General features: G+C 60.4%; 42 protein-coding genes and 4 pseudogenes. 24 read left to right on the top strand and 22 right to left on the bottom strand.

Features of this window, described 5'->3' with window-relative positions; all coding sequences use genetic code 11:
• Positions 1-39: 39 nt before the first annotated feature.
• From AWB79_RS34815 to AWB79_RS34800, 4 genes are all read right to left on the bottom strand, one after another.
• Positions 40-1389 (bottom strand): hypothetical protein, encoded by a 1350-nt coding sequence (locus tag AWB79_RS34815; protein WP_157695915.1) that lies wholly within the window; start codon positions 1387-1389, stop codon positions 40-42.
• Positions 1390-1948: 559 nt separating this feature from the next.
• Entirely contained in the window at positions 1949-2944 is a 996-nt protein-coding gene (locus tag AWB79_RS34810; RefSeq protein ID WP_061172002.1) for a HupE/UreJ family protein, read from the bottom strand.
• Positions 2941-3783 (bottom strand): peptidylprolyl isomerase, encoded by an 843-nt coding sequence (locus AWB79_RS34805; protein WP_157695914.1) that lies wholly within the window; start codon positions 3781-3783, stop codon positions 2941-2943. The genes AWB79_RS34810 and AWB79_RS34805 overlap by 4 nt, the downstream gene beginning before the upstream one ends.
• Positions 3784-3794: 11 nt before the next feature.
• On the bottom strand, positions 3795-5732 hold the full coding sequence (locus AWB79_RS34800) for a DUF3604 domain-containing protein (protein WP_198399158.1): 1938 nt from the start codon (positions 5730-5732) through the stop codon (positions 3795-3797).
• A 659-nt stretch (positions 5733-6391) separates the two neighbouring features.
• Between AWB79_RS34800 and AWB79_RS34795 the strand changes: the two genes are divergently transcribed.
• From AWB79_RS34795 to AWB79_RS34770, 6 genes are all read left to right on the top strand, one after another.
• Positions 6392-7348, top strand: coding sequence for a Na/Pi cotransporter family protein (locus AWB79_RS34795; RefSeq protein ID WP_061171999.1), 957 nt, complete (start codon positions 6392-6394; stop codon positions 7346-7348).
• 981 nt (positions 7349-8329) lie between these two features.
• Positions 8330-8668 carry a hypothetical protein gene (locus AWB79_RS34790; protein WP_061171998.1) on the top strand — a complete coding sequence of 113 codons (339 nt, stop codon included), beginning with the start codon at positions 8330-8332 and terminating at the stop codon, positions 8666-8668.
• A gap of 320 nt (positions 8669-8988) precedes the next feature.
• A complete protein-coding gene (locus AWB79_RS34785; RefSeq protein ID WP_061171997.1) occupies positions 8989-9558 on the top strand; it encodes a BPSL1445 family SYLF domain-containing lipoprotein in 570 nt (189 codons plus the stop codon).
• 345 nt (positions 9559-9903) lie between these two features.
• Positions 9904-11193 (top strand): LssY C-terminal domain-containing protein, encoded by a 1290-nt coding sequence (locus tag AWB79_RS34780; protein ID WP_061171996.1) that lies wholly within the window; start codon positions 9904-9906, stop codon positions 11191-11193.
• Positions 11190-12440 (top strand): LssY C-terminal domain-containing protein, encoded by a 1251-nt coding sequence (locus AWB79_RS34775; protein ID WP_061171995.1) that lies wholly within the window; start codon positions 11190-11192, stop codon positions 12438-12440. The genes AWB79_RS34780 and AWB79_RS34775 overlap by 4 nt, the downstream gene beginning before the upstream one ends.
• Entirely contained in the window at positions 12427-13590 is a 1164-nt protein-coding gene (locus AWB79_RS34770) for a lipase family protein (protein WP_374728587.1), read from the top strand. Before AWB79_RS34775 ends, AWB79_RS34770 begins: the two co-directional genes overlap by 14 nt.
• A gap of 665 nt (positions 13591-14255) precedes the next feature.
• Here AWB79_RS34770 and AWB79_RS34765 read toward each other — a convergent pair.
• The 4 genes from AWB79_RS34765 to AWB79_RS34750 all read right to left on the bottom strand — a co-directional run bounded on the left by AWB79_RS34765 (position 14256) and on the right by AWB79_RS34750 (position 20088).
• Positions 14256-14822: a hypothetical protein gene (locus AWB79_RS34765; protein ID WP_061171994.1), complete on the bottom strand. Its 567-nt coding sequence runs from the start codon at positions 14820-14822 to the stop codon at positions 14256-14258.
• A 53-nt stretch (positions 14823-14875) separates the two neighbouring features.
• Entirely contained in the window at positions 14876-17869 is a 2994-nt protein-coding gene (gene mobF / locus AWB79_RS34760) for a MobF family relaxase (RefSeq protein ID WP_061171993.1), read from the bottom strand.
• A 12-nt stretch (positions 17870-17881) separates the two neighbouring features.
• Positions 17882-19471, bottom strand: coding sequence for a type IV secretion system DNA-binding domain-containing protein (locus tag AWB79_RS34755; protein WP_061171992.1), 1590 nt, complete (start codon positions 19469-19471; stop codon positions 17882-17884).
• Positions 19472-19695: 224 nt separating this feature from the next.
• Complete coding sequence (locus AWB79_RS34750) at positions 19696-20088, bottom strand: plasmid mobilization protein (RefSeq protein WP_061171991.1); 393 nt, start codon at positions 20086-20088, stop codon at positions 19696-19698.
• Positions 20089-20508: 420 nt separating this feature from the next.
• Between AWB79_RS34750 and AWB79_RS34745 the strand changes: the two genes are divergently transcribed.
• Genes AWB79_RS34745 through AWB79_RS34735 form a run of 3 tightly spaced genes read left to right on the top strand, consistent with a single transcriptional unit; the run spans position 20509 to position 22090 of the window.
• Positions 20509-20985, top strand: coding sequence for a hypothetical protein (locus AWB79_RS34745; protein ID WP_061172006.1), 477 nt, complete (start codon positions 20509-20511; stop codon positions 20983-20985).
• Positions 20982-21686, top strand: coding sequence for a StbB family protein (stbB, locus tag AWB79_RS34740; protein ID WP_061171990.1), 705 nt, complete (start codon positions 20982-20984; stop codon positions 21684-21686). The genes AWB79_RS34745 and stbB overlap by 4 nt, the downstream gene beginning before the upstream one ends.
• A gap of 11 nt (positions 21687-21697) precedes the next feature.
• Entirely contained in the window at positions 21698-22090 is a 393-nt protein-coding gene (locus tag AWB79_RS34735) for a hypothetical protein (RefSeq protein ID WP_198399157.1), read from the top strand.
• Between the two features lie 193 nt (positions 22091-22283).
• Here AWB79_RS34735 and AWB79_RS34730 read toward each other — a convergent pair whose 3' ends face one another.
• The 3 genes from AWB79_RS34730 to AWB79_RS34720 form a co-directional block, all read right to left on the bottom strand.
• Positions 22284-22715, bottom strand: a complete 432-nt coding sequence (locus tag AWB79_RS34730) for a hypothetical protein (protein ID WP_061171989.1) — start codon at positions 22713-22715, stop codon at positions 22284-22286.
• A 71-nt stretch (positions 22716-22786) separates the two neighbouring features.
• Complete coding sequence (locus AWB79_RS34725; RefSeq protein WP_061171988.1) at positions 22787-23701, bottom strand: ArdC family protein; 915 nt, start codon at positions 23699-23701, stop codon at positions 22787-22789.
• Between the two features lie 502 nt (positions 23702-24203).
• Entirely contained in the window at positions 24204-25310 is a 1107-nt protein-coding gene (locus tag AWB79_RS34720; protein ID WP_061171987.1) for an IS110 family RNA-guided transposase, read from the bottom strand.
• A gap of 418 nt (positions 25311-25728) precedes the next feature.
• Between AWB79_RS34720 and AWB79_RS34715 the strand changes: the two genes are divergently transcribed.
• Entirely contained in the window at positions 25729-25974 is a 246-nt protein-coding gene (locus tag AWB79_RS34715; RefSeq protein WP_061171986.1) for an AbrB/MazE/SpoVT family DNA-binding domain-containing protein, read from the top strand.
• A complete protein-coding gene (locus tag AWB79_RS34710; RefSeq protein WP_061171985.1) occupies positions 25971-26369 on the top strand; it encodes a type II toxin-antitoxin system VapC family toxin in 399 nt (132 codons plus the stop codon). Before AWB79_RS34715 ends, AWB79_RS34710 begins: the two co-directional genes overlap by 4 nt.
• A 234-nt stretch (positions 26370-26603) precedes the next feature.
• On the opposite strand, the gene AWB79_RS34705 is transcribed toward AWB79_RS34710, so the two are convergent.
• Positions 26604-27491, bottom strand: a complete 888-nt coding sequence (locus tag AWB79_RS34705) for a LysR family transcriptional regulator (RefSeq protein ID WP_061171984.1) — start codon at positions 27489-27491, stop codon at positions 26604-26606.
• A 120-nt stretch (positions 27492-27611) separates the two neighbouring features.
• On the opposite strand from AWB79_RS34705, the gene AWB79_RS34700 reads away from it, so the two are divergent.
• The 3 genes and pseudogenes from AWB79_RS34700 to AWB79_RS34690 all read left to right on the top strand — a co-directional run.
• A complete protein-coding gene (locus AWB79_RS34700) occupies positions 27612-28997 on the top strand; it encodes an MFS transporter (protein WP_061171983.1) in 1386 nt (461 codons plus the stop codon).
• Positions 28997-30151, top strand: a complete 1155-nt coding sequence (locus tag AWB79_RS34695) for an NAD(P)/FAD-dependent oxidoreductase (protein WP_061171982.1) — start codon at positions 28997-28999, stop codon at positions 30149-30151. The genes AWB79_RS34700 and AWB79_RS34695 overlap by 1 nt, the downstream gene beginning before the upstream one ends.
• 470 nt (positions 30152-30621) lie before the next feature.
• Positions 30622-31116 (top strand): annotated as a pseudogene (locus AWB79_RS34690) (enolase-like domain-containing protein); the annotation flags it as partial.
• 155 nt (positions 31117-31271) lie between these two features.
• Here the strand turns inward: AWB79_RS34690 and AWB79_RS34685 are convergent.
• On the bottom strand, positions 31272-32216 hold the full coding sequence (locus AWB79_RS34685; protein ID WP_061171981.1) for a LysR family transcriptional regulator: 945 nt from the start codon (positions 32214-32216) through the stop codon (positions 31272-31274).
• 136 nt (positions 32217-32352) lie between these two features.
• On the opposite strand from AWB79_RS34685, the gene AWB79_RS34680 reads away from it, so the two are divergent.
• Both AWB79_RS34680 and AWB79_RS34675 read left to right on the top strand, forming a co-directional pair.
• A complete protein-coding gene (locus AWB79_RS34680) occupies positions 32353-33117 on the top strand; it encodes an SDR family oxidoreductase (RefSeq protein WP_061171980.1) in 765 nt (254 codons plus the stop codon).
• A 131-nt stretch (positions 33118-33248) separates the two neighbouring features.
• Positions 33249-33524 (top strand): annotated as a pseudogene (locus AWB79_RS34675) (helix-turn-helix domain-containing protein); the annotation flags it as partial.
• 175 nt (positions 33525-33699) lie between these two features.
• Here the strand turns inward: AWB79_RS34675 and AWB79_RS34670 are convergent.
• A pseudogene (locus AWB79_RS34670) lies at positions 33700-34796 on the bottom strand (IS3 family transposase); the annotation flags it as partial.
• 344 nt (positions 34797-35140) lie between these two features.
• Positions 35141-36214 (bottom strand): IS110 family RNA-guided transposase, encoded by a 1074-nt coding sequence (locus AWB79_RS34660; protein WP_061171977.1) that lies wholly within the window; start codon positions 36212-36214, stop codon positions 35141-35143.
• Between the two features lie 153 nt (positions 36215-36367).
• On the opposite strand from AWB79_RS34660, the pseudogene AWB79_RS34655 reads away from it, so the two are divergent.
• Positions 36368-36842: pseudogene (locus AWB79_RS34655) on the top strand (DNA-binding transcriptional regulator); the annotation flags it as partial.
• 314 nt (positions 36843-37156) lie between these two features.
• Here AWB79_RS34655 and AWB79_RS34650 read toward each other — a convergent pair.
• From AWB79_RS34650 to AWB79_RS38985, 4 genes are all read right to left on the bottom strand, one after another.
• Positions 37157-39595 (bottom strand): glycoside hydrolase family 15 protein, encoded by a 2439-nt coding sequence (locus AWB79_RS34650; RefSeq protein WP_061172004.1) that lies wholly within the window; start codon positions 39593-39595, stop codon positions 37157-37159.
• Positions 39596-39700: 105 nt separating this feature from the next.
• Positions 39701-40237, bottom strand: coding sequence for a hypothetical protein (locus tag AWB79_RS34645; RefSeq protein ID WP_061171976.1), 537 nt, complete (start codon positions 40235-40237; stop codon positions 39701-39703).
• A 26-nt stretch (positions 40238-40263) separates the two neighbouring features.
• Complete coding sequence (locus tag AWB79_RS34640) at positions 40264-41268, bottom strand: hypothetical protein (protein WP_061171975.1); 1005 nt, start codon at positions 41266-41268, stop codon at positions 40264-40266.
• A gap of 532 nt (positions 41269-41800) precedes the next feature.
• A complete protein-coding gene (locus AWB79_RS38985) occupies positions 41801-42307 on the bottom strand; it encodes a lipocalin-like domain-containing protein (RefSeq protein ID WP_061171974.1) in 507 nt (168 codons plus the stop codon).
• A gap of 301 nt (positions 42308-42608) precedes the next feature.
• Here AWB79_RS38985 and AWB79_RS34630 point away from each other — a divergent pair, with 301 nt between their 5' ends.
• Entirely contained in the window at positions 42609-43121 is a 513-nt protein-coding gene (locus AWB79_RS34630) for a lipocalin-like domain-containing protein (protein WP_061171973.1), read from the top strand.
• Between the two features lie 141 nt (positions 43122-43262).
• On the opposite strand, the gene AWB79_RS34625 is transcribed toward AWB79_RS34630, so the two are convergent.
• Positions 43263-43982, bottom strand: a complete 720-nt coding sequence (locus AWB79_RS34625) for a cupin domain-containing protein (protein WP_061171972.1) — start codon at positions 43980-43982, stop codon at positions 43263-43265.
• A 1011-nt stretch (positions 43983-44993) separates the two neighbouring features.
• On the opposite strand from AWB79_RS34625, the gene tnpA reads away from it, so the two are divergent.
• From tnpA to istB, 4 genes are all read left to right on the top strand, one after another.
• On the top strand, positions 44994-45410 hold the full coding sequence (gene tnpA, locus AWB79_RS40870; RefSeq protein WP_374728586.1) for an IS66-like element accessory protein TnpA: 417 nt from the start codon (positions 44994-44996) through the stop codon (positions 45408-45410).
• Entirely contained in the window at positions 45407-45550 is a 144-nt protein-coding gene (tnpB, locus tag AWB79_RS34615; protein WP_074169471.1) for an IS66 family insertion sequence element accessory protein TnpB, read from the top strand. The genes tnpA and tnpB (AWB79_RS34615) overlap by 4 nt, the downstream gene beginning before the upstream one ends.
• Before the next feature lie 171 nt (positions 45551-45721).
• Positions 45722-47233, top strand: coding sequence for an IS21 family transposase (istA, locus tag AWB79_RS34610; RefSeq protein WP_157695916.1), 1512 nt, complete (start codon positions 45722-45724; stop codon positions 47231-47233).
• Entirely contained in the window at positions 47230-48063 is an 834-nt protein-coding gene (gene istB / locus AWB79_RS34605) for an IS21-like element helper ATPase IstB (RefSeq protein ID WP_061171969.1), read from the top strand. The genes istA and istB overlap by 4 nt, the downstream gene beginning before the upstream one ends.
• A 262-nt stretch (positions 48064-48325) precedes the next feature.
• On the opposite strand, the gene AWB79_RS34600 is transcribed toward istB, so the two are convergent.
• Both AWB79_RS34600 and AWB79_RS34595 read right to left on the bottom strand, forming a co-directional pair.
• Positions 48326-50419 (bottom strand): recombinase family protein, encoded by a 2094-nt coding sequence (locus AWB79_RS34600; RefSeq protein ID WP_061171968.1) that lies wholly within the window; start codon positions 50417-50419, stop codon positions 48326-48328.
• A complete protein-coding gene (locus AWB79_RS34595; protein WP_061171967.1) occupies positions 50397-50594 on the bottom strand; it encodes a hypothetical protein in 198 nt (65 codons plus the stop codon). Before AWB79_RS34595 ends, AWB79_RS34600 begins: the two co-directional genes overlap by 23 nt.
• A gap of 273 nt (positions 50595-50867) precedes the next feature.
• On the opposite strand from AWB79_RS34595, the gene tnpB (AWB79_RS34590) reads away from it, so the two are divergent.
• Together tnpB (AWB79_RS34590) and AWB79_RS34585 are read left to right on the top strand one after the other, a co-directional pair.
• Positions 50868-51110, top strand: a complete 243-nt coding sequence (tnpB, locus tag AWB79_RS34590; protein ID WP_061171966.1) for an IS66 family insertion sequence element accessory protein TnpB — start codon at positions 50868-50870, stop codon at positions 51108-51110.
• A 30-nt stretch (positions 51111-51140) separates the two neighbouring features.
• A partial coding sequence (locus tag AWB79_RS34585; RefSeq protein ID WP_374728585.1) for an IS66 family transposase occupies positions 51141-51532 on the top strand: 392 nt, incomplete at its 3' end.

Genomic DNA, 51532 nt, shown 5'->3' with positions numbered 1-51532 from the left:
CGACTCAACGCTTGACGGAGGTCGGACCATGACAAATCTTTAACTGCAAATCTGTCCGTCGGAGCGGGTCAATCTCATTTCATGGCCGACGAGGTACTCTCCGAGCGCTCTCACCTCGTGCGGGGGCAGCCAGTACATTTGCCAACCGAGTCCGTCGTCCCTCAACGCGAGGCAAACCCCTGGAAATGCTGGGTGTACATCAGCGTTCGTCCTCCACCCCGGATCCAGCGAAACGGGATAAACGCCACTGTCAGGCGCGCTTGGCACCTTGTCGGTCATCGTTGCTCTCAACTGAGAGAGATGACGTATCAGCTGATCAACCTGCGTTGCAGCAAGCGGTATCTCCACGCTCTCCCCGTTGGCATCCTGTGCGCTAAGGGAGAGCGTTTTACCCTCGTTTGTAATCGTACCCTGAAGTCCGGCTGGGGGCTCTGCCGGTTGAGTTCCGATACCGACCGGCAAGGCAGTGGGTGCCGTTCTGAAAGAGTCTTCTGACATGTGAAGCCATGAGAAAGTGAAATCGATATCCGACGATGCGACCGCAAGACAGGCTACGCCGTTTTCGTCAAACATCAGTCGCAGGGAGTGAGGTTCGGTCGGGGCCGCTTCTCCGAAGAATAGGCTGACATCGCGGTCAAGTTCGTGCTTCACGGTTTGAACAAAGTCGCGCGGCCGTCCCTCAAAATCATAAACGTCATCGCCACCTTCTCTTCGAATGAATACGGTGCCGCCTGGCCGTTGTAACCAATAGACGAACACTCCATCTTTCTCAGCGAGTTGACTTACGGAAATTCCATAGCCGCCGCGTTCTGCCGTTCCATGAGGCACCACCGTGCCATGCGGCAATTCGCGGGTAAGCGGGTCTGTAACGGCATAGACATAGTTCAGCACCTGAGGGCCGCGGTGAGAAAGGATGAATGGGATCGCAACGCCGCCGACACCGCGTTGGCTTGTACGGACGAACAGCGTTTGCATGGCCTTTATGCTTTCGGTCAGCATTTTAGGAATTTTAATCGGCGGGTCCGGCTCACTGAGCCCCTCCTTTGGAACCCACGTTATGAACAAGTGCATCGCGTCAGGCGCGTGGTCAATCTCTTCGGCATGCCGGATTGCTTGAAAAGTCTCATACGCGTCTGCATCACCGAGATATAGCGCGGGAACGCTGTGCGCGACGCCATCCGCGATCTTATAGAGCACCGCCGTTCCGTCTTCTATAAATGCGTACGCGAACTCCACATCGCGGTGCGTCGTATGAACATCAGTGAGCATTTTCAGGACCGCACGGCCCGGCGGAAGTGACGCTGCCTGTCGCACAGTCAACGCCCCTCTGTCGGCATTGTCCGCATAGCCGAGCAGAGACATTCCTTGCCCGGGCTCGACCTTTAACATGAACTTCCGCTCCCGCGTGCCGCGAAGCGGACTGCTGATCGCTGTGTCCGCTACCATCCACGCTACGGATCCATCTGTTTGAGCGACTAATAGCGTCATAAGAGTCCGGTCATGCCCAAGAGGAAGGAGCGAAATGGAAAAGTGTCGCTAGCCGTAACATGCATTCCGCCGTTCTAGGGGCAGCGCATTTCTGATTTTTGCACGCATTCCATCGAAGAACAATTTTGACAAGCCACTAGTCGTTGGGCTCGAAGGAAGCGGCCATTCACCGGCGCTGTCTCAGCGGCCGTTTCGGGTCGGCTAGGGCCGACCGCATCCGGCGGCACGCGGCCACTTGCCGCCACTCTCTCTTCCTATCAAGGTGTCGCTCGAACGGCTGGTTCCCTTCGGAAAGCTGCCCGCCAACCCGAAGGGCAAGGCGATGCGTTCGCTTATGCCTCAAGTCGAAGGTGGTTGATTGGACTAAAGAGTTGAAACACGGTGTTGATATACCGTTATCGTTCATTGCATTCAATCACATACGCTCCGAGTAGCTATCCGGCCCCTTCGACGTTCTTTGTTATGTTATCAAGCCCGCAGCGAGGCGCTGAAACACCCAGTAGGCGGCGGTTGAGCCAATAGCGTAGGCGGCCGCGCGAGGGGCCCAGTCCGGCACCCACTGCGCGAGCCGTCGCGCCACATAGTTCAACGAAAGCACCACGGAGATGAAGGCAAGCTGACCGACTTCCACGCCCACGTTGAAGGAAAACAGCGCCAGCGGGATCTCGCCATGCGGCAGCCCGATCTCCGCCAGCGCGCCGGCAAAGCCAAGTCCATGGAGCAGCCCAAAACTGAAGGCGACTAGCCAGGGATTGGATCGCGTAACATCGCTCCGCGCTGTGGGGGCTCGCAGCAATTCGCTGGCGAGAAAGACAATGCTCAGAGCGATGCTCGCCTCGACCGGAGCTGCCGGAACACTGACGAGGCCCAAGGTCGCCGCTGCCAGCGTTATGGAATGAGCAACGGTGAAAGCGGTGACCGTGGCCAGAAGTTTGCGAACGCTCCGAACCAGCAGGGTGAGGCAGAGCACGAATAGAAGATGATCGACGCCCGTTAAGATATGCTCGATGCCGAGCTGAAGATATGTCTTGAACACCTGAAGAGGACTGGGCTTGACGGCGACGGTAAAGCCCGGAGCACGTGGCGAGAGCAATGCGGTCTGTACGGTGCCCTCCGCGAATGCAACACGCACGAGCACATTGGTCACTGTCGCTTCCAAGCCCTCAATTTCTATGGTGCCGCCTGCCAACCCTTTTTCGCATCGCAGCGCGCCATGTTCGAGGAAGGCACCGCCGGTCTCGATCGCGATCGGCGCGCCCACGACATGACAAGAATCGGGGAATCGCGGCTCCATGGCGAGATGGAAGGCGCCGAGCGCTGGCACTTTCCAGGTTATGGCGAACAAATTGGCGCTTGTTTCGGTTAGATCGAGATAGCCCGGGCGAACTTCGTGGGCGCCCGCGGCTCGGGGACCAATCATCGCTCCCAATACGGCGAGGATAAGTAAGTACCTCACGGCTGGGTTCCCGACGGGGCAGAATGGTCAATCTGAACTTGGAATCCGCCCAGCAGCTTTCGGTATTGGGTATCCAATGCAGCCGCGCGACGTTCGGCGAACCACTGGCGTTGGACCGCTGCGCGCACGTCATCGAAGCGAGGTGAATGGGCCGGGTCGTACATGGTGACAAAAACCAGGTGGTATCCGTAGGCCGAGCGCAAGGGGCCGGCCCATTGTCCGAGCTTCACACCGGCGAGCAATAGCGCGAAGTCCGCACCGAATTGATCGCTCACCCGGTTCAGCGGCACCGACTCCAGGTGTTCAGGCAGCAGCGAAGGATCGCCCGCTTCCAGATCGCTCGACTTGGCCGCAGTCAGCTTCGTCAGCAGTAGCCGAGCATCGCGCTCGGCGGCGCCACCCCGGCTGTTGCTGACCAGGACTTGGCGGAACGAGACCATCGGCTCCGTAAGAAAACTGCTTTCATGGGCGAGAAGGTAGGCGCGGAGTTCGCTTTCCTGCGGTTCGGACATAGCGCCCTCGACTAGGAACTCCATCTTCTGGCGCAGCCGGCGGCGGACGATAAAGTCGTCTTTGTCGAGGCCAAGAGAAAGGGCGGTGCGGTACAGCACCTCCTCTCGGATGTAGTTGTCTATCTGGCTCTGCAACTCCTCGGCCGAAGGTGGGCGATTCCAGGTGCGTACGAACTGCCGCGACAGAAGGTCGATGTCGGCGGCTCTCACCATGATCTTACGGTCCGATACGCCTGCACCCCCACCCATCAAGCTAAAGATGGCGAACAGCAGGCCGCCCAGCACCAGAAAGTGCACCAGGGGCTCGTACAGGAACCGACGCAGCATGGCCCGGGCCCTCAACGCCTAGGCGTATACCAGATCGGCGAAGTATAGGCCCGCTCTTGCGTCGTCATCGGGACGTCCTTCGGCATGGTGACGCCGAAGTGTTTGGCGTCATAGGCGGTCCAGCGCGGAGTGGGTATCTCGATCACACGCCCGTAGTAGAAGGCCCGCAGGGTCGGTTCAAAGTCGGGATCGGTCCAAACTGTAAGCAGCTCCGGAGCGCCGATGCTGTTCGTATAGCTGGCATCCGGAACATTCACTGTGTTGCCGACGGGCGGCAGCTTGTCGTCGGTTCCGCGCTTGCGGGTTTGCGGGTCGCTCCAGACGACGTCATAGACTTTTTCCTGCAGGTTGCCTTTAGCGTCTTCCCAGCCTTTGACAATCTGGATGCGATCGAGATTGGCTCCAATCGGGTCCTTCATTGCCGCGATGAGGAACCCCGGCGCCTTGCCTTGCGGCGCGTTTGAGAGGTCGCCGCCCATGGGTACGCCCTTGGCGTAACCAATCGTGGCCAAATCAGGCAGCTGCGCGTCGTGAGATTGGAACTTGAACCCTCCAAAGAAGCGCACGACCATTCGTGGGCCTGTAGTCGCGTAAACCTCCTTGCGCATCAGGGCGTCAAAGATCGCTGCCCGGGTATTCTCCGTTGCCCAGACGGCGGCGTAGCCTGATGCGACCATTTCCCAACTCATGATTTGAACCTTGCCATCGGGGGACTCCATAAATGGATGAACGGCTCGACCCGGGCTTGGCTCCGCAGGGGTAGCCTTGCCGAAAAAGTTGTCCTCATCGGCGGTGGCCAGCGAGGTATGGGAGTCCGTTGAGCCAATCATGCCGAACTTGTAAGGATTGATCCCTAGCCGGTGCTCGAGCTTTAGCCCCGTTTTCAACGCCGAGCGGGCGTACTCGTATTGCAACATCTCGGGCTTCTTGAGTGCGGTCATATCGAGATTGCCCTTGTCCCAGACCTCGTAGCCAGCGAACTCGTCGTTCGGTGACAAAAATCGATGAGACTCGCCATCGCCTTTGATCTGCGTCACTTCGTACACAGGCTCGAGTCTCGCACGGGTTTCTGCGTAGGCGCGAGTCAGGGCATGCCCCTCGAAATCGACAAGACCGAACATGAGTCCGTTCGAGAGGTTGCCGTTGTGGGGTATGGCCAGCGCCTGACCCCCGGTTTTTGCGTGGTAGGCGTCGAGGAATTTCCACAGCATCGCGGGGTCTTCATTGTCGAGCGCGGACAGCGGAACGATCGTGTCTACCTTGTCCTTGCCGTCGCGAAAAATGACCACGCGATGAAGATTGTTTCCGCCAGGCATGGACGTCCATTCGTAGCCAATGAGGGCAGTGAACTTGCCCGGCTCGTTGTAGCGGTCAGCCGTGGCCGTATAGTTCTCCCATGCCGATTGCAAAATGCGAGGGTCGAAAAGCGATGGAGGACTCGTCTTCGCACCCAAGGTTCGGATGGCTTCGACGGTGACGTCGATGGCCTGCTGTCCCCCAGCCCCTATCATGTCGTGCCATCGCTTGAGCGTGGGGTCGCTCATCATCACGGGATTGCCTTTCTTAAGCTCCGTGAGGCTGCCCAAACCTTCGGCGTGATCTGATACCACAAGGAAGTCTAGAGGTCGGCTCAGCTTTGCCGGCTGCCCCGTAGAAGCTATGACCTCCTCGCCTCGGGCGAAGCGGTACGCCGCCTCTGGTCCGAGCGTGTTGCCGAAGGCTGCGGCATCGAATGAATTGGAAGTATGCAGATGCGTATCGCCCCATAGGACCCGCATCGGATCGTTCTTGCCGACATAGGGCGAATAACCGGGAGGCTTGACGACCGTGGCCAATTCGTCAGGATACAGAGTGCCGATGTCTGTCCCGACCGGTGTCGTGCTTTTCTGTGCATAGGTAGGATGGGCGATAAAAATCGTGAGTATCAAAGCGGCCAATGTGATCGGCAAGGTACACTTGCATCGCATCTTGATCTCCCCTGTCGGCCAATCTCAACACAGGCTACGAGGCGCTTACGGAGTTCTCTGCGAGCTCACTCCGGGCGAGCGGCGTAGGGTGCATCAAAGTCGCGTAATTTGCGCATCGTCTTCTCCGCAACTGTCGATGGAGAAAATGATAGTCGAGGGCCCGGCACAATGCTGTAATGTCGTCAGGACGGCTTGGACGCGGTAGTTCCGCCCGAGAACTTTTCTTGGAAGGGCGAGAAATACGGACTAGCAGATAAGGCTGAACCTAACCGACACAAACGAGTGATCGTCAGATAAATCGTTGTCAACTGCATGGCCCGCGGCAAGATCACGCTACCCGAACGACAGAAGGCCAGAGATTACAAAGAGCCTGACTATCCCTTCAAATTCGTTCCGAAAATGTACGGGTAACGCTCTCAACCGCCCGTCGCGAGGCGGTGTCACGATTACGCGAGCGCAGTCGTGATGAAGACGGTCCGTGTTGCCAGACGCGTTGCCTGTTTCGCAACGGCCGGGAGCGGCTGGTCAGCACGCGCGGGCGGGTACATACTGGCCAATCGACGCAGCATTGCCGCTTCGATTGCCGTGATATCCGCACCGACGGGTTCTCCTTCGCGAGGAGATCGGACAAGGAGGTCGCCATGACACCAATCCAGGGATTGTTCGCCGCCGTCTCCGCGGTTCTTCTTTTCCTGTATGGGCTTCAAGGCTTCAGCCGTGAACTCCAGGACGTTGGGGGCGAGACTCTACAATCTTGGCTCGGCCGCGTAACCGCGAGCCGCTGGCTCGGGTTTCTGGTCGGTGCATTCGCTACGGCCATTGTCCAATCAAGCAGTGCCATCACAGCGCTTGCTGTCACTCTGGTCGACGCGTCCGTCATTTCCTTCCGGGCCAGTCTCGGGGTCCTGCTCGGCAGCAACGTGGGGACGACGGCAACTGCCTGGCTGGTCTCCTTCAAGCTCACAGGCATCGGTCCTGTATTCATCGTACTCGGCGCCCTGATCTCGGTTTTGCCGATCCGCGCAAGGTACTTTGGGAAAGCAGTTTTCTATTTTGGCCTGATTTTCTTTGCGCTCGATCTGATCTCCGCCGAGCTGAAGCCCCTGCAGAATCGCCCACAGTTCAAGGAATGGCTTGCCCTTGCTGAGGCTCCGTGGGCGGGCGTGCTTGCCGGTCTGGTCTTCACCGCTCTGGTCCAGTCCAGCAGTGTGACCACTGGGCTGGCAATTCTCCTCGTCCAGCAGGGTGTGCTGCCGCCCCAGGCGGCAATACCAATCGTCATTGGCTCAAACGTGGGTTCGACCTCAACCGCGTTGATGGCAGGTCTCGGAATGAGTCCCATCGCCAGAGCGACAGCGATTACGAACTTTCTGTTCAACGCAATCGGCGTGCTGTGTTACTTCCCATTCCTGAGGCCCTTCTCGCGAGCGATGGTCGATCTGACGGCCAACCCTGGAATGGCAGTGGCATGGGCGCATCTGATATTCAATCTCACCGTTGCAATCTGCTTTCTGCTGGCGCTATCGTGGGTCGAACCCTTGCTTAGAAGATTGCTGGGCGCCGACGCTCAATCTGCGAGACCCGAACTGGCGTCTTGAACGGGCCGCCGACGCAGCTTGATGAAACGGCGGGGAGCGTTGCGGGTCACGACACGGCAATGCGGCCAGTTGAGGGAGCGAGCGGCAGCCAAGGCCCATGACGTGCCGGCGAGCGCCGAGTGCGATTGACCGTTGCACTTCATCAAGAGACGTTCGGCCTAGCAAGTGTCGAGCGGCCGGAGTGGGTCGGCTAGGGCCGACCGCATCCGGCGGCACGCGGCCAATTTCGGTCAACTGGCCGCTCGTTCATAACGACATTTGAAAGGCTGCTTCTCAGTCAACCGTTGCCAGTCGGCATCCTACCGCCTCAGAGACATTGTCTTGTATCCAGCCGACACGCTGTCGATCGTACAGCGCGGCGGAACGCAGATCAGGTATTGCGCTGCCACCAGGCCTGCGGACACTCAAGAAATCGCCCCAGCCAGTTGGAGGACGCGGCTGAATTCAAGTACACGACGCCCAGTGCCGCTGACAGTATCAGCTTATGGACGCACATCATTCCAATCCGTGTTGGAAAATCATACGGGTACGACCTATATTGCTTTAGCAGATGAGGGCACGCTGATCACGAGTCACTTATATTCCGAGTGCGCCGTGTATCTTTACGAACGCCGCTCTGACATTCAGGAAGCATTCTTAAAACTAGCCTGCGCACTCGTCTGCTGGAACATCTTTAACCGAACGGAACGGCCTTTTTGAACTGGGCTTTAGAGACGCTTGTGAAGTAACCGTTTGCGTACCGTACAAATTTGACGTCAGCTTGTTTGATTGGCGATGAGTCGACTGCTTTTCTTCCTTTGTACGAAATTGACGGATTCGGCGGCAGGCCCCGGCGCCATTTCCATTAGGCGGAAACGCCATGCTGATCGGTGCATCCGGTACCGTCGTGTCCATTGGCATTTGTTTGCGTCACCGCTAGCCGGTTAGTTCCCTCTGCCTTTTTGCGGTTCGGAGATGTGAAATCCAACGTAGAGGTGAAAAATGAAAGCGTTACCGCTTCTCGTCGTGACCGTTGTTGTGTCAGCCTGCGCAAGCCAACCCATGCCGCCGAGTGCGCAATCGGTCGGAGAAAGTCAACAGTCGGTCCCCGCCGTCGCGCAATGCATTGCGCAGAAATGGGCGAATCAGTCGCAGCAGCAGGTCATATCGCAGGGGATGGTGGCGAACAACCAGGCGATGGATGTCTATGTTCCCGGTCAGCAGCCTCCGAATGGTGCAGCCGCTGTCGTGCGGCCGTCGTGGACGGGTAACACCAAAACGTGGGTCGGCTTCCGCGGGGCAGGCGGCAACGCCGGTGGCAATGTGAGCGGCTGCCTCTAGTCGGTGCGTCGGTACGCGATACTTCGTTGGTCTGATGGATGTGCACAGAAATCTCAGGCGCATCAGGTCCAAATTCGCCCGCATGTTCATATTTCAGAGTGCGCGCGTTTGTGAGTGATTCACGTTCGTGCGAGAGCGCGGCTATCCAAAGGATGATTGTTTGCTTCCGCGCGGGCAGCGGGAGCCAGCAATACCAGCGGAGATATTCGCGGCTGGCTCCAGGCGGCGCGACGGTGTGCTCCACTTCGCTGTTTCGATGGGTGGGAACAACAATTCGGCGTCAGGCGCCAACTTAGGCGCACTTAATCGAGGAGAGTCTCATGAACCGTCGTACCTTCTTTTCGCTGAGCGCTATCGCACTGGCCAGCTCGCTCGCCGCCTGCGGCACTACCTCGAATCCGACAGAAGCCGCCAACAAGCGCCGTGAAATCGATGCCGGCGTCGATGGCGCCCTCAACAAGCTGTACAGTTCGACGCCGGGCGCGCAGGAGCAGGCCGGCAAGGCCAAGGCCGTTCTCGTTTTTCCGTCTGTGATCGCTGCAGGCTTGGTGGTCGGTGGTGAATATGGTGAAGGCGCGCTTCGCAAAGGGGGCACGTCAGTCGGCTACTACAAAACCAGTACCGCCTCGTTCGGCTTGCAGGTTGGCGCGCAGTCCAAGGCGGTAATCCTGATGTTCATGACCCAGGATGCGCTTGATAAATTCCGGACGAGCGACAAGGGCTGGACAGCCGGCGTGGATGGCTCGGTAGCGGTGGCGAAGGTGGGCGCCAACGGTACGCTCGACACCGCAACGACGAATTCGCCGATCGTCGGTTACGTTCTGACGAACTCCGGCCTGATGGCCAACCTTAGCTTCGAAGGTACGAAGGTTAGCAAACTTGACATCTAAAACCGGCGCAGCACCGCTCGACTATCGAGACGTCCATTCCAGCGCGCGCGCATGCATGCCAACCGCAGACGTCAGTGGAGGCACAAAAGGTACAGACAAGGCGACCGTGACCGCAACGACAACCGTCGTGGCCATGGTCGTCGCAATTGAGCTAGTTCCTACACCGTCACAACGAAGGACACGAGAGGCCACATCGTCGACGTAGATGTGTGCAAAGAAGCGCAAAACTTTGACCAGCTCAAGGTCGGCGACGTGGTCATCGAACGTCCGCGGTCAACAGCATACGGCGGCAGAATGAAGCGCGTATCCGGCTGCCTCTGAGGATCCCGGTGAAGAGGTGTCTTGATGAACCGCAGCGTGATGAAGTTGCTGCCTGTCATCTTGGTCGGCTGCCTACTGGCGGGATGCACGCCGACCCGGTCAACGGTGTCCGTACCCGGATATCAGAACCGCGCCCTGACACGCACCGAGGGCGGTCTGGACGTTTCGGCAGCCGTGCTGTCGTCAGAAGAGAGCGCGGCAGTTTACGGCGCCCCGCTTGCCGACAGAAAGATTCAGCCCGTCTGGATTGAGGTCCGGAATCGCGAGGACCGCAGCTACTTTCTCCTGTCGCCAGGCCTGGATCCAAACTTCTTTGCCCCGTCGGAGGCCGCCGAGGCGTTTGCCGCCGGTGCCTCACACGATCAACAGGTTGAACTCGAACGGCGGTTCCGTGCTCTCGCTTTTCATAACCCCGTTCAACCCGGAGAGACCGTCGCGGGGTTTGTGCTGACCAACCTCAACGAAGGTGCAAAGCTGGTCCAGGTGGACCTCGTCGCGCGGGAACGCGCCCGCACGTTTTCGATATTCGTCGCCGTGCCCGGGTTCGAAGCCGACTACAAGCGGAGTCAGGTATTCAAACGCGCTGCCGAACCGCAAGAGTCCACCGTGAATTATACGGATGACGCGAATTTTCGCGCCGCTCTCGAAGCCCTGCCATGCTGCGCGACCAATAAGGACGGCTCGAAGAATGGCGACCCGCTCAATCTCGTGATTGTCGGCGGCCTCGACGACGCCTTTCCCTCTCTCGTTCGCCGGGGCTGGGGTCTCACGGAGCAGAAGTGGTCGGGGGCAATCGCGCAGATGATTGGCGCTGCACTGTCGGGCGAACCCTATGTCAACGCGCCGGTAAGCGACCTGTACCTGTTTGGACACGCGCAAGATCTTGCGCTGCAAAAGGCACGGGACGACATTCACCAGCGCAATCATATGCGGCTCTGGCTCAGCAGCCTGCACTACCACGGTAAACCCGTCTGGGTAGGGCAGATCAGCCGCGATATTGGTATCCGCCTGACCTTGCACTCGTCGACGTTCACCACGCACAAGATCGACCCTGACGTGGACGAGGCGCGCACCGCGCTCACCGAGGACATGGTCTATTCGCAGAATCTCGTGAAGATGGGTCTCGTGGCCGGAGTCGGTGCAGCGCAGGAAGGCGCTCCGCGCAAGAATCTGACGACCGATCCTTACTACACCGATGGCAATCGTGTCGTTCTGGTATTTGACCGCACGCCGACATTGCTATCGAACATCGAAGTCTTTCCGTGGGTCACTCCGTACAAGGTCATGCACCTGACACCCGGAGCGAAGCCATGAACCTTTCGCTGGCCGTGCATCGTTCACGGGTACGTGCAGGCGTGCTATGCCTCGCGCTCACGCTAACTGGCTGTGCGACATGGCACGCCCCGTCTGAGCCCGGCGATGGGCCGGTGCGTGAACGTGCGGTCAGTGCCACGAGTCACAGCGTGCGGGTGAGCGCAACTGTGCTCGGCAGCGAAGACAGCAAACGGATGTATGGCGCCGACGTCAACGCAACGGGAGTCCAACCGATATGGGTCGAAGTGCAGAACGGGACGTCGCAAGCACTGTGGCTGTTGCGCTCGGGCACCGACCCGGACTACTTTTCGCCTCACGAAGTGACGTGGTCCATGCATACGCTGCTTGGCCGAGCAACGAATACGAGCATGGACGACTATTTCAGCAACCTCGGATTCAGCAACCCGATCCCGCCGGGCGAGACACGATCGGGCATCCTGTTCACCAACCCCGCTCAGGGCCTCAAGCTTGTCAATATCGATCTGTTTGGAAGCCACGCGCTGATCCCCTTCTCGCTCTTTCTGCGCGTGCCGGGCGGCACGATTGATCCGGATCTTGCGCAGATCCCGTTCCCGTTTCCCGAAGCCGTGGTGACGGACTACGAGGACCTCGGGTCGCTGCGCGCCGCACTTGAACGACTGCCTTGCTGTGCCACTGACGCGAGTGGGTCGCTGCAGGCGGATCCCCTGAACGCCGTTGGCATCGGCCAACTGGCGGACATCGGAGCGGCGCTGGTGCGTCGCAACTATCGGCGTGACGCGCGCGAGTCCGACCGGGCACAGCGGGTCTTTAGGCGGGAACCGGACTTCGTGATGCGCAAGCAGGCGCAGGCGGGTGCGCCCGCGAACTGGGTACGCGGATGGCTCGTCCCGATCCGCTTTCAAGGGCAACTGGTCTATGTGGCGCAGGTCGGTCGCCCCGTCGGCGGGCGCTTTGCGCCGCGCGGTGAGACACACCTCACCCTGCACGAGAACGTCGACGAGGCCCGGAACCTCCTGGTCCAGGACCTGATGTACTCGAGTGGTCTCGACAAGCTCGGATTTGTGATCGGTGTTGGCGCGACGTCGCCCACCCATCCCCGGACGACGTTCGACGGCGCGACCTATTACACGGACGGATTGCGCGCAGTCGTGTTCTTCGCGACGCGGCCGCGCAGCCTGTCCGATGTGGATTTTCTCGACTGGGTGCCTTATCTGGAAGGACGTGACACCCTTCAACCTGGAACAACCGGCGATGCACACCAGTGACCTGAAACGAACACCGTCGCCCGTGTTCTCCGCACAGCGGGTTGCCGCCATCGATGCGTGGCGTCGGATCTGCGCCGTACTGACGACAATTGCGACGTGTATTCTGCTCGGCGCATGCGCTACGAAGCCGCTCATCCCGTACTCGACCGATACGCCGCCGATGGTTCTCGTGCCCGCATTCCAGGCCGGGGTCGTGGATAAGCGGGGGCGCTTCCGGGAAATCTATTGCGCGGTACTTGAAGGGCGCGGTCCCGGGTTACCTGATTACCGGCCCTGTGAGGACGCGCTGACGCGGGTAGGTACGGAATCGCCAGGTACGGGCGAGTCTGTTGAACTGGGTCAATCCCGACGGCACCTCATTGCGGTAGTCGTGCATGGCGTCGGCTACGACTGCTTCGGGCCGTGGCTGGATACGCCAAATACCGTCGTGACGCACCTACGCCAGTTTGGCTTCGACACATCGCTCTTCGACGTCGATGCGCTGTCGAGTTCTGCCAATAACGCACGACAGATTCGCGACGCGCTCATGGCCATGCCCGCACCTGAGGGCGCGCCGCGCATCGTATTGATTGGCTATTCAAAGGGGGCTCCCGACATCCTTGAAGCGCTGGTCGCCTATCCGGAAATCCGAAGCCGGGTGGCAGCGGTGGTGAGTGCCGCCGGCGCGATTGGCGGTTCGCCACTTGCCAACGACGCCGAGCAGTATCAGGCCGACCTGCTGCGATATGTTCCGGGCGCGACCTGTACAACGGGCGATGGCGGCGCTGTGCAGAGCCTGAGACCGGCGATCCGCAAGGCGTGGCTCGCGCAGCACCCGCTTCCGGGGGAACTGCGCTATTACTCGATCGTGACATTCCCGCAGCCGGAACGCATCTCGTCCATCCTGAAATCGAGCTATAACAAGCTCTCGCGCGTCGATTCGCGAAACGACAGCCAGGTCATCTTCTACGATCAGATCGTGCCCGGAAGTCAGCTCCTCGCCTACGCGAATGCGGATCACTGGGCGCTGGCGGTACCGGTTGCGCGAACGCATCCGACGATCGGGGCGCTCTTCGTGACACAGAACGCCTATCCACGCGAAGCACTGGCGGAGGCCATCTTGCGCTTTGTGGAAGAGGATCTTTCAGAGGATTCAGAGCCCACCCGGTGAAGCCATGCGCAAACACGAATTTGCGTTACGTGGCAGGTTTCGACCGCGGCCAGTCCTCGAAGTGCGTCAGGCTATAGTGGCAATGCGTCGTCTGTGGTGTCGTGGCGCCCGGCTGACCGACAACCGGGCCGCGCATCCAGGGCAAGCGTCGGTGCAACACGTCCTTTCAACCATTGCAGCAATCTCGGGTTCGACTGTGGACCACGACGGAGACAACCATGCGCTGTGGCCAAGTGAGGAACCGATATGCCAATAGGAGCGACCGTTGCACCTCGGAAGCGGCCTTCCGCCTGTCGCAACCGCGTATGGCCGCTCAGGGTCGCGAGTACTCATTCGCGGATCGCGATCGCGGCTTTCGTGGAGGCGAAGGCTCCAACGACAGAAGAGGAACCTGAAGCCGCCTGACGAAGACCGACGTCTCAACATCCGCAAAAGCCAACGACGGCGGCTTGAGCGTCGAACGGGTGAAATTCGCAGCCGCAGCGCGCCGCGGCCGCCCGAAATTTCTTGCGCTGCACTCGCCATCTCTTAGCGGACGCCGGCTGCTCGTTATCGCGCCTGCGAGCCCTCGAAGCGAAGCGGCTATTCTCACGTTCCAATCCCGCTGCGGCAGCTTGATCGTTTGATCGCGTCCGACGGGTATTTGCAATCAATTCAAAGTTCTATCACGGCGTAGGCCCGTACGTCACGTCGCGAGCCATATCGATCAAAAACGACTTCATCGCGGCGGCTGTCGGCGCGTCGTTGCCGAGCAATCCATCGATGCCATACGGGTTCGTGTACCAGACGACATCAAGGTCTCGATCGTAGATCACGAAGTGTCCGCCTACTCTGAACGACTGACCAGCGAGCAGTTTCGCCGCCAGCTCGTCGGGAGTTGGTAAGCTCAGCGACTCCCAATCTTCGGCCGCGATGAACGTCTCGATGCGATGGCGCTTGAGCTCGCGCTCGGCTTCTCGTGTGCGCCGCGCAATCGCCTCGGCCTCTTCGATCCGTGCAATCGTGGCCCCATCTTCGAACGCTTCGCGAAGTAACGGTTCTTCCGCTAATAGCTGCGGACACGGGGCGCACCGGTAGGCGTGGCCTGCGCCAGCGGCCAATTGCCGAGCGTCGTCGCTCAGGTCAGTACACTTCCAATAGTCGCGGTCGTCGCCGGTAATGGCGGGATCGTATGCACTCGCGAGCGCCCATTGACAGCGCGCCTCCAAGGCAATGGAAAAAAGGTCAGTCATCGTTTCCCTCGAGGAAGGTGCCCCCTCTAAGAAAGCTCCATTGTTGAGAGGCGCTAGCCGCGGCGGCCGTCGTGTGCTGGCTTGGGACCGCTGGCCGGCTGCTTTCGCAGATGCTCCAGCTGATGACGGTCCAACGCCTGTTTGCCGTCGGCGACGCCCTTGGGCTGCACACCGGCATCGCGGCGCTGTAGTTGGCGTTCATGCTGGACCGCCAGCGCTGTGCTTTTATCAAAGCGCCGGGCGATCGCGGTCGGCAGATCCTTGATCGAATTTGTGTAGATGCGCGCCTCATGGCGGGCGCGGCTGATGGCCACGTAATACAGATTCATCGACGTGGTGCGGCTCTTGGTATCAAGCGCGATCAGCGCGCGGTCGTTCGTCAAACCCTGCGCGCTATGAACGGTGGACGCATAGGCGTGTTCGAGGTGTAGCGGTCGGCTCGACAGCAGTTCGAGTGAGCGCACCGGACGGCCGTTGCGCTGCTCGACCGATTCGAGCGTGATCATGCCGCCGATCACGCCGGTAACGCGCAGGCGGTCACCGTTCGTGAGATCCCGGCCGGGATCATTGCGGTTGATCCGCACCGTATCGCCGATCGACAACTCGACGCGCTCCAGGTGGTACACGCTCAGTTGCGTCGCCTTGCGCGGGTTGATCGTAGTCGTGGTGCCGTCCTGCCGCTGCACGATGAGCGCATTGCCGGGCATCGCTTCCTGGACGCGATACGTTTCGCCGCGCGCGAGGCCCGCTTTCGGATAGTCCTTCTCGGGTTGGATCACCATGCCCGGCTGATAACTCGGCGCGAAGCGGCGCTGCGCTTGGGTCATGTCCACGCGGGTCAGCGTCTCGAATGGCCGGCCCTTGCCGCTGAGGTCCAATGACTCGCGCACCAGGCGATTGATCTCGCGACGGGCGTCGTTCGTGCCGGCGACGATCAATGTTGCGCGACGCTCGGGTTCGGCAAGTTGGACGTAGTCGTTCACGATGGCCCGATGCCGCTCGCTCGGCTCTTTGAGTTCTTCAACGTGCCGCAGGTGCGCGAGCGATTGCGCGACGCGCCCCTCGGCCGCATGCTCAACAGCGGTTCTAAGATCGTGGTCCTTCTGGCGTTGAATTTCGCTGATGCGAGCGGTCTGCATGCCGGCCTGCTGGAGTTGCGCGAACGGTTTGCCCGCTTCAATCGCTTCGGTTTGCTTGGTGTCACCCAGGAGGACCATGCGCGCACCGGCTTTTTCGACAATCCGCATCACCTGTTCCATCTGGCGGGCGCCGACCACGCCCGACTCGTCTAAAACGATGATCGTTTTGCTATCGATCGGCTTATCCTTGGTGCGCAGAAAGCTCGCCAGCGTGTGCGCGTCCAGCCCTTCGTTCTTGAGCGCCTTGACCTGATTGCCGTAGGGCGCGAGCGCGACGGTGCGGTAGGCTGCGCTTACCACCGAGGTTTGCTTGATCAGGGCGAGGGCTTGGTTCACTGTAAAAGTCTTCCCGGTGCCGGCGTCGCCCTGGATGCCCACGAAGCGATTGCGGGTGCTGACGATGGCCTGCACGGCTGCGCGCTGGCCAGTATTCAACGAGGTACCTTCGAGCGCCGCTTTAACGGCGGTCGCCGTCATGATGGGCTCGACCGCGGCGCGCCCGTCGCGCTCGATGGCGAGAATCGCTTTCTCGCGAGCGAGGGCCTTGTGCGTTGTGTAGCGCTTCTCGGCCGGCACGAGCGAACCCTGCTGGATCGCGTGGCTGACATACTGCCGCGCCTCTCTGTCCGACCAGCCTTTGAGCGTTTGCAGATAGCTCTTCCAGCCTACCGACGAGAGTGCCGGACCGTCCTTACCGTCCTTACGTTCAGCCATGCGATACGCTGGCACGGATTCGACCAACGACCCTTGATCAACCAGACGCCTGATTTCTGCGCGAACCTCGTGAGCGCCCGCGAGCCCGACTGCGCGGCGCAGCGCGGTGGCGGTGAGCACGGTTTCGCGAACGACAGCCTCGCGCTCGGTCAGATGGTTGATGGCGTACTGCACGACGGCTTGCGCCGGTGTGAGCCGCGCGGGCAAACTCGTTGCCGCAATGAGGCCGCCGTCACCGCGATGCTGGCCGCGGCTACTGAAGTCGTGCCCCGGGCCCTTGCCTGGATCGTAGGCGTGGCCGTCGAGCGGGGAGGGCGCACCGTAGTCGATGCCCAGGTCGTGGCTTTTCTCGATCCAATATTGCTTGACGACCGCACGATCTGACTCGTCCTTGCGCGGGCGCGTAGCGAGCGAGATGACCTGCTTTTCGAGCGTGGTCGCCGTGGCCCGTGTCTTGCCTTCGTTGGCCAGTGCCTCCTCGATCACGCGGCTACGCGCCGAGAACGCTTCGATCTGCTCGCGGCTGAGATGGGCCAGCTCAAAATTGCCCTGGTCATCGACCAACCGTATTGCGTAACCGAGCGCCTGCAGGCCACGGGCCAACTCACTCTTGTATAGCGCATCGACCTCGTGCTGGACGCGGAAGATGTCTTCGTTCGCCAGGGCACGCCAGGCGCCGTCTGCGCGCTGCGTCATGTTGAGCACGACGCTATGGGTGTGTAACTGCGGGTCCTTCGCGCGGCTCATCTCGTGGCGGAATTTGCCGATCACCATATTCCCGGTGCGCTCACGCGTGCTTTTGCCCTTGATCTTCTTGCGGGCCTCGGCCAGTCGTTCGACCTGTTCGAGCGCATGGGTCACCGCACGATCATGCGCGGCAGTCACATCCTTGTCGCCCGCGACCAGCGCCTGCATCGAGACCGATTTCGGCGCGGAGAACGTCAGGTCCAACCCCATGCGCTTTTTGTTGTCGCTCCGGTCAAAGGTCGTCTGGATGCGCTCACCATTGGGCAACTGCCCGTCGAGCAGCCGGGACAACTGCGCCTGTTCGACCGGGCCCGTCAGGCCAAGGATCTGCGCGCCGTGCCCTTGCCATTCACCCGGATTGTCCTTGGCGTAGTAATCGTCGGCGGCCGAGAAATAATGCGCGGCCGCGTACTGGTTGTTGCCGCGAATTGGGGTGACGTTGAGCATGGCGTGCCCCGGTTACCGGATGTCGATGGCGAGCGCCCGCGGCGGATAGTTGATGTAGGGCAGCTTGATCTTCGCGATGGGGAAATCCTCGGCAAACATGACGTAGCCCTCCAGATCCTTGAGGTTCGAGATCTCCGAGTCCAGTACCACCGGCTCCGGCTGACTGGCGACCACGTGGCGGCCGCGGCCGCCGCTGCCGTGGGTCGTGACGCGCTCGACGTGCTGATTGCCCAAGATCTCGCTGGCCTTGTCGGCATTGAGCGCATTGGACGCGCCGAAGATGAGGTAATTCCGAAAGCACCCCAGCAGCGTTTTGGCGGCGTCCTTGCCGTAGGTCTCATCGAGCTGCGCCCAATCTTGAATCGAGGCGGCCATACGCAAACCGTGTTTGCGGCCCTTGGTGGCGGCGGGCACAAAGGATTCGAGCTTGCCGAGCGACTCGAGCTCGTCGAGAAAGAGCCACAGACGCCGGGAAAGATGCTGCGCGTCTTCCGAGATGCTGAGAATGGTGGCGCAAATCGTGTCGATCCAGGTCGCCACCAGCGGGCGCTGCGCGGCGCGCATGTCCTCGCGCCAGGTGATGAAAAGGTTGCCTGCGTGGGCGTCATGCACCCATTTGTGCAGCGAGAATTCGCCCTGGGTCATGAAGCGCAACGGCCGCACGTACTTGTTCATCATGAACTGGATCGACGCGATCGCCTTCTCGGCGTTCTCGCGGAAATAACCCTGCGAGTCCGTATTGGCGAGAAAGGCGCGGATGATCTCGCCGTCTTCGCGCACGAGGAGGTTGACGAGCGTGTCCTGATCCGCGGTGTTCGTCTCGACCAGCTTGCGCATCGTGTCGGCGAGTACGTCGCGCGCATAGGCGCACCACTGCTCGTCGCTCGGATCGAGTTGCGGCGGGATGACGCTCTTCGCCATTCGGTCGAAGTCGTGCACGCCCTTGATCTCGTTGAACAGCGTCCAGCCCGAGGAACGGCGGTCAAACGGGTTGAGAATCGTGTCGCCTGGAAAGCTGAATTTCGAGAAGAACGTCCCGTTTGGATCGATCACCGCCATCTTGTCGCGGCGCTTCACCGCCGACGCAATCATGCTTTCGATCGCGACCGATTTGCCGGCACCGATCGACGCGCAAATCAGCGTATTGCGGTTCTCCAGATGCAGCGGCATCGGCATGGGACCGATCATGATGGGCGACCAGTCCTGCGGGCCCGCGTGTTTCTTGGGTTCGGCGTGTCGCTGGCGCGCTTCCCGACCTTTCTGCCGGCGCTTCTCCCGTCGATTCGCGGCGGTGACCTGGCTTCTGACCCGGTGCCAGTTCGCCATACGCGAGCCGCGCATCCAGCGGCGATAGGAGGCGCCGCGAAAACCGTCATCACCGTACTCATGAAGCACGTAGGCGGTGCTTGCCGCCAGTGCTAGGCCGACGGCGACGCCGCCCATCATCAAAGGGTTGTGAGGACTGACGTGCAGCGCAGCGGTGAGCGCTTGCGGGAGAGGAGAGAGCGGCACATCGGCAGCGTAAGTGCCGGCCAGCCACCCCGTGATGGGCAAACTGATGCCGAAGAATAAGGTCGCATTCTCGACTTCGTGCTTCTGCATGGCGTTCTCCGAAGAACCCGATCGCAGTGCCGGCGCAAAAATGACAACTCAACGACAACCCGACGACGACGCAACGACTGCGCAACGACAATCAGCGACCGCGTTGCGGTGATTCACACCCGCGGCGTGTTAGCTGGATCACTTGCCTACGTCGCCGCCTCATGCTGGATGACGACAAGGGCAGTCCGAATTTATCCCGGCGGTCATCGTGGACGACCAACGGACTACGCATCCTCCGCCAAGCGATCAAGCAGCGCGGCCATGTCAGGCAACGACCCTGCAAGCAAATCAGCGGGCACGCCGGCTTTCTCGCACGCGAGCACCAATTCGTTGAGCTCGCCCGTCGTTGCCTTTTGATGAGCGAGAAAAACGAGGATCGCCAGGAGTGCTTGCGCACTTTTCTGGCTGCGTTCAATCTCAGCCAGGCGACCGGCCAGCTCCTGCCGCTCGGCCCACATCTCGACGCTGTCGTGGGCGGCTATCTGATGGCCGCGATCGAGCGACCGGTCACGGATGTACTTGGACAAGTGCTGATAGCCGGCGGCCGCCGCTGCCTCCTCAAGGTGGCTGCGCTCGTCTTCCGTGTACCAAACGGAAATGGATTTTCCATCGCTCATCGGTGCTTGCCGCTTATGATGATTCTTCATTCAATATGAATGTAGCATTGAAGCGGCTGAGCGGCCAATTCCTATTGAAAATCTAATGACTTTTTTCGCTGCCCATGCGCTGCGAGGCCCGATTTATCAGGGGTTCGGTACCCCGATAGGGGTGCGTGATGTGTATCGAGATTTCGGGCCGGTTAAGGACCGGAATCTCTGAGGCGTTAAGGGCGTGCACCCTGGTTAGGCCGAAGGCCGTGGGCACAAAGGCAACATCCAAGTGACAGTCAGGGAACATGCGAGAGACATATGGGAGATAAGCAGAGAACACGATGTAGGCGATACGGAAACAAGACGACGTCAAAAGTTTGGCATTCTACAGACGTTTGGACTACAACATAGAGACAGTCTGGTAAGACACCGACGACAGTGGGCGCCATGACGAAGCTGGACCCAAAGCAGGCCGTCAGAGACACCGAGCCGACCACGAAAGCGGCGAGGCTGCGCGACGTGATGCCCGAAATCGAGAAGCGGTTGGCTGTCGGCGTGCAACTGCGCGCGATCCATCAGGCGCTGACCGGGGCCGGTTTCGACCTGACCCTTCAGACCCTCAAAACCTATCTGTACCGCTACCGAAAGAAGCAACGCGCGCAAACCGCGGGGCAGCAGACTGCGTCGGCCGGCGCGGTGCCGGTCGACCTGCCTGCATCGTCCCAAGTGGGTGAATCGGTGTCGGATGACGCGCAAACGCTGGAAACCCACGAGGTCCCTAAGACGCCGGACACCCCTCCGTCGCGCGAACCGATGTCCATGCAGGCGCTTGACCGTTTGATGAAACCCGATCCGGTGCAACAAGCCGAGAAGCTGGCGCGCTACGAGCGCCTCGCTAAACAGCAACGAAGGAGCCGCAAATGAAAGTCGCCGTCATCAACTTCAGTGGAAATCCGGGCAAGACCACGTTGGTGGACAACTTGCTTGCGCCGCGCATGCGTGCACCGAAGTTCGAGGTCGAAACGATCAATGCGGGCTCGGCGGATACCGACGCCGAACGGTTGAAGGGCAAAGACTACGGCGGATTGCAAGAAGACCTGATGACGCTCGAGTCTGCCATCGTCGACGTGGGTGCCTCCAACGTCGAGGAATTCATCAAGCAGATGGGGCAGTTCGACGGCTCGCATGAGGAATTCGACTACTTCGTCGTGCCGACGGTCAGCGAAAAAAAGCAGCAGGCCGATACGGTAAGCACCATCGAGACATTGGGGGGCCTCGGCGTGCCGCCGAAGAAAATCCGCGTGGTGTTCAATAAGGTCGAGCTCGAGGATGTGAACGACGTGCCACGCTTGTTCGGCACGGTGTTTGGCTTGCACGCCGCAACCAAGTGCTTCACGTTGCGCCCGGATGCGGTGGTGTTTAGAAACGAGATTTTTGAACGGCTGCGGCCGCTGAAAAAGACCGTCTCGGACATTGTGGCGGATGAAACGGACTACCGGGCGATGCTCCGCGAAGCCAAAGACGACGACGCCAAGGCGCACGCGGTCAGCATGATTTCGGCGCAACGGCTGGCGAAGTCGGCGCACAAGAATCTCGACGACGTCTACCGCGTCTTATTCAAGTAGCGGGAGCGCTCATGAGTAGCGGCAATGTCTCGACGGCCCGGGAAGCGCTCATGGCCGAATTGCTGCAGGATGCGGACGCGCTGGTGCGGCGCTTCGAACAGGCGGACGAAGCGCTGAGCGGAAAAATCGAGCAGGCGACAACCGACGCGGCCGGCAAAGCATTCCTGGCTGCCAGGCTCAACTTCGAATCGGTGATCGACAAGAACGCGGATAAGCTCGCTGAGGCCGGTCGATATGCGGCCGCACAAATTGGCAATCAACTCAATACAGGGGCGGTTCGGCTCGTTGCCGCGAATGCGGCGCTTGAACGCAAGGCGCGTCAGTTCGTGCTGATGCTGATTGTGTTTGCTTTCGTCGCCGGCGCCGTCGGCGGCTTTGTGGGGGCCAAGCTGGCCGGGATGTAGAGCCGGCACCCGCAAACCGCCGTCCCTTTCGCGACGACAGCGTGATCGTCTGATCCCTGCTTTTGTGTGGGGTGCGGGGTCGCGCGGACGAAGATTAAGGGTGCCGTGTGGGATCGGAAAACGAGCATCAATCGGGCGCCGAGCCGCGGCAGCTCATCGAATACGCCGAAACGTTTTTCGCGAAAGCGGGTAGTCAGTTCTTGCCGCTCGCCGCGGCAATCACGGCTTTCGCAACGTGACATGCGGCGCAAAGCCGTTCAACCAAATGTTCGTTTCGTCCGCTCGGGCAGGCGATCGCGTGTAGCAGATCGTCGGAGCGCGCGACCATTTTCTGCAGACTTTCGAGCATTGCCGGCGAGGCCTCGCAGAGCAGCCAAGCGGCGCGTCCGCCGTAACGCATAAAGGCCCCGTCGAGGGTGACCCCCTCGGCAATGCTCCGGCCGTCATCGTCAGTGATTGAGACAATGCGCGCGCAAGCGGCGCTGCTGCGGTCGCGCTCGGTGCAGATTTCCGCGGGGTCTCGATGCTTGGCTACGGCGATCGCTTCGGCCGCCGTCGGCGCTTCAATTTGGGTCCTGCCGTAGTGCGGGACATTGACGGCATAAACAACGGTGAAGTTGCTCACGGGTCCATCTCCTTATTTTCCAAAAGCGGTCCTCGGCCTGGACTGGTGCGCCCAGGCTTTCGGCGATGTCTTTATGCTGCTTCTTGGTCCTGTTCACCTTGCAGTGAGAACAGGAACTCGCAGGCTTTTTGCGCTTGGCTCGCGGCCGTGAAAATCGCCTTCTTGTCGCCCTGCAGGACCTTGAGCCAGTGGTCGAGGTACGCGGCGTGGTCTTCACGGACTTCAGGGGCGAGGCCCAACTGCGCGCATACAAAGGCGGCTCCCATCTCGGCGATTAGTTCTTCGGCGGCGTAGGCGTCGTCGCCGAAACGCTTGCCTAGCTGGCGGTCGAGGCGCGTCTTGTGGCTGGTCCAGTGGGTAATCTCGTGCGCCTTGGTGGCGGCGTAGCTTTGCGCCGTGTCGAATGACTCGGGGACGGGCAGTTGCACGATGTCCTGTGCGGGAGCGTAGTAGGCCTTGTTTCCGCCGTGACGGATGACAGCGCCCGTCCGGGCAAAGAAAGCTTCTGCATGCTCGATCAGCTCGAGGGGCTCGCTTTCGACGGGCTCCGGTTCGGTACGGTATTCCGCAGGCAGGTTCTCGATCTGGTCGACGTTGAACACCGTGTAGCCCTTCATTAAAGGGATCGCGCGTTCGATCTCGTCGCCTTGGTCGTCGGTCTCGGTCTTGGTGACTTTGTTCGCGTAGACCACGAGGGTTCCATGCGCGCCTTTACGGACGTTCGCGCCTAACGCCTGCGCTTGCTTGAATGTCATCCAACGATGGGATCGGAAGCTTTTCTCGAGCTGCTCGCCCCACAGAAGCAAAATGTTGATGCCTTGATAGGGGATGCCGTTATGACGAACGGGAAGGGTGATCCGGTCGCCGGCGTTGCTGGCTTTCCAGGGCTTGACCCATGGCCTGACGCCTTGCTCGAGGTCGGCAATGATCTTGTCCGTCACTCGGCTGTAGACGTCGGGGAGAGGGGGCTTCGTTTGGGCTTTCATGGTCTTTCCTTTAGGTCTCGGGGTGAATGTGCTGGGGTTGCGCACATGCACCCGACGACCGTCGGGCGACGACCGGGGAGGCAAGTTGCAAGGGCTGGACGCGGGGAGGGGGATCACCCGGGATTTTTTCAGCGCTTCATCGAAAAAATTTTGGGGATACCCCGCGGCCAGGGCGAAGCCATTTCCCTTGCAGCGCGCCAGGGGCAGAGCCCATTCCATGTCCTTTTGCAAGTCTTTTCTGAATAGCTTTCCCCGCCATGCGTAGCATGGCGTCGTACCTCAAATCAGAGGGCCGTTGGGTCGGGGGTCAGGCCGCGATGGCGACAGTCGATCAAACTTCCATACGCGGGTTGGTTACCGCACGAGCGTTTTTCGTCGCAGGTTTATCTCTTACTTAGCGCGGGCATCGGAACGTCAAGCACTCCGGCCTCATTGGGCTTCTCGAGAATTGCCTTGACTGCACGCCTGACCCCCGACCCCAACGGTCGGAGGAAATGAGGAGCTATTGGGCAGCGATGGTCTCCTGCCCGATAGCCCAAATGAATCCCACCAGTTCTCGTGCGATCGCTGCGATCGCGACGGTGGGTTTCTTGCCGCGTGACTGAAGCTGTCGATAGCGCGCGCAAAGCCGCACTTGCGCCTTCCATGCAATGTCGCGAATTGGCTTTGGCAGGCGCACCAACACTTCAGCCTTCTCCTTCGCGACTCGCGCCGGGTACTTGTAGCTCCACGCTGCCTCGATCAACATCCGCCGCGCCTCTCGGTTGCCGGTTTTGGTGATACCACCTCGATGAATTCGATCACCGCTGGAGTGCTCCGAGGGAACGAGGCCGAGATATGACATCAGCAATTGAGGGGTATCAAACCGAGATAGATCGCCGACTGTGGCAACGAAGGTCGCGGCAGAGATCAGCTCCATGCCGCGTAACGCCCGCAATGCCTCGACCAACGATCCGAGGGACCACTGCGGCAGGAACGAAGCAATCTGTCTTACGAGCGCGTCGCGGCGGTCCTGCGCGGCCCATACCGCTTCGACATAGTCATGAAAGACGAATGCATGAGCGGGCTCAACGAAGGTCTGCCCGGCCAGCCATGCTCGGTGTCGCTGCGTCCAATGTTTACCGGCATCATAGCTGCGGCCGTGCCGGAGGAGGAAGGCCAGCAGTTGCTGGCGCGCTCTGGACAATTGAACCACGGCGTCCAGTCTCGCACGCACCAAATCACGCATGGCCTCATGGGCCTTATCCGGCACCCACACCGCAGTAAGCTGACCGGACCGATGAAGTACGGCCAACTTAAGCGAGTCTCGTCGATCAGTCTTGACGCGCTCCCCAGGCTGCTTCGGTATGCGCGATGGCGCGACCACCATGCAAGCATGGCCGAGTTCTTGAAGCTGGCGATGAATGGTGTATCCGCAGCACCCGGCCTCATAACAGAATTCGAGTCGCTCGCCGTTCTGTGCGAGCTTTCGAGCCAGCTTCCGGATGTCGGTGGGTGTATTTGAGATGGCTCCATGGAAATAAACCGGTCCGTCCCTGCCTTCTTCTGCGACGGTCACTGAAACCGTCTCCTTGTGCACGTCCAATCCGACATAAAGCGTCTTTTCCATGATCTCGCCTCCATTTGTGATCGGCGCCTTGGCGGCACGCTATCTGAAAGGTAGCGCACACGCCGGCGGACCATACTGAAGGACATACACACTTAGCACGTTCGTCTGGCAGGGTCTTTGACTTTGCGAAAGGGATCGTCACCGAATGGCTGGGACGCCAGGCCCGGTGAGCGCAGCGAATAGAGCCCGATCCGCCGACAGGCGGATTCGCCCGAACCAACTCATCACCGAAAAGGCCGCGTCTTAGGAAGCGCAACTAACTGTCTAAAATCCAGTCCTCTAAATCAGGATAGGTCGGTCTGAAGGGCGGCCGAGAGGGTTGGTCTACGGTTACTCGTTCTCACCCGTGAAATCGCGCGGCCCTTAACTTGCGCTTCTCATCTCCTTACCTTAAAGTAAGGAATACCGGAGGGAGAATATGACATCAGCAACCATCACATCAAAGGGCCAGGTCACGATCCCGGTGGACGTGCGCAACCAGCTTGGCTTGGAATCCGGCGACCGCATCGAATTCAGCTTTAACGAAACGACGGGCCGGTATGAAGTCTATCCAGCGACGCGCTCGCTCGCGGCACTCAAGGGCGTCGTAAAGAAGCCCGCTCAACCAGTGTCGATTGAGGACATGAATTCAGCCATCGCGGAGCAGGGAGCCTCCGCGCGATGATCGGACTGGATACGAATGTGCTGGTCCGTTACTTCGCTCAGGATGACCCCGTGCAATCGAAGAAGGCAACGGCGGTGATGGAATCCCTGTCGGCTGAGCGACCGGGGTACGTGTCGCAGGTCGCACTGGTTGAGGTCGTTTGGGTGCTGGGTCGCTGCTACGGCGTTGAGCGCGAACAGGTCAAGGACATTATCGACTCGATGATCGGCACCAAGGAACTGGTCGTTGAAAGTGCGGACACGGTGCGAAAAGCACTACGTGTTTTTGGCGCATCTGCTAAGGCAGACTTTGCGGACTGCCTGATCGAGCGGTCAGGGCACGTTGCCGAGTGCGAATACACAGCGACTTTCGACGTGACCGCCTCGAAGGTCACGGGGATGAGGTTGATTAAGTAAGCGGCGAGGGACCGCATTGGCGGGATCCGCGTGGCGATGCTGCAAGGCTGAAGGACGCCTCTCCGATTGCTGTGGCCGGTCCTTCCGCGGACCTTGCCCCCTTGAACCCTGCTCACGCTCGTTTTGGAAAGCCGGCTTGCCTCGCGTCTAGGGTCGACAAAGCGATTGAACGCCTCGCTGCGCTTACGGCCGGTTGGGGCATACTGCCGACCCACGTCGGAGACATGCCTCGCATTATCGTCGATCCAATCCCGCAACCGGACGCAAGGTTTCCAGCGCGGCATCGACCAGTCTTTGCTGTCGTGCTTGTACAGCGTTGTCGTCTTTGCGGGCAATCTTGTACAGCGTGACGGGGCCAGGGGCATCTAGCGCAATACCATGGATGGTGCAGCCCGTATTCGCCTGCAACGACGGCGCGAGGAAACTGGCGACGACCGCCCAGGCACCGTTGCGCAGGATGGGCGCGAGCATGTGTCCCTTGTCGACAGTCGTGGTGATTCTGGATAGCCCACGCCGCGAGCGCCACAAATCGAATGTGGAAGACCATGGCAGGTAAATCTCGCGCGATGGATCAAGATCCGTCAGGTCGACCTTTTCATCCAGCTGCCGCTCACCCGCATACGCGATGACCATCGAGTAATCGCGAATTGCCGTGGAAGTGAGATCAACGTGATCGGCGGACGTCAGCGTGAACGCGACGTCCAGATGCCCCGACGCCACGCGGTTGAAAAGCTGAAAGTAGCGGCTGCTTTCCAGATGAAGCCGAATTGGCGGCTGCTGGTCCGATAGTGCCGTCAGAAACGGCGGCAAGACATGAATCGCGACAGCATCCACTGCACCGATCGCCAGATGGCGCTCGGTGCTCGCCTTTAACTGCTCGGCTTCGATTTCCAGCATGCACCAGCGCTCGGCGATATCGAGGAAGCGCTCACCTTGTGTCGTCAGCGAAATGCCGCGCGATCCGCGCGAGCGCAGCAGCAGCGGATGGCCGATGCGCCGCTCGAGCGATTGAATGCGGTAAGACACGGTCGATTGCGTCGCGCCGACGATTTCTGCAGCTTGCAACAGGCTACCCGAGCGCACGACGGCCAGGAACGTGTTGATCTCGTCGCTGAACAACATATCGAAGCCCTCGATATTGGGTCAATAAAGACACGCATTGACCGATATTCTGCCCGTCTCTAGCCTAGAAGCAAGTCGAAAAAAGTCGTCTCTTCCCAACGCTGTCTTTCGGAGCCTTTCATGGCTACTACGCGCATCAGTGTCGACGATCTCCCCACAAGCTCATTCCATAAGCGGATCGCATTCGTCGCCGCGGGCGGCCCGTTCTGCGACGGATATCTGCTCGGCATCATCGTCGTGGCCTTGCCGTTCATCGCGCAGGACCTGCATTTGAACGCCATGCAGATGGGACTCATCGGCGCAGCGAGTCTCATTGGCATGTTCATCGGAGGCATCGTTTTCGGGCCGATGACCGACCGCTTTGGGCGCCAGTCAATGTACGTCCTGAATCTCGCGGTGTTCGTACTGTGCTCGATCGCGCACTTGTTCGTGCATGACATGACGACGCTCTTCGTGTTGCGTCTTGTCATGGGGGTTGCGCTGGGCGCCGACTATCCCATCGCGACCGCGCTCGCCTCGGAGTTTTTACCGAAGAAGCTTCGGGGGCCGGTTCTGTCGAGTCTTGTCCTGTGTCTGTGGGTCGGCTACACGATCAGCCTCGCGAGTGGTCTTTTCGTGAGCGGCATGGAAAGCGGCGTATGGCGCTATGTGCTGGCGAGCGCGGCGATCCCGTCGGCCATCTTCCTTCTGCTGCGAATGAACATTCCCGAATCGCCGCGTTGGCTCATCTCGGCGGGACGCAAGGAAGACGCGCGCCGCGTGGTCGAGCGATATCTGGGCGAGCAGGCCGACTTTGATGGGCTTGTTGCTGAAACGCGCGTCGCCACGAATCGACGCGGGCTCGGACTCTCCAGCATTCGCGAACTGCTGGCGCGCGGCTACGGACGCATGCTCGTGTTCTGCTCGATCTTCTGGATGTGCCAGATCGCGCCGTCCTTCGCCATCAAGACGTTCCAACCGCTATTGCTCAAATCGCTGGGCGTGACGCAAGCGCTTGCTGGATCGCTGGTCATCATCGCGTTCGCGATCGTCGGTACCGCCCTCGGCATGCTCGTCATCAATAAAATGGGACGCCGGCCGCTGCTCATCATTTCTTATGTGCTTGCGACGCTTTCGTTAATGCTGCTTGCGACGCCGTTGTCGAGCCTGGCCCCGGCCGCAATGGGCTTGTTTGTGCTGTTCACGGTTGCGGAAGCGGCGGGTTCCGGGCTCCAGTTCGTCTATCCGAACGAGGTCTTTCCGACCGATCTTCGCGCCACCGGCATGGGCCTTGCCATGTCGGTCAGCCGCATCGGCGCGGCCGCCGGCACTTTCCTTTTGCCGATGACGCTGGCGCGCTTCGGCAGCGCCAACGGTCTCTTGATTGCCGGCGCGATCAGCGTCGTTGGCCTGCTCGTATCAGTACGCATGGCGCCAGAGACGCGCGGCTTGTCGCTCGCGCAATCGCATCGCGTGCAGAACGCCCCCACCACCACTCACGTTAAAGAAAACGAGGCCCGGACATAATGCAATCCGCACCCAAGGTAGTCATCGTCGGCGCCGGCATCATCGGCACCACGCTCGCTCACGATTTTGCGAGCCGTGGCGCACGCGTGACCGTGCTCGACAAGAACGAAGTCGCCCAAGGCGCGACGTCCGGTTCCTTCGCGTGGATCACGAACCAGACGAAGTTTCGCAACGCGGACCGGCTCGGCGAAGAGGGCGCACGGCATTACTTCAATCTGCATCGGTTATCGCACCTGCGGTGGCGCTATCTGCAGGATGCGATCGACGGTCTGCCGATTCGCTGGTCGGGCTGCTTTCAAAGCGCAGAGCCAGGCACCGAACAGGCTGAGGAACTCGCCGCAGAACTCGACCGGCGTCTGCGTTGGGGCAGCCCGACGCATCGGGTCACTGCCGAGGAAGCGCGTGAAATCGAGCCAGGCTTCGAACCCGGTGACGAGAACTTCATCTTCTACACGCCCGATGAAGGGATGATGTCGCCGGTTCAACTGACATCGAAGATGCTGGAGGCGGCCATCGCACGTGGTGCGCATTACTCGCCGCACGACGCGTACGAAAGTTTCAGGAAGACGGCGGGCGGCTACGAGGTCCAAAGCGCGAGCGGCAAGCGCGAGGCGGACATTCTGATCTTCGCGGGTGGCATCGCGAATCCGGACCTCGTTGAGGGGACGGGGTTGAAAGCGCCGCTCACGCACAGCACAGGCAGCGTCGTGCATCTCGCGCCGCTGCCGCGTCTCTTCGATTCGGTGATCCTCGGCGCGCATGTCCATGCGATTCAGCGTGTCGACGGCCGCGTGGTCATCGCCAAACATTTCTCGGGCTCACCGGTCGGCGATCCGAGCACTCCCGATCCGGAGGAGTTGGTGCGCATTGCGGCGCGCGTGTTGCCGGGTTTGAAGGATGCAACCGTCGAGAAGGTCACGGAAACGCGGCGCGTGATTCCCGTCGATGGTTTGCCTGTCGTGAGCCGTTTGGCCTCGCTGCCTGGCGTCTTGTCGATCACGACGAACGCGGGCATCAGTCTCGCCGCCGGACTTTCGCAACTCATCACGACCGAGTTGCTCGATAGCGTGAGCGTCAACCTGCTAGATCCCTATCGCTCCCAGCGTTTCGAAGGCGAAGCAGGGGTGGGCGTCGATAGTGCGGCCCCAGAGTAAGCGGTACGCTGGCAGAGCGCTTATAGAAAGTCTGCTATAAGCGCCGTTCGTGGCTTTGTATAGCGAGTTGCAGTTCTTCATTACCGACAGCTTGATGCATTTCCATGCAGGCTGATCTCATCGGCGGAGCGGAGCGCCGCGCCAATTCGAAGCATCCCGCTTTGACGAGTTGCAGATGATCTGCGAGCACATGATGGGTTCGTCCGGCCCCCGAAACCTTGGGCGTAGCCATCATGGTATGAGCGGGCGAGCCCGCGAAGAACATGCCGCATGACGTGGCAAGGCGACCCGAATGCAGGCATCTTGCGATTGTCGTTGCAGTTCAAAAGGATAGGTGGCAAGCAGTTGCGTTATCTACATGCTTGTCCACCGCGTCTGTGGATAACTGTGCGCTTGCTGATGGAACGAGCGCGACGGGCGGAAGAGGAGCGAGCCGCAGACATCAATGCCCGCGGTGTGCCTTCGCCTCCGTCCGGCAATCGATCGGCAATATGCAGGCGATCCTGAACCGCATGCGCACCGCATTCGCCGATCGCGACGCGGGCCGCCGCGGTCTGCATACTTTCGACCTGCGCACGACGATCCACGCTCTCACCGCGCTCGAAGCGGCGCTGCTCGATCGGCTCGGCAAGCGTCTCGGCGTGCCCGTCGCGGCCTTGCTGGGCGAAGGCCTGCAGCGTGATGAAGTCGAAATGCTGGGCTATTTGTTCTACATCGGAGAACGCAACAAGCCCGATCTGGCGTACGCCTCGGGCGCGGATGGCAAGGACGACCGGGAGCGCGTGCGCACCGAAATCGCGCTGACGCCCGCAGCGGTCGTGCGTCTCGCGGAAGCGGCGCAAACGCGTTCCGGCGTCAACGACTTGAAGCTGGAAGGCAGCGTGCTCGCGGGCGATGCCGAAATCGAAGCGCTCACCGCGCTCGCCGAGCGTTTCCATGATTGCCGGGGGCCGTACCCGCCTTCCGTGTCCGGACGTTCGTTGGCCTGTCCAGACAGTCCTGGTCGTACGCAAAGGCTGGCCAGACGGTTATTTGGGCGTCCGCGCCTCAACGCACAAACGGATCATCCGCGCTCGAACCTGATTAACTGAACATGTCAGAGGCATGTTCTAACGCGCGTTCAAGTCGTCCCCGGCGTGACACCTTTCCAGTTTTCGTCATCGCGATCCCACGGGGGAATCTCACCGAACGCATGGGCTAGGAAATCGATCATCACACGCACTCTGACGCTCAGGTGCCGGCGGCTCGGATACATTGCAAGAATGTCGATCTCAGGCAAGCGGTACTCAGGCAACACCTGGATAAGCGTGCCGGTACGTAGATCGTTTCCGATTAAGAACGTGGGTTGCCAGATCACCCCTTGCCCGGCGAGCGCTGCCGCGCGCGCCGTATCGCCATTATTAGTATGCATGTGACAGTCGACACTCACCTTGTGAGTCTTGCCGCCACGGTCGATCAGTTGCCACTCATCGCCGGTGGCCGCATAGGTGTAGCCGATACATCGATGCCCGATCAAGTCCCCAGGCGCTACCGGAACTCCGGCACGAGCCAGATAGGCCGGTGACGCGCACAGGATGTTTTGTGAAGTCGCCAGCTTGCGGGCTGCATGGCTAGTCGAGCCAGCGCGCGAGATGCGAACGGCGACATCGTACCCCTCATCGACGATGTCGACGACGCGGTCTATTAGCGCGACATCGAGTTCGACGCCAGGATATTTCGCCGTGAACTCGGGCCATAACGGCGCCAGATATCGAATCCCAAAGCTCACGGGCGCATTGATCCGCAGGCGTCCGCGTGGTTCGACCGACGCGGATGACACGAGCGCCTCTGTATCGGCGACATCGTCAAGAATGGACTTGCAGCGAGCGTAAAGCGTTTCGCCGCCCTCGGTCAGAGATAGCGTGCGCGAGGTGCGATTGAGCAAGCGCGTGCCCAGGTGCGTCTCCAGTTCGTTCACGTATCGAGTTACGTTGGCGGGCGACGTGCCGAGCGCATCCGCTGCGCGCGCAAAGCCGCCACGGCTCACCACTGTCACGAAAACCTCGAAGGCGCGCAGACGGTCCATTGAACCCTCCTATCATTCACAAAAGCTGAGTGATAGGACCATGTTTTAGGTCTTCCTGCCATCAGGGCTGAAGCCTATAGTGCTTCCACGGCCAAGGCATCGGGCGCTGGCCGACTAACCGAACCAGGAGCAAGACATGCAACGCTTGACGGGAAAAGTCGCCATCGTGACGGGTGCTAGTGCAGGAATTGGCCGCGCTACTGCAAGGCTGTTCGCGAAAGAAGGCGCCAAGGTGGTCCTTGCGGCGCGCCGGGCGGCGGAACTTGAAACACTTGCTGCGGAGATCGTCAGCGAAGGCGGCGAAGCGACATATCTGGCGGGCGACGTGCAATCGGAGGACTTCGCGAAAGCGCTGGTCGCACTCGCAATGAGCCACTACGGCCGTCTGGACATCGCCTACAACAACGCCGGTACGCTGGGCGAGATGGGCCCGACCACGGGCATTTCCGAAGCTGGCTGGAACGCCGCGCTTGCGACCAATCTGACCAGTGCCTTCCTTGGAGCGAAGCACCAGATTCCCGAAATGCTGAAACAAGGTGGTGGATCGATCATCTTCACATCGACCTTTGTCGGCTACTCGTTCGCCTTTCCCGGCACTGCGGCCTACGCGGCGAGCAAGGCCGGACTGATCGGATTGACCCAGGCATTGGCTGCCGAGTACGGCGCGCAGGGCGTGCGCGTCAACGCGGTGTTGCCGGGCGCTGTGGACACGGAGATGTATCGCGGTATGAACGAAAGCGACGAATCGCAGGCGTTCGTGACAGGGCTGCACGCGCTCAAGCGCGTCGCGACGCCAGAAGAACTGGCGCGCTCGGTGCTGTATCTCGCGTCGGACGATTCGTCCTTCGTGACCGGCACCGCCTCACTTGTCGATGGTGGCGCGTCGATTACACGTACGTAAGCCTCTCGGCGGCATCATCTTCCATCTCGGAGCCGATGTCGCCACGTTTCGTAGCGAGTCAGCCGCCGACGTCTCATCGGGGATAGCGTCGTGGTGACCGAAGCATCGGGGCACGGCAGGGCACCTGCTTCGTGACGACGCATCTATTCCGAACGGCTACACCGGCGAAATACACGAATGTGCGCGGCTTGGCGCGGGGACTGCAAGTTCTACGCGCGCTTAATGCGATGGAAAGCGGCCGCGCCACGAGCCAGCAGATCAGTGACGCAATTGGCTTGCACCGCACGACGGTGCGTCGGTTGCTGGAAACGTTGGTGGAAGAAGGCTTCGTGCGGCGCAGTGAGTCGGACGAGAGCTTTCGCCTGACGCTCAACGTGCGTTCGCTGAGCGAAGGCTTCACGGACGACTGAGATTGACCCGCTCCGACGGACAGATTTGCAGTTAAAGATTTGTCGTGGCCCGGCCTCCGTTAAGCGTTGAGTTGCGGGTTGTCCACGGACGGGCAGCGGGTCGCTTCTCACGACCACGACGCTGCCCGTCCGTGGGCAACTCGCAGGGTGATGCGGTTTTTGTCTTCGCGCTCTGGTTTTCGAATTCGAGCGGTGAACAATAGCCGATGCTGCTATGCAGGCGGCGTACGTTGTACCAGCCTTCCAAGAAGGAGAAGATGCGCCTCCGTGCTTGTTCATGGGTCGCGAAGTGTTCGCGCGACAGGAGCTCTGCTTCAAGCGTCCCAAAGAAGGATTCGCACATCGCATTGTCGTACGCGTCGCCGGCTGTACCCATCGACGGTTGCACACCGGCTTCGCGGCAGCGTCGCCCAAAGGCAATGGATGTGTATTGGGCCCCCTGGTCGGAATGCAAAATCACGCCCTCATGACGTCGCTGCTGGAGGGCCATGTCGAGCGCGCGCAACATCAGTTCGGTGTACAAGTGGTTCGACATTGCCCAGCCGACGATGCGCCGGCTGAAGACATCAAGCACCACGGCCAGATAGAGAAAGCCTTCTGTCGTCGGAATGTAGGTGGCATCTGCGACCCACAGTATGTTGGGCCCTTCAGCATTGAAGTGCCGGCGCACGAGGTCCGGCGCACGCCGTGCCCCCGCACGCTGGCGCGTTGTACGGGGCCAGCGCCGTCGGCTTGCTCCCCGTAGGTCCGCGATGCACATCAGGCGCGCGACTCGCTTGCGTCCCACGTGCACTCCCTCGCGCGCAAGTTGCGCATGGATGCGCGGCGCCCCATACGTACCTCGCGAACTCGCATACAGCGTACGAATGCGCGTCAGCAGCTGAGCATCGCTACGTGACCGCTTTGATGGCTCCCGCACCAGCCACGCGTAGTAGCCGCTGGTCGAGACTCCCAGCAGCCGCGCCATCGTGGCAATGGGCCAACGGGCCTGATTCGCTCTCATGAATCCGTATCCTTCGAGGATACGGCTCCTGTCTCGCGGGCGAACCAGGCTGCAGCGTGAGAGAGAATGTCGCGCTCCGTCTTTAATTGCCGATTTTCGCGGCGCAAACGGGTGAGTTCTTGGCGCTCAGCCGTGGTCAACCCCTCCTGACGCACGCCGGCGTCAATATCCGCCTGCGCCACCCAGTTGATGATCGTCTGCACACTAGGCTCGAACTCTCGCGCAAGCTCCTCGGGTGTTCGCCCCGCCTTCACCAGCTCGACTATGTGAGCCCGGAACTCCGCCTATAAGGACTTTCCTTTGTTTGCAAGCTGGGGTTGATCTATCTAATCATTCATTCGATTCCCATGTCATCGGGACACGTTCGGCATTGAGCGGCGAGACAGACTGCACACCTATAAGCGGCCTTGTTGGGCACTATCGTCGCCGGTGCCCGGGCCTGGATAGTAACCGCGCAGCAGGACTCCATCCGGGTATCGGCGAATACACGACGTGTAGCGCCTGCGGAGTTCTCGAGTTCGCCTGCTGCCGGTCTGACCTGTCGCTATCCTTGCCTTTGCGTCCTGGATTACGAAGTCACGCTTTTACATGACGCTGCATATTTACCTGTTCATACTGCGGTCGTACCGTGGCTGGCTCGGTGTTGGGGGGTGGACACATACGAGGGATCGAAACGCTCGCCCTTGGCGAGAATCGCCCACAGGATGCGCGCGTGCTTGTTGGCGACGGCCACCAGCGCTCGATACCAGCCCACGCGTGCCTGGAGCTGAACGATCCAGCGCGAGAGACGGTCGGTTCGTCGATGGGCGCTCGTTACAGCCGAGCGCGCGCCCTGGAACAGCAGCGTGCGCAGATACGTGTTGCCTTGTTTGGTGATGCGACCCAAGCGGGTCTTTCCGCCGCTGCTCTTCTGTTTGGGAACCGTGCCGAGCCAGGCGGCAAATTGGCGGCCGTTTTTGAACAGGCGAGCGTCGCCGACGGTCGCGACGGCGGCCGAGGCGGTGAGCGCTCCGACGCCGATGATCGCCATGACGCGCTGCGTATTGCTGTCGTGCTTCACCTGTGTGGCGACTTGCGCGTCACACCAGGTGATTTGCCGGTCAAGGGCCCGCAGGTGCTCCCAGCCTTGCAGCAGCGCTGTGCGGGCGACACCGTTCAGTTCAGTGTCGCCGTCCTCGAGTGCTTCGACGAAGTGGGCGCGAAACGCTTCGATGCCTTGCGGCAGGAACACGCCGAACTCCATCAGTTCGCTGCGCAGCCGGTTGATCAGCGCGGTGCGCTCCTCGACGAAACCGCTGCGCATGCGGTGCACCACCAGCGTGTTTTGCTGGTCTGCGGTTTTGACGGCCACGAAGCGCATATGCGGCCGGCCTGCGGCCTCGCAGATCGCTTCCGCATCGAGCCTGTCGTTCTTCACATGCTTGCCGCCTTTGCGATACGGCGCGGCGAACTGCGGCGCGATCAGCCGAACCTCGTGGCCGAGCTCGCGCAGCTTGCGCCCCCAATAGTGGGCTGCGCTGCACGCTTCCATTGCGACCAGGCACGGTTCGAGGTTGGCAAACCATTCGAGAAACTTCTGCCGTGAAATGGCTTTCCTGACCACCACGCGTTCCATGCTGTCCACGCCGTGTACCTGGATGATGTTCTTGGCGAGATCCACGCCAATACGAGTAATCTTGTCCATGACTTTCCCCTTCTCAGATGGGTGTCTAGCACCAACCATCCTGGCATATCGCTATGCCACGAGATCGGGAAAGTCCTTACTAATTCGGGTACGGTGCTCGATGCTTGCCCATTTTGGCACCCCCTTTTCCAAAGGATAGGTGTCCGTTTTGGCGGGTCAATCTCAGACGAACGCATCGCGACCATCGCTCCGCCGATCATGGGTCGATTGCTACAGCGCGTCGCGTGGCCATCCGACCTGACGACGCCCGACGGCGACGCCATGATCATCCGCGAGACGACGCATCGGTTCAGTCAGCTGTCGTTTCATCGGTCCATGGTCGGCCGACGCCTGCCCATTCTCTTGACGGCTTCCGGCCGTGCCTACTTCGCAACGTGCCCCGACGGCGAGCGAGAAGACATTCTCGATCTGCTCCGCTCAGGTGAGGGTGGCGACGAACAAAAGGCGCTGGCCTCCAGCGATGACCGATGCGCTCGTTCGCAATCTCATTCGACGCGTGCGCGCTGATGGATTTGGTTCGAATCACGGGGATTGGACGGCTCAGAGCAAGATCGGCGCCGTTGCGGTTCCGATCGTGTCGCGCGAGCGGGTGCTCGCGAGTCTGAACGTCGTCTTTCTGTCGACTGCAGCCCTCTATCCTGGGCTGGTCCAGGTCCATTCACGCGAAGGGAAACTGGTGGGAGTTATCTAGAGGTCTAGCGGCCGCGCCGATCTTTCAACGACAGCGGTATTCGAACATTCGAAAGACACGACGATCGAATTGTGACCGGTGACGCCTGCCTCGCCCTACCGAGCGATCGACTATCCTCGTACGGGGCGACGCCTGTTCCGGGAAAAAGGTGTGAAGCGAGCCGGAGCGCCTCATCAGCGAAAGGTACCCGTCGCAAAGCCTGATCGAGTCGTCTGTTTTGTAGCACCGATAATCCTCTGCCGACTCCTCGCTTATCGAACGTCGATGTGAAAATCCTGTCCTTGCCACGTTCCAGTCGCGGTCCAAAAAAAGGTGAATACAAGCGATGAACCGGCTTCGACTGCTCCTGTGGCAATATCAACATAGTAGACGCCCACCGCCGTTGACGCGGCGTCGCGGTCCTCTGACGTGGTCCAGTTGTCGCGCGACAAGTGCAGGCGGAAAGGCTCACGCAAGGTGAAGCGAAGCGTCATGCCGGCAGAAATCGACGGCACCGGCCGGGAGAAGCTCCAGATTTCGATTGCACTGGGGGCGCGCGGCGGCTGACCGGGCTGGAGCTGATAGCGGTTCGCGACGACATCGAGGCGGTCAAAGACACGCCCATCGGAAATAGAGCGAACCAGCTTGATGTACTCAGCGTGGGCCCACGCGAGGGGCATGGCCGAGCCGGTCGGGCCGCCGGTGCGAAAGGGTGGCAGATCGTTCTCATCCCACACCTGTTCGGGAAGCAGACCGCGGCCGCCGGCAAACGCCTCGAGAGCGTGAAGGTAGAGTGTAGGATCTCCGCCGGCGGCCAGTTCATAGTGGCCGCGTTCTCCACTGAGTAGCGGCCATGGGCGGCCGACGCCCGTTGTGTTGTTCGCCCAGTCCTCACCATGGGGACCTTGGCCATATCCGTCGTGGTTGTAGCGATAAAACACCGGTCCCTGCGGGAGGTTCTTTCTGATGACCGCATCGACAACCCTCACGGAGTCGACGATGACGGGGTCGTTTGCCGCGCGAATGCCATAGCGGACCAGTTCGAGAAAGCCTGCATCCACGATTTCGCTTGCATCGTAGGGCTTAAACCAGACCTGTACCGTCGCGGTGTTCGGATCTTCCGGAAACCTGAAAGCGTCACCTTCTCGCGTCGGCAAGATGCGAATGTAATGCCGGGCGGCACCGAGTTCCGCGTGCCGGTTGCTGACGCACCACTCTTCGAGATGCGATTCGAGAAAGTCCGCGTATTCCAGAAGGAACTGGGCGGTTACGGGGTCTGCCCATTCTTCGGCCGCGCAGACCAGTGCGGCAATGTTCGATGCCAGCGTCGAAGGAGAATAGCCCTCCTGTTCTTCCCATCGCTCCTGTTGGGTCATGGGGCCATACTTGATGATTGCGCCGGCCGCGGCCAGCACCATCCCGGAGGGATCGAACTGTTGCAGGAGCCCGGCCGTGCTTAAGTGATAGGCCAGGATGACGGGAAAGGAGAACTCGTCGAGCTGCGCGGCATTGTCGAACCACGGCTCGCCGTTAATGAAAAACTTCTGCGGAAAACTTCCATCCGGCAGTTGCGACGTCGCCAAGAACATCAGACTGCGCAGCGGTGCATCCTGGGCGCCTGCCGCCAGCAAAGCGAGTGCGCTTTGGCACATGTCGCGCGGCCAGACCATATGGTAGCCAGCGGCCAAATCCTGAACGGTGTTTCCCCATGGGATGCTCAACGAAGCCACCAGTGCGCCGTCGGCCGTCTTATCCTCGTGCGCGAGCAAAACGTTGCGGCTCATCTTGAAAAGCGCGTCGCTGTCGCCCGTGACGTTCGCTCTAGGCGTGAATGGGGGTGCGTCAGCAGCCTCCTGCCATCCCTTGAGAAATACTTGGCGGTGGCTGTATGTACCCGCGGGGCCGTCAAAAGGATAAGCTAACGCCTCTGACACGGCGGCCAGCGCCTTGTTGGGTGTGCTCCTTACCGTGTCCCTCGGCTCGTCGACGCAAAATGCCAGCGCTAGAACGAATTCATTTCGCCCGGCGCGCGCGATCTCCGCGGTCATGGCGACATATCCGTCCTTTGCCAGGTCGTAGTTCCAGACGGGTAAGCGTCTGTTCGCGATGATGTCGGTCCAGCCGTCGTTCACGCCCGCGAAGCCGCAACTCGTCATGCCAAAGCCGCAGTCGGCGCCCAGCGCCAGCCAATAATGGCCTCGGTTCGCCACCAGGCGATCCCCGTTCGCGGTACTGACCCGCTGAGCGGTGTTGCCCGTACCGTAGCCTCCCATGTGCGGCGCCAACAACGCGTAGACGTGAAGCGTGTCGAGGAACGCCTGCTCTCCCTGCAATGTCGTCTGCACCAGCACGCAGGGCGATCCCTTCTCTGCGATCACGTCCTGAACGACCGTGTACGGTTGAGTCCTTGCCCGCGCGGTCAGCCGGAAGGCTAGGGCGGGGGCATCAGGCCATTCACATCGGTAATCGAAGTCTCTCTGTGCGTCGTGAAAGAAGTTCGCGCCGTCCGTAATGATTAGCTGAAAGTCACGAACCTGAGGGGTATCCACATCCGGAAAATAGATCTCCGTGAGTATGCCCCCCGCTGCTGTGTACCAGACCTGACTCGATAGTGAGTAGGCCGTGCCGACGGCGTCCTTGTCCGCCCGGCACCAACTTAGCGGATTGCCGGGTGCGCCGGGAGCCGGATTCGAGTCAAGTGGCGTTGCCATGGCATCTCGCTCCGTTGTTCTCTTTTGCATTCTTGTGTCAGAAAGCCACCTGAAACGTGCGCGTGGCTCGGCGCGGGGTGAAGCGGTGGCTGCGCGCCGTGAGGATCAGAATCCGATTCTGAGCGCCTCCGGATGAAGCCGGCTGATGGGGATTTTCGCGCCCGCTGGGAAACCCGCCACCGTGACGGGGATCTGATTGGCCGCGCAACCGGGTGGCGCTACCACGAGGGCCGAGCGAGCCGTGAAGTTTTGCGTCGGGCCTTCGCCAGCGATGTAGACCGTCACGTCGTTTCCCTGCCGTATTGCGATGGACGGCCTCGGGCCGCCAGAGGGCACGACGATCGGATCGCCGCTGCAATCCGTCGACGTGAACTCGGCGGACGAAGACGTGGCCCACGCGAAGCCGGTCGCCGATTGGTCGCCGCTCGCATCGCTCGATCGTGCAATCTGGACGATCGTCACGGCATTGCCGGCAACGACGCGAACTCCGCTTACGCCGCCGAAGCTTGCCAGTTCTCCGACCACGTGGCCCTTGGCGTCGAAAACCTGCGGCGGCCGGTGACTCGGCGAATGAAAACGCTCATCGGCGCGAGCGCACATTGCATGCACGATCAACAGTGCTCCAATCAGGCGGTGCCTCATGACGGCCTCCAGTGATTCGCGCCGTTTCAATAACCGACGCGCAGTGGCTCGGGATAGTGCTGCGTCAGCGAATAGCTACGCCTAGGCGTCCAGATGCCCGTGCTCGGCACCGAAAGCGACTCGCACAGGGTCGCGCCGGCGAGATCGGTCAGCCGGAACGAATCGACGGTCACCTCCATGGAAGGCGCGTTGCCCGCGATGTAGAGCGTGACGTCCACGCCGTCGCGCACCGCAATCGCCGGGGTGGGACTGCCCGTGTCCACGACCAGGACGCCCGCGCTGCAATCGGCCGATGAATACGGCACGTCCACATAGCCGGTCCATTCGAACTGCGACGCCGAGTACGTGGTGGCAAGCACACGTTTATGACCGACCTGCACGAAGACCGGGGACCCGTCGATGCGAAGAAACACGCCGTTTTGCCCCATGTACGACCGCAGCGCGCCGACGGGCTTGCCTTGCGCGTCATACACCATCGGCGGTCGGTCGTGGTCGCCGGCTTGATGCCGCGCGCCGTTGTCCACGATGCGAAGCGTCAGCGGTTCGGGATAGTGCGCGAGAAGTGCGTAGGTGCTCTCGACCGGAAACGTCATTGAGGACGATGTCTGACCGGGCGGCGCTGGACAAGGCGTCGAATTCGTATCGGCCGCTATGCTGAGCGTGACTTCGGTGGCGGTACGGGTCGCGACCGAGGGCCTCGGTCCGCTGTCGCGCGTGATGGCCGGCACGCCGCCACAGTTGCCAATGGGGTCAACGGTGAGCCATTGAAATTGCGCCGACTGCGACGGATTGAAATTGACATTGACGAGCGTAATCGGCACGAAGACGATTGCCCCGTTCACAGTAAGAAACACGCCGTCGTTGCGTCCATACGATACGAGCGGCCCGACGGGCTTGCCGTTCGCATCGAAGACCACGGAGACGCCGTACGAATCGTCCGGCCCGTGCCTTTCCTCGTGATGCGAATCGGCATGGGCGAAGGAAATGGCGCCGTAAAGGAAGAACGTCAGTAGGAGCAGCAAGCGACGCATGAAGTTTCCTCTGGCCGGCACGGTCGGCACCGATTCACGTCACGAACTTTCGTCACACGAGAATAGTTTTAGAACATGCTTATTTCAAGGCGGACGACCGCGAAAGTGAAAGCGATGGCTCTCCATTTGAGAAGACGCGCGTATCGGTCACGGGGAATGAAGATCTGGAGTACCCCAGTTCTATGGCAATTCGCTCACCAGTGGCATTGCCAATGGGGGCAATGCGTACGAACAAGACCGGCAATGTAGACGGAGCGCGGCGCACAATGCCGGTCGTCAATTTTCATTAACGCAACTAATCGTCTGGAACGTAATTCTCATGAAGATTTGAAAAACAGGCGTCAGCGTACCCGATCTAACGTAATGCCCATGCGGCTCACGGCCACCCAGCTTGCGTGCGTTTCTCGAGCAATACAAGCCCTTTACATGACGGGTGGTAGGCCACGAGGCAAAGTCGTCTCGGCCCGCGCCCTCGCATATACGAGAAAGGAGGCGTGTACTGAGCGCGCTGAACAAACCGCCTTCAGTGTCCTTATTGCGGCTGCGAACCTTTCACTCTTTCGAACGTCAAGATGCCTACGCCTTCTCGTCCGTCCACCGGGCTCTTGTTTGGTTCGGTCTTAATCGAAAGCGTGTCGCCATCGATGACGTAAAACCGCACCTGATCGGTTCCGACGCGCCTGCCGTCCCATTCGATGTCGATGTGATGCACGACCCTGTCCGGCAACACGCTATACGTCCCGCCGTAAGCGAGCATCGATTTATGGAGGGTGACTCGCTCTTCGTCGGAGGGCTCATTGCGCGGTCGTGGCTGATTGCCCGACACAAAGAACGCGATCATCCGGCCATCCGACGAGTAGGTGAGGTAGCCGTCGGGATGATCACCGAGTTGGTTGTACCGCTCGCCTGTGGCGGTGACCTCTCGCACAAACGATTTCAGGCGCCATGTTCCGAGTAACGGATTTGCGTCGGCCCGGGCAAGCGTGGGCAGGGACAGCATGATCAATATGAACGCAACAGCGACTATTCTCTTGTGCATGGAACGCCTCTCCACGAATGAGCGCCTCTGATGCTTCGGGAAGATTTCAGCATTGATGCAACTATAAACGAATGCGCGTGACGACCGCGTGGAGTCCGCCCGGTCGACGACAGTGTCGGCTCCCCTAACATCTAACGTTGCGAATGGCTGGGCCGATCGCAGCGCTGACCCAATTCCAGGAAGATGAGTTTTTGCTCCGGCGTAGATTGCAACGTGACAGTCCACACTTGCTCGCCAAGTCGATAATTCAGATAATTCCATGCTGGGGACTGTGCCTAAGTATCCTTAGTGGAGAAGCGCGATGAAACAGGCGATCCTTTTTAGAAGTTCTACTATTGTCTTGTTGTCGGGCACGCTGATTTCATGCTCGCACGTGGCCGTCCAACCGGATACGCTGAAGGAGCAGGTCGTCGGAACGTGGGCGTACGTATCGGTCGATACAGTGCGCCCCGACGGTTCCCGGCAACCCATGTACGGAACTAGCCCGCAGGGCCTCGCTGTCTTCGACGAGGCCGGTCACTACATCCTGATGACCTCTCGCGCCGATATTCCAAAGTTCAGGTCGGCTAATCGACTGGAGGGCACGGCGGAAGAAAATAGAATCGTTGTGCAAGGCATGATCGCTCACTTCGGCACCTATACAGTGAACGAGACTGACAATACAATCACGTTCCATGTCACCGCCAGTTCGTTTCCCAACTGGAACGGTGTCGAGCAGAAGCGGCCATTTACTGTGAACGCGGAACAACTCACGTGGACGACGCCGGCCTCGGGCGGCGGCACGGCTGAAGTAATCCTGCATCGGCTGAAGTGATTCCTGCACGATCGATGGCACGCGCGAAGCCAAGGCACCGTACAAGCCGATCAGCGTCGTCGGTCCGGCTGACGCTTATGCTCATGGGGAAGGAACATCTGCTGTCCTTGAAGTGACCTGTGTCGCTTGCGTTCCGTCCTGTCATTGGGCAGTGATGCGTTCACATGTGTGCTTCGGCGTCCAGTCGTCTGCAGGCGATCCGCGAGGCATCGTCGCGTCCATTAGGATGAGCACTAGCCAGTGTCCTTGCTTCTCGCCTATTCCGGTGAGAAGCATCGGTTCTCCCGGAGGAACGATTACCGGTGGCGCGCCCGGCCTGCCGATCTGTTCGCCGTGCGGCGTCTCGAGACACTGTGCGCCGCTAAGAACAAACCACGCTTCGGCACCGGGATGTCGATGGATCGTTGATTGCATGCCGGGTTTGAAGTTTCCCTCCATGTAGGTGGCCATCAAGGAACTTGCCTGGGGAAGCGTCAAAGGGCCGACATCGGCAATGCGTTCTCCGGTCGATCTCGGCCAGGACTTGCCCGCGATCGTAAAGAGCCAGATCTGTCCGAGAATCTCGACGACTGTTCCATTCATGCTCTTGGCCGCTTCCGCCGATGAGCGGTCCGGAAATCGATCGATATGCCAATAGATCGGACCGGCTGCAAGCTTGTGCAGATGCTGTTCCGCATGCACGAAGCATCCGAATTCAGTCGTTCGTTCGCTCACGGGAATGCAGGCGCCGCCTGTTTGCGCCAGCAAGTCACCCGACGCTGCCAGCCCTATCAGTGCGACGCCTACGGCACCCAATACCCTGGCAGTCGCCCTGACGATTCCTTCCGGGAGTGACAAAAATGATTTCACCGCGTCCTCCACCGAATAATCTCGTGGCTGCCTACCCGTCTCAATATAGACGGGACGCTTGCTTGCGCAAGGACGTTCAGCCGAGGCGGGTTGTGTCGGCAAGGCCACAGAGTCGTCGACACGGATCGCCAAGACACGCCAGAATCGACATCGAGCGCAACTTGAATCGATGCGGCGACTTTTGCGGACACGCGTTCGAAGGTTGCACCGAGGCGCTTTTGACAGAGCGTCTGAGACTGGATTTGCTCCGGGTAGACAAGGCGAGCCACGGTGCTCCGTGCGACGACGACGACGGCGCGAAGGTCAGCGACTTCAAATTATCGTTACGTGTCAACGGGGTAGGCTTCGAGCACAGGCCTTATCTACACGCTTGTCCACTGAATCTGTGGATAACTTTTTCGTAAGCAGGCGTGTTTCGAAGGCGATTTACGCATTCAACTAGTCGCGACCGTTGTCGTTCGGCTATCGGTGGACGCATGGTCTAGCCCCTAGTTGCCGCTACCGAGGAGATGTTAGCGGCGACAAGGGTTCGAAAGTCTCCGCAGGGTGTCCATCGAATTGTGGGACGAATGCTAACAAGCGAAACCCTTGACTGCGCGGGACGGAAAGACCGACACAAAGAACTCGGTCGCAGTTCGCGAGCCTGTCGGTCGGGCCACCTCGGAGGTTGGCGTCGGCCGTTGCGGAAAGGGCCGAGATCCGCGTCCCGAGATTCGCGTGCCGCGCCATTTCGCGTCGTCCAGGCGCGCTGCGCAACACCGCCGCAGGAAGCCGAGCAATGTATGCCGCGCGATAATTCGGATAACTAATTGAAATGCGTTAATGTTCATTATGTAAAATATTGGCCGCTACCACTTCTCGACCTTCCTGCAGCGCTTTTCGCGGCGGTGAGTAATTTCAATCCGACGACAGAAAGGAGCGCATTGCAAGTTTGGGTGTAAGCGGCTCGCGACGGCCATTCTCGACGACTGAGCGAACCGGTTGGTAGTTTAGTTCCCGCTAAATAATTTGGTGGGAGCTAAAGTGGACGAGACATTGAATCGGATCGCGAAGGGCAAGCGACCAAACTTTCGGGTGGAAACCAAGCGGCACTTGGTCGAGCAGACCTTCGAAGCAGGAGCTTCGGTTTCGCTGGTTGCACGCCGTAATGACGTCAACACCAATTTGTTGTTCCGGTGGCAGCGTCAGTATCTGCAAGGCGTGTTCGGCGCGCCATGTCCAGATCATGCGGCGGCGGCCTCGAAACCTGATACCAGCTCGACGGTACTTCTTCCAGTGAGCGTGGTCGCGGAGCCTTCGGAGGCAACGCCCATGACCGACGATACCAACTCGCCGCCCGATAACATCTGCGAGATCGAATTTGATCGTGCACGCGTTCGAATCTCCGGTGAGGTCTCGCCGGCGTTGCTGCGGCTGCTCATTCGGGAGCTTGCCCGATGATCGGCCTGCCGGGGGGCACGCGAGTCTGGCTCGTTGCCGGCATCACCGACATGCGTTGCGGCTTCCAAGGGCTGTCGGCGAAGGTGCAGACAGCGCTCAATGAGAATCCACTGGACGGTGCCGCGCGTCAATCAAGATGAGAACAGCGCGTCAATCAGGATGAGAGAACTGGCATGGCGGCAGCGGTGAAGGGCGTAGCCCGGAACCGCTGCCGCCATGCCGCACCGAGGAGTTCCGTGTCACTGGGGAACCTCGTCGGTGGTCGCGGTGGATCGGGTATGAACGAGCCTTCCATCCCACGGGAGGCTGCGGTGCCCGGACGACACGTCAACGACCACCAGATGAGGCTCTACATGAAGTACAGACTCAAGGAACAGCCGACCAAGGCAGGCGCACGCGCCGGGTTCAGTGCCGCCACCGCCTATCGCATCGAACAGGACCCGCGACCGCCATCGCAGAAGAAGGCGCCACGCGAGCGCCGACGCCCGGATCCCTTGGCCGGAATCTTTGACGCCGAGATTGTTCCGCTGCTGCAGTCCGCTCCCGGCATCCGCCCGGTGGCGGTCCTGGACGAGATGCTTCGGCGCCATCCCGACCTCCCGTGCAACGTGCGCCGCACACTGGAGCGGCGTATTCGCGACTGGCGCGCTCTCCACGGCGAGGATCGTGATGTCATGTTCCGCCAGGTACACGAGCCCGGTCGCCTCGCATTGTCCGATTTCACCGAGATGGACAGCTTGGCCGTGTCTGTGGCGGGTGTCGCGCTCGAGCACCGCCTCTATCATTTTCGACTGGCCTGCTCGGGCTTTGAACACGCTCACGTCATTCTCGGCGGCGAGAGCTATGTCGCGCTGGCCGAAGGGCTGCAGAACGCGCTCTGGGCACTCGGTGGCGCGCCACGCGAGCATCGCAGCGACAGCCTGTCCGCAGCGTTCCGCAATCTCGAACCCGAAACGCGCGACGATCTGACCACGCGCTACGAAGCGCTGTGTGTTCATTACGGCATGCAGCCTACGCGCAACAATCGTGGCATCGCCCATGAGAACGGCGCCATCGAGAGCCCTCACGGCCACCTCAAGAGCGCCGTGCGTGATGCATTGCTCCTGCGCGGCAGTAACGACTTCGTGGAACTCGAGGCCTATCGCCGATTCATTGACGAGATCGTCGGTCGCATCAATGCGCGTAATGGCAAGCGCATTGAGGCCGAACGGGCACTGCTTCAGCCGCTGCCCGCGCAGCGTACGAGCGACTACGAGGAAACGCGTGTGTACGTCACCACCACCGGCGGCTTCGTCCTGCGCAAGGTCTTCTACACGGTCCCTTCTCGGCTGATCGGTCATCGCCTTCGCGTGCGGCTGTACGACGATCGGCTAGAACTGTTTCTGGGCAGTACGGCTCTGATGACGCTGCAGCGCGGTCGTCCGGGTCCCAATGGCAAGCACGGTCACGTCGTCAACTACCGGCACATCATCCACGCGCTGCGCCGCAAGCCCATGGCGCTGCTCAACTTGGTCTACCGCGATCAGATCTTTCCGCGCGAGGCGTATCGATTGACCTTCGATCGTCTGCTTGAACAGCTACCGGAGCGTGCGGCATGCAAGACCATGGTCGAACTGCTCAGCCTGGCTCACGAGCGAAACTGCGAGGCGCAACTGGCGCAGGCGCTCGAGCAATGCCTGGCCGACGGGCAACTGCCTGATCTGGAGGCACTGCGTTCGCGTTTCGAAGCGAAGTCCGCGAGCCTGCCGCAGGCAAACGTCCAACTGGCTTCGCTGCGCGACTACGAAGCTCTGCTTGACCTGGAAACGGAGGTGGCAGCATGAGTCACGATTTCGACGCTACCCGCCTGTCGCTGCTGCTCAATGATTTGCGGCTGCCCGCCATTAAGCAGATCTGGTCAAGCTTTGCCGAGCGCTCCGATACTGAAGGCTGGCCAGCGGCGCGCCTGCTGATGGCGCTGGCCGAACACGAGATCGCCGAGCGTGATCGACGCCGCGTCGAACGCCACCTCAGGGAGGCTAGGCTGCTGCCGGGCAAGACGCTGGAGAATTTCGATTTCGACGCGGTGCCGATGGTGTCTAGGGCGCACGTCTCGGCGTTATGCGCTGGCGACGGCTGGTTGCGCAACGGCGCCAATTTGATTTTGCTCGGGCCGCCTGGGGGCGGTAAGTCGCACTTATCCTCAGCCATCGGACTGAGCCTACTGGAGACAGGCTGGAAGGTCCTCTTCGCCCGAACTACCGACCTCGTACAGCGGTTGCAGGTCGCGCGCCGCGAGTTGGCTCTGGAGTCCGCCATCAATAGGCTTCATCGCTTCGATCTACTTATCTTAGACGACTTCGCGTACGTCAGTAAGAATCAGGCCGAGACGTCAGTGCTGTTCGAGCTCATCAGCGCCAGGTATGAGAACCGTTCTCTTCTGATAACGGCGAATCAGCCATTTGGCGACTGGAATAAGGTCTTCCCCGATCCGGCAATGACGCTGGCAGCCGTCGACCGGCTGGTCCATCACTCGACGATCCTTGAACTCAACGTCGAAAGCTACCGCCGACGTACCGCCCTTGAGCGCAAGCAGCAGGGAAAGGGACGACCCGCAACTATGGCGACACCAAAGAACGTCAGCGTGCCACCGCGCCCGGAGGACCCGCAATGACAAGCAACTCGACTGCAAGTCGTTGTCAACCTCACCGACTGACGCGCTTTCTCATCTTGATTGACGCGCGGCATGCGACACGTTCCAGCGTCAATCAACAAACCCTTGCCAGCGTCAATCAACATCGGCATCATCAACCTCACCGCGACATTCTCATCTTGTTTGTCGCGCGTCTCTCATCCAGATTGTCGCGCCACAGGACGGTAACGTCTTCATCTTCCGCGGGCGCCGCGGGAGTCTCGTGACATAGTGCATCCTTTCGTCAGAAGCCTGGCAATTTGAGTGACTTCTCTGCTTCCTGTTGAGTCTTGAAGTGAGGCGGCCGCCGCTCCTTGATGGCCCGTACACCTTCCTTGACGGCTTCGGAATCGAGCGCGGCAACAGGAACCTGCCAGGGCGCCGAGGGCATGAGTTGAGTCGCAGGCAGTATTCCCTCACGTATCAGGCGGTGAATCGAGCTCCCGTAGATTCCCAGTCGTCGTGAGGCTTCTTCCACGCTGATCGTCTCCGCGTGCGACGCGGTTGGATCGAATGGTGCAATGCCCAGTCGTTCACGCATTTCCATAACACGAACAGTGGTCCAGGTCTTGCCGTCTGGCGATTTGCATCGCATGCGGTTCATGGTCACCGCAAGCTCCCTGTCCGGCCACTGCCCACCAAGCTTGCGCATAACCTCAACAGCACTGAAGTGTTGGCCAGATGGGTATCGACCAACATTCACGCGTGCAACGCGCAGCTCCGTGTGCCGACCACCGGTCCAGTGAACCGTGGCGACTGCTTCATTCGTGTTGTCGTCCAGATCAATCACAACTTCCTGAATGAGAATACGGGTCAGCCGCTGCTTTGTTCGCATATCGGTGCCCGGCGCGTTCCACGCCGCCGGGAGATCGCGCGCGAGCGTCATCAACTGCGTCTGGTCGATCGCGGGCCGGCTTGCAACCTCGCGGTCCAGAAGCGCTGCGCGCTCTTCGAGGTGAGCGACATGTTCAAGGGCTGCATTCCAACGCGCTTCAAGCTCGCGTGCAACCAATCGTTTCGTCGGATCGACAACCTCATACCGGCGTGCGGCAAGAGAGGCATCGTATCGCGCTTCCTCGAGCTCGCAGGCTAACGCGCGACGCGCATCGTCGCCTGCGCGCGATGTTTGCTGTGCAGCGCGAACGGCCGCTTCCACCGCATGCTCCGAGACCGCTTCGAGAATTGCGCCCGCCACCGCTTTGTCGATACGGATTCCACCGATTCCTATACAGCGAAATGCTCCGACATGCGCTTCGTCGCCACGGCAGTAATAGCGATGCGCGTGCCCGGCTCTCATGCCGTAGTTGACTCGCATCATTCGACCGCACCGGCCACATCGCGCCAGGCCAGTCAGCAATGCCCGGCCGCCACGAGCAGATCGACGGGAAGCCCGCTTCTTCATGTGTGTGTTCTCGGCAATCATCCTTTGATGCTCCTCGAACTGATCCCACGTGATGTACCCTGGGTGATGGTCTCGCAACAGAACGCTCCAGTCCTTCATCGGCTTGGAGTGGCCTTCGGTCTTACGAGCCCGTCCGTCGACGACGGCGGTGCGTTGGGTCGTCCTTCCAAACACATACGCCCCGGCATAAACCGGATGTTCCAGGATCTGGACAACCGTGTGATATGCAGGCCGGCTCCATTCGATCCGGATGCCGGCGGGGCCGTGTCGTGTTACAGGCAGCTTGACTTCTGATTGTATGGCCCATAGCAGCACCTGACGAGCACTTCCGAGTTCGCGAAACTTACGGAAGAGCACCCGGATGGACTCGGCAACCCGTTCGTCTGGATCTATCTCGATCTGCCCAAGCTCATTCCAGCAATAGCCCGGAGGTAGCGCGAAGCGTAATTCGCCACGCCGAGCCTTGGAATCACGGGCAGCAATGCCGCGCTGCCGTAGCAGACTGAGTTCGTACTCCGACATCGTGCCTTTTAGTCCAAGCAGGAGCCGATCGTTGACCAGTCTGGGATCGTAAATGCCGTCGTGATCCACCACGACCGTGCCAACAAGCGCGCAAAGATCAATAAGATGGTGCCAATCGCGACCATTGCGAGCGAGTCGTGAAGCCTCGAGACAGAACACGGCACCGACGGATCCCGCACACACTGACGCGACTAGCTTCTGGAATCCGGGACGTTCGATACTGCCGGACCCCGAACGTCCAAGATCATCGTCGATCGTTGTTACCGAAGCGAAGCCCATGGCCCGTGCAGATTCGGCCAGCGCGTACTGACGATTCTGGCTCTCCGTGTGTTCCACTACCTGACTCATGGTCGACTGCCGGACGTAGACTATCGCACCACGGCATAGATGCTCAGCGGTGATCTTCTGGCTCATCGCGTTCCCCCGGATCGTTTGTGTTGATCGGTTTGCCCAGCGCTTCCAGCAGAAGTGCTGCGAGTGCTTCGATCACTTCCTCCCGTCGATTTCCCACGATGCCTGCGTTGAACGCTGGATCGCGGTTCAGGTCGAGCAGAAGTTGTACGCTTGGTTCTCTTTGCGGTCGTCTCATCGGAATAGCCCTCCGTTGGCAGAGGTTTCGATGATCCTCCTGTAGCAGACTGGCGCTTTCGATCATTCAGGATGCGCCACAGGACGGCCAGCGCTTCTGCGCTTACTTGCGGCTCGCCGAGCGACATTGCCGAGCATATCGAAGGATCGAGCATCCACGCTGGCAATTCCCGGGAGATGTGTTGCGGGACGTCGAGGTGAACCATCTGATTCCCGCGGCGCCCCGTACGGCGGACCAGTCTGTATTCCTGGCCACAGGCGGGGTGCCACCGGTATGCGATCACAACGATTTGTGATCGGTATGTTGAATGTCGTGCGGCTTGGCGATCTCGTGAAGGTGCTTTGGGCTACTGAGGACGGACTCTGGCTTCTCGCGAGACGGTTGGAGCGAGGGCGTTTCATCTGGCCACAGGCCGATGGCGGCAAGATCCATCTGACGAGTGCACAGTTGTCGATGTTGCTCGAGGGTATCGACTGGCGACAGCCACGACGCACCGCCGCACTCTCGATGTTGTAAACCGCGAGGAAGGCTCGTAAACTGCGACGCATGTCCGATCAAGCGCCGCTTCCCGATAACGTCGCCGAGCTTCGTGCCATGGTGCTCGCGCAACAGGCATCGCTGCTTGAGCACCAGGCATCGATTGCGAAGATGGTGGAGGAACTCGCCGCGCGAGATGACGAGATCGAGCGCCTGAAGGCGCAGATCGACAAGCTCAGGCGGATGCACTTCGGGCGCAAGTCCGAGCAACTCGCGAAGCAGATCGACAAGCTCGAGGCGCAGCTGGAGGACCTGACGGCCGGCCGGGGTGCTGCCGAGGCGCGTAACCAGCGCGACAGGACACCGAATGCGCCGGCCGGCAAATCGCCTTCGCGAGAGCCGCTCCCGCCGCACCTGCCGCGCGAGGAGATGGTACTCGAGCCTGATCCGCTCTGCCCCAA

It is taken from the genome of Caballeronia hypogeia (assembly GCF_001544875.2).
Classification (GTDB): Bacteria; Pseudomonadota; Gammaproteobacteria; order Burkholderiales; family Burkholderiaceae; genus Caballeronia; species Caballeronia hypogeia.
Note: the sequence above shows the minus strand (reverse complement) of the source record. Positions and strands in the feature narration are given on the sequence as shown.

Excerpts from the sequence above, each read along its gene's own strand:
- AWB79_RS34660 (WP_061171977.1), bottom strand. The coding sequence starts at position 36,214 with ATGGACAAGATTACTCGTATTGGCGTGGATCTCGCCAAGAACATCATC.
- AWB79_RS34710 (WP_061171985.1), top strand. The coding sequence starts at position 25,971 with ATGATCGGACTGGATACGAATGTGCTGGTCCGTTACTTCGCTCAGGAT.
- stbB (WP_061171990.1), top strand. The coding sequence starts at position 20,982 with ATGAAAGTCGCCGTCATCAACTTCAGTGGAAATCCGGGCAAGACCACG.
- AWB79_RS34765 (WP_061171994.1), bottom strand. The coding sequence starts at position 14,822 with ATGACTGACCTTTTTTCCATTGCCTTGGAGGCGCGCTGTCAATGGGCG.
- AWB79_RS38985 (WP_061171974.1), bottom strand. The coding sequence starts at position 42,307 with ATGCACAAGAGAATAGTCGCTGTTGCGTTCATATTGATCATGCTGTCC.
- istB (WP_061171969.1), top strand. The coding sequence starts at position 47,230 with ATGAGTCACGATTTCGACGCTACCCGCCTGTCGCTGCTGCTCAATGAT.
- AWB79_RS34640 (WP_061171975.1), bottom strand. The coding sequence starts at position 41,268 with ATGCGTCGCTTGCTGCTCCTACTGACGTTCTTCCTTTACGGCGCCATT.
- AWB79_RS34685 (WP_061171981.1), bottom strand. The coding sequence starts at position 32,216 with ATGGACCGTCTGCGCGCCTTCGAGGTTTTCGTGACAGTGGTGAGCCGT.
- AWB79_RS34780 (WP_061171996.1), top strand. The coding sequence starts at position 9,904 with ATGAACCGCAGCGTGATGAAGTTGCTGCCTGTCATCTTGGTCGGCTGC.
- AWB79_RS34755 (WP_061171992.1), bottom strand. The coding sequence starts at position 19,471 with ATGCAGAAGCACGAAGTCGAGAATGCGACCTTATTCTTCGGCATCAGT.
- AWB79_RS34785 (WP_061171997.1), top strand. The coding sequence starts at position 8,989 with ATGAACCGTCGTACCTTCTTTTCGCTGAGCGCTATCGCACTGGCCAGC.
- AWB79_RS34645 (WP_061171976.1), bottom strand. The coding sequence starts at position 40,237 with ATGAGGCACCGCCTGATTGGAGCACTGTTGATCGTGCATGCAATGTGC.
- mobF (WP_061171993.1), bottom strand. The coding sequence starts at position 17,869 with ATGCTCAACGTCACCCCAATTCGCGGCAACAACCAGTACGCGGCCGCG.
- AWB79_RS34815 (WP_157695915.1), bottom strand. The coding sequence starts at position 1,389 with ATGTTAAAGGTCGAGCCCGGGCAAGGAATGTCTCTGCTCGGCTATGCG.
- AWB79_RS34725 (WP_061171988.1), bottom strand. The coding sequence starts at position 23,701 with ATGAAAGCCCAAACGAAGCCCCCTCTCCCCGACGTCTACAGCCGAGTG.
- AWB79_RS34705 (WP_061171984.1), bottom strand. The coding sequence starts at position 27,491 with ATGTTGTTCAGCGACGAGATCAACACGTTCCTGGCCGTCGTGCGCTCG.
- AWB79_RS34775 (WP_061171995.1), top strand. The coding sequence starts at position 11,190 with ATGAACCTTTCGCTGGCCGTGCATCGTTCACGGGTACGTGCAGGCGTG.
- AWB79_RS34795 (WP_061171999.1), top strand. The coding sequence starts at position 6,392 with ATGACACCAATCCAGGGATTGTTCGCCGCCGTCTCCGCGGTTCTTCTT.
- AWB79_RS34805 (WP_157695914.1), bottom strand. The coding sequence starts at position 3,783 with ATGCTGCGTCGGTTCCTGTACGAGCCCCTGGTGCACTTTCTGGTGCTG.
- AWB79_RS34715 (WP_061171986.1), top strand. The coding sequence starts at position 25,729 with ATGACATCAGCAACCATCACATCAAAGGGCCAGGTCACGATCCCGGTG.
- AWB79_RS34700 (WP_061171983.1), top strand. The coding sequence starts at position 27,612 with ATGGCTACTACGCGCATCAGTGTCGACGATCTCCCCACAAGCTCATTC.
- AWB79_RS34630 (WP_061171973.1), top strand. The coding sequence starts at position 42,609 with ATGAAACAGGCGATCCTTTTTAGAAGTTCTACTATTGTCTTGTTGTCG.
- AWB79_RS34600 (WP_061171968.1), bottom strand. The coding sequence starts at position 50,419 with ATGAGCCAGAAGATCACCGCTGAGCATCTATGCCGTGGTGCGATAGTC.
- AWB79_RS34750 (WP_061171991.1), bottom strand. The coding sequence starts at position 20,088 with ATGAGCGATGGAAAATCCATTTCCGTTTGGTACACGGAAGACGAGCGC.
- AWB79_RS34595 (WP_061171967.1), bottom strand. The coding sequence starts at position 50,594 with ATGAGACGACCGCAAAGAGAACCAAGCGTACAACTTCTGCTCGACCTG.
- AWB79_RS34745 (WP_061172006.1), top strand. The coding sequence starts at position 20,509 with ATGACGAAGCTGGACCCAAAGCAGGCCGTCAGAGACACCGAGCCGACC.
- tnpB (WP_074169471.1), top strand. The coding sequence starts at position 45,407 with ATGATCGGCCTGCCGGGGGGCACGCGAGTCTGGCTCGTTGCCGGCATC.
- AWB79_RS34650 (WP_061172004.1), bottom strand. The coding sequence starts at position 39,595 with ATGGCAACGCCACTTGACTCGAATCCGGCTCCCGGCGCACCCGGCAAT.
- tnpB (WP_061171966.1), top strand. The coding sequence starts at position 50,868 with ATGCGATCACAACGATTTGTGATCGGTATGTTGAATGTCGTGCGGCTT.
- AWB79_RS34695 (WP_061171982.1), top strand. The coding sequence starts at position 28,997 with ATGCAATCCGCACCCAAGGTAGTCATCGTCGGCGCCGGCATCATCGGC.
- AWB79_RS34790 (WP_061171998.1), top strand. The coding sequence starts at position 8,330 with ATGAAAGCGTTACCGCTTCTCGTCGTGACCGTTGTTGTGTCAGCCTGC.
- AWB79_RS34770 (WP_374728587.1), top strand. The coding sequence starts at position 12,427 with ATGCACACCAGTGACCTGAAACGAACACCGTCGCCCGTGTTCTCCGCA.
- AWB79_RS34735 (WP_198399157.1), top strand. The coding sequence starts at position 21,698 with ATGAGTAGCGGCAATGTCTCGACGGCCCGGGAAGCGCTCATGGCCGAA.
- AWB79_RS34680 (WP_061171980.1), top strand. The coding sequence starts at position 32,353 with ATGCAACGCTTGACGGGAAAAGTCGCCATCGTGACGGGTGCTAGTGCA.
- AWB79_RS34720 (WP_061171987.1), bottom strand. The coding sequence starts at position 25,310 with ATGGAAAAGACGCTTTATGTCGGATTGGACGTGCACAAGGAGACGGTT.